Source organism: Arthrobacter sp. NPDC058192 (genome assembly GCF_042883665.1).
Taxonomy (GTDB): domain Bacteria; phylum Actinomycetota; class Actinomycetes; order Actinomycetales; family Micrococcaceae; genus Arthrobacter.
The window spans coordinates 114562-170725 of sequence record NZ_JBHVVJ010000009.1 but is presented as its reverse complement, the minus strand read 5'-3'; the positions used below and the strand labels follow the sequence as shown (position 1 = coordinate 170725).

The window sequence follows — 56164 nt, the reverse complement described above, 5'->3', positions numbered from 1 at the left end:
GATCGACGGCGAACTGCCGCAGACCATCGCCCTGGTCCTGGCCCACCTGAGCCCGCGCAAGGCGTCGGCCGTGATGGCCGGCCTGCCCGGCTCACTGCGGGCCGACGTCGCCCTCAGCATCGCCACCATGGGCTCGGGCGCACCCGAAGCGATCGGGATCGTCGCGGACACCCTCAAACTCCGCGGCGGCGCTGCGGTATCCCAGCAGGCCTCGAAGGTGGTGGGCGGCATCCAGCCGCTTCTTGAGATCATCAACCGGACCGACGCCGGCACGGAACGGTCCGTGCTCGACGGCCTGGACCTGCTTGATCCCGACCTTGCCGTGGAGATCCGGGCCCAGATGGTGACGTTCGACGACATCGTGAAACTGGAACGCCGCGACGTCCAGCTGGTGCTCCGCGGCCTCGACGCGTCTGTCCTGTCGGTGGCCATGAAGGGTGCTTCCGAACCGGTCCTGGAAACCATCACCACCAACGTCTCAGGGCGCAACCTGGAAATCCTTGAGTCCGAGATCGCAGCCCTGGGCCCGCTGCGGGCCTCCCAGATCGAAGAGGCGCGTGCCGCCGTCGTCCGGTCCATCCGCGAGCTCGAGGCCGAAGGCCAGATCACCATCCAGCGCGGGGACGAAGAAGACTATGTCTACTGACAGCGCCGCCCCCGGCGCCCCGGCGCGCATCGTCTTCCCCTCACTGCGGGCGAACGGCCCGGCCACCGAGCAGGCCGGGTACACCGAGGGGCACGCCGCAGGCTACGCTGCCGGAGTGCGCGCCGCTGCGAAGGAACAGCGCCGCTGGCGGGACCGGATGGCCGCGGAGCAGGCCGCCTCCCTGGCCGCCGGGAAGCAGGACCTGGACCGCGCCGTGCGCGCCCTCGCCGTCGCCCGGACCGACTTTGCGCACCGCAACGTGCAGGCTCTGCAGGACGCCGAAGAAGTCCTGGCCCGCACGGCGCTGGAACTGGCCGAGGCCATCCTCGGCTACGAACTGGCCGAAGGAACGCGTACCGCGCGCGCCGCGCTGGCCCGCGCGCTCTCCGGAAGCGACGCCGCCACAGTGCTGGCGATCCGGCTGCACCCGGCGGACATCGACGTCCTCACCCGGGAAGGGCAGGAACTGCCAGCAGGCCTGCCGCTCATCGCGGACCCTTCGCTGGGCCGCGGCGACGCTAAGGTCGAATACCAGCAGGGCTGGTTCGACGCCGGGCTCCGCACCGCCCTGGAGCGGGCCCGAACCGCCCTCCTGGGTGAGGCCGGCCTGGGCGACGCCAGCGGGGACTCGGCATGATCCCCGCGTGGCGCCCCAAAGGTGCCGACTACGCCGCAGCGCTGGCCGCGGCCGCCCCGCAAAGGGTCGGCGTCGTCACCTCGGTCATCGGGCTGGGCCTTGAAGTGTCAGGGCTGGACTGCGCCCTCGGCGACCTCGTCACGGTGGGGGAGAACCCGGGCCTCGACGCAGAAGTCGTGGCCGCCCTCGATAATTCCGTGCGCTGCATGCCGCTGGGCCGGCTTGCCGGTGTGGCAGCCGGCGACCCGGTCCGCGCCAAGGGCGGTGCGGTCCTGGTTCCCACCGGGCGGGGCTTGTTCGGCCGGGTCCTGGACGGCCTGGGACGCCCGATTGACGGCAAGGGCCCGCTGCTGAGCGGACCCCGCGTGCCGATCGACAATGAGGCACCGAACGCCATGAAACGTGCCCGCATCGACACCCCGCTGCAGACCGGCGTGCGCGTCCTGGACACCATGACCACCCTCGGCAAGGGCCAGCGCATGGGCCTGTTTGCCGGCTCCGGGGTCGGCAAGTCCTCCTTGCTCTCGATGATTGCCCGCGGCACCGACGCCGAGGTCTCCGTCATTGCCCTCGTCGGCGAACGCGGCCGCGAAGTCCGGGAGTTCCTGGAGGACGACCTCGGCCCCGCTGGCCTGGCGCGGTCTGTCGTGGTGGTTGCCACCTCCGACGAACCCGCCCTCATGCGGATGCGCGCGGCGTTCACCGCCACCCGGATCGCCGAGTCCTTCCGCGACCAGGGCCAGAACGTTGTCCTCATGATGGACTCCCTCACCCGTGTGGCCATGGCCCAGCGCGAGATCGGCCTCTCCGCCGGCGAGCCCCCGGCCACCCGCGGCTACCCCCCGTCGACCTTCTCCATCCTCGCCCGCCTGCTGGAACGCGCCGGCACGGCCGAAACCGGCTCCGTCACGGGCATTTACACCGTGCTGGTGGACGGCGACGACCACAACGAACCCATCGCCGACGCTGCCCGTTCCATCCTTGACGGCCATGTGGTCCTGGACCGCAAGCTTGCCGTCACCGGGCACTTCCCCTCCGTGGACGTGCTGGGGTCCGTGTCCCGAGTGGCCAGCAAGGTCAACGCGCGGCCGCACCTCGACGCCGCGGCCACACTCCGCCGGGTCCTCGCGGCCCGCAAGGCGGCGCAGGACCTGATCGACGTCGGCGCGTACCAGGCCGGAACCAACCCCTTGGTGGACGCCGCGCTGAACCACGAGCAGGACGTCAGCGATTTCCTGCAACAGCCGATGGAAGAGTCCACCGCCCATCCCGAGTCCTGGCAGCGGCTCGGGCACCTTACTTCGATCCTGGGAGCAGCAGCATGAACCGCGAATTCTCTCTGGCAGGCCTCCTGCGCCTTCGCCAGCTCCAGCAGGACCAGGCAGCCACCGGCCTGGCCCGCGCCCGCTCGCGCTCCAGCTCGGTACGGGTCCGCGAAGCAGCCGCGCGCCGCGAACTGGCCGACTCGGACGGGCCTATCTCCAGTTCGGCTTCCCTCCGCGCCGTTGCCGCCACCCGGTCCTCCTCCCACAGCATGCTCGCGGACCTGCAAAACCTCACCCGCCTGGCCGAAGCCGACGAAGCGACCGCCCGCGCCGAGTTCATCGCCGCCCGCACCCGTTCCGTGGGCCTGGAGAAACTGCAGGCCCGCCACACCGCCGAGGTCAACGGCGCGGACCTGCGCGCCGAACAGTCGGCCCTGGATGAGATCGCCTCGACGCTGTGGCACCGCGACGACCAGCAGGTGAAGCCATGAGCATGACCGAGGCGATCGGCCGGATGCAGGGCATTCAAGCCATGATCGCCGAACTGAGCCGGCCCGCGGCCGCGGAATCGAGCGCCGCCTCGCAAAAGGCCGCCGCCGCGTCCGCGCTCGCGACAGCCTCGGGCACTGACTCCGGTTCCTTCACCCAGGCACTCGCCGCGGCGTTGGGCGGCACAGGCACGGATGCCTCCGCCGCCACGGACAGCCTCGGGTTGGGCAGCACGCTCGGTATCGGAAGCACGACGGCGGCCGGGACCGGCGCGCCCACCGGCGCCACGGCGCTCAGCGGGGCCGCGGCGCTCAGCGGGGCCGCCGCAGCTGTCCGTACCGGCGGCGCCGCGACCGGAAACGATGTGGTGGCCGTGGCCAAGAAGTACATCGGCGTTCCCTACGTCTGGGGCGGCACCAATCCGGCCACCGGCATGGACTGCTCCGGCTTCACGCAGCGGGTGTTCAAGGACCTCGGGATCCAGCTTCCCCGCGTCGTGAGCGACCAGATGCGCCAGGGCACCCCCGTGGCCTCCTTGGCGGAGGCGAAGCCCGGCGACCTCCTGGTGAGCTTCGGCGGCAACCACATCTCCATCTACCTGGGGAACGGCAAGGCAATCGACGCTCCCGTGCCCGGCAAGACCATTCAGATCCGCGATGCCTGGGAGCAGCAGTCCAACCTGACGTCCATCCGGCGCATCGTTCCTGCCGGGACAGCGTCATGAGGGCCGCAGCGCCGGCGGACGGTGCGGCGACGCTGGCCGCCGCGGCACCGGCTCGGGCAGCCCTGCAGGGCTCGGGCGCCCGGCCGGGCAACACCAGTCCGGAAACGGCATCCTTCGACTCGGTCCTGAGCGATCTCCAGGGAGCGGGCAATGCGACGGACGTGAACGCCACCGCCGTCGACCCCGCAGCCGAGCCCGCAGCCGAGCCTGCCTTCGGCCGTTCCGCCGACGCCTCCGCTAACCCGGCTGCCGGCACGGCGCCCGGGCCGGCAGCGGCGCCCGACACCGCGGTGGCCCCGGCGGTTACCGGAACCGCGCCGCTGGCACTGTCCGGCGGCGCTGCTGGAGTCCGCAGCCTCAAGGCAACTGCACCGGTCGGCGGCAGCCCCGCCGACACGCCGCCGGGGACCGACGCCAACACCGCGGCCTTGGCGGGCCTGCTGCAGTACGTTCCCGCCGGGCAGCCAGGACGGCCGGCACCTCGCGCGGTCCCGGCGCCGGACGGCCACGATCCTGCCGGTGCCGCCGTGACAGGTGCTGCGGCCACCGCTCCGGGCGTGCCCGACGCACGCTTTCAGTTGCCGGCCACCGCTGGCCCTGCGGGCCCCGCGATGGCAGCTTCTGCAACGGAGGCTTCCTTGCCGGCTGCCCGGGTGACCGCGGCCCCGGCGGCCGCAACCCGACCGACCGCCGGGCCCTCGACTGCCAACACAACGCCCGCCAACTCAACCACCGCCAACCCAACGTCCGCCATGGCCGCGCCGGGTGTCGCAGCGGCTACAACGCAGTCTCCGGCCGGGACCGGGGTGGCTGGTTCCACAGCCGTTCCGGCCCCTGGGGCCCCCGCGGCTGCATCGGCCGGCCCGGCGGTCGGTGCGTTGCCTCCGGCGACAGCAATACCGCTGTCCGGGCCGCTCGCCGCCCACGCCACGGTCCCGCCCGCCCGGGAGACAGCCGTCGCTGCCCCGGCTGGTGCATCTGAGCAGCATGCGACCCTGCCGTTTGCCGGTCCTGACACCGGACCGGACAGGAGCGCCCCGGCGTCCGGTCCCGGCACGGTGGCCGGCGGTTTGCCGTCCACAGCGTCGGCCACGACCGGCACACCCGCCGGCGCCGCTCAGGCACGTCCGGACTCCATTCCGGACCCCGCGTCCGCCGCTGCCGCCCCGCCCGCGGCGGCGCCGGCCGATGCGCCAGCCGATGCGCTGGCCGCTGTGGCCCCTGCCGCAGCGGCGGCAGGGGCCGCCCAGCTGCCGGCAGCCGGCGCAGCTTCACCGCAAGCCGCAGCGCACGCCGTGCCCCAGCCCGCGGCCCACACGGCGTCACCCCTCCAGCCCCAGCTGGCCAAGCCGCTGTTTACATTGGTCGGTGCACCCCATGGCCAGCACATCATGACCCTCAAGGTCAGTCCCGAGGATCTCGGCCCGCTCACGGTCCGTGCGCACATTGACGCTGCGGGTGTCCGGATCGAGCTCTTCGCTCCCGGCGACATCGGGCGTGAGGCGGTCCGGGGGATCCTGCCCGAACTCCGCAAGGAACTCAGCGACGCCGGATTCGGCGCCAGCCTCCACCTGTCCGATCACAGCGGCCCCGGCGGCACAGGCCAGAATGGGGCCGGCCAGAACGGTCCGGGACAGGACCGTGCGGGAGCCGGCGGCCAGAATGGCACTGGCCGCGAGCCCGCCGGAAACGGCTCCGGCAGCAACGGCTCCGGACCGGACTCCCGCAACGGACCGCCAGAGCGGGGACCCGGACACCGCTGGGACGCCTTGGCCGATGACCAGGCGGTCCGCACCGCCAGGATTTTGAATGGCCCCCAGACCACCCTCGACATTCTTGTCTGACACGAAGGAACGCGACTTATGACGATTCAGCCGATCGCCTCCCAGCCGGTGACGCCGGCGGGGGTAGCCGCCCAGGCCCCTGCCGCCCGGACACCCGCGCAGACCATGGACGCCAATGTGTTCATGTCCCTGCTCGTGACGCAGCTCAAGAACCAGAACCCGAGCGCGCCCATGGACACCAACCAGATGATGAGCCAGACCCTTCAGCTCTCCATGATGGAGAAAATGACTGAGCTGACCACCAACAGCAAGGAAGGGTTCTCCCTCCAGATGCGCACGGCGGCGGCCCAGCTGATCGGCCAGTCGGTCGGCTACACCCTCGCGGACGGCACCACCGGCAGCGGTGTCGCCAGTTCCGTCACTTATGCGGGCTCCGTCCCGGCCGTCACGATCGGCGGCCTCTCCGTTCCCCTCGACTCCATCACCGGACTTACTGCTCCGGCCGCCTCCTAACAGTTCTTCACCCGTAGAAAGGCAGTTCCCATGCTCCGCTCGCTGTACTCCGGAATCTCCGGCCTCCGCGCCCACCAGACCATGCTGGACGTCACCGGCAACAACATCGCCAACGTGAACACCGCCGGCTTCAAGGCATCTTCCACGCAGTTCCAGGACACTCTGTCCCAGCTGCAGCAGGGCGCCACCGGCCCGCAGGCCCAGTCCGGAGGCAGCAACCCTGCCCAGATCGGTCTCGGCGTCCGGATCGCCGGCGTCACCACCAACTTCAGCCAGGGGTCCTCCCAGAGCACCGGCCGCGCCACGGACATGATGATCTCCGGCGACGGATTCTTCGTGACCAGCAAGGGCGGCCAGCAGCTCTTCACCCGCGCCGGCTCCTTCAGCCCCGACGCGGCCAACCAGCTGGTGAGCCCCGACGGCGGCATCCTGCAGGGCTGGCCCGCCAACAACGGCCAGGTCACCGCCGGCGGTCCGGTCGGCGACATCACGCTGAACCCCAACACCATGATTGCCGCCGCCACCAAAAAGGTGACGCTGGACGGCAATCTGCCGGCTGAAGGCGCCACCGTGGACCGTCTCGTCAAGGTCTACGACGCCACCGGCGCCGAGCGGAACCTTGCCCTGAAATTCACCGGCTCGGGCAACTCATGGACGGTCAACGCCACCGACGACAACGGCTCCACGAATTCGGCAGTTCTCACCTTCAACAACGGCCAGCTTACGGGCCCGGGCTCGATGACGGTCGGCACGGGAGCCGCGCAGATCACTGTTGACCTCTCCAAGGTGTCGTCCTACGCCAAGATGGACTCCCTGGCCGTCAGCGGACAGGACGGCGCCCCGGTCGGCAAGCTGGAGTCCTACACGCTGGGCAGCGACGGATCGCTGGTCGGCTCTTTCAGCAACGGCCTCAAGCAGGTCCTGGCCAAGATCGCCCTCGCCAAGTTCACCAACCCGGCTGGCCTCGAGAAAGCCGGGGGATCCTCCTACGTCGCCACCGGCAATTCCGGCGGTGTGCAGCTCGGTGCTGCAGGCGACCCCGGCATCGGCACCCTGACCGGCGGAAACCTGGAGATGTCCAACGTGGATCTGTCCCAGGAATTCACCAACCTGATCGTCGCCCAGCGCGGCTTCCAGGCCAACGCGCGCATCATCACCACCTCGGACGAGGTCCTGCAGGAACTGACCCAGCTCAAGCGGTAAAGCCCCGGAAAAGGGAAGCCTGTCAGCGGAACGGCTGACAGGCTTCCCTTTTGGGGTTGGTTCAGCGTGCCGGGCGGGTGAAGGCGATCCGTTCGAAGGACAGCACGCCCGACGTCCCTGCCTTGTTCTCGGTGACCTTCAGCCAGTCCTTGGCGTTGTCGGATCCGTCGACCGTGACGCGTGTCAGGTTCTTTGCAGCGTCGTGCTGCGCGTAGAAGTCCAGCCACGGGGACCCGGCTGCCAGCGGGTGGTCCTGGTTGTAGACGTGGCTGTCGCCGTTGATCAGGTACACCGGACCGCCGAAGGCGTTCGATTCGTGGATCAGGGTCTGGACCAGTGGTTTGAAGGCGCCAAAGTTCTCCTGCGTGGGGGTAGCTGTGGGGTCGAACATGTCGGCCTGGGTCAGAACGACGACGGCGCGGTCCTGGTTCTCGCGGGCTTTCCGGAACGTTTCGGTCAGCTCCCGGATGTCGGCGGCGGTGCGCTCGCGCACCTCCGCCAGCTGCTCCGCCGTCGGCCCAGTATTGCCCAGTCCCGACCAGGGCAACGTGGAGTTGTTGCTGCCGGTGATATTCACGGCCGTGACGGCGATGCCGTGCCTGCTGAAGTTCACATTTTCCGGGAAACCCTCACGGCCCTGGGAGCTGACCCTCATCGGCGTGCCCAGCGTCGTTCCGGGGTTGGGGAAGAAGGTCTGCCTGACTTGGTCCAGCCGCTCGAGGGGATTGTAGGCGCCGTTGTTGGTGCGGTGGCAGTCGGTCCATTCATTGTCCCCGGGGGTGTAGACCAAGGGCAGGGTGAAGGTGTCAAAGTTCTTCCGGATGGCGGCGAAGTACTCGTCGGTGCACTGCGAGGAGCCGTTCTTGATGTCCCCGAGGTGGGCCACGAAAGAGAGTTCCCTGTGGGCGTTGATGTCCTGGATGTAGGACGGAAACGCCTGGATCTCTGCGTCGCCGTAGGGAACGTCGCCGATGACGGCAAAGCTGAATACGCCCTTGGCAGTGCCGGTGTTCCCGGATTTGCCGTGTGTGGACGCGCCGCTTTGGCCCTGGCCGGCCGCGTTGTCCACGGCCAGTGCTGGCGATGCCAGCCAGGACCCTGCCAGCAGCGCCAGGCCGACACCGGCCAGTGCGCTGCGTCTGATTGGTTTAGTTGCTCGCATGACTTCTCCTTGAGTCCGTCCATCGGGTTCCCGGGAGAGGCTATGCGGCGGAAACGAACCGCAGCCGTCCTGAAAATGAACACTCCGCAGCCTGTCACGTGCGACTATATGCATATGAACGCAGATAAGAAGATTTGCAGGCTTGCTGTGGACAGCCAGTTCGTCGAACTCGCCGTGGAGGTGTTCGCGATGCTGGCTGATGCCACGAGGGTGCGCATCATCCTGGCTTTGCGGGAGGGGGAGATGGCTGTCGGAGCCTTGGCCTATGTGGTGGGCAAATCGCCGGCTGCGGTGTCCCAGCATCTTGCCAAGATGCGGCTGGCACGTATGGTCTCCACCCGCCAGGACGGAACGAGGGTGCTGTACCGGCTCGAGAACGAGCACGCCCGCCAGCTCGTCGCGGATGCCATTTTCCAGGCCGAACACGCCCTTGGCGGGGATCCCGCCCACCACCGCATGGACGGGGGAGTCTCTTGAGCGATCCGGTGCAGGTGACAGCCGGCGAAACCGCCGATCACCACCACGACGACCACGACCATCAGCGCCACGGTCATGGCCACAGCCACGATCACGGCCATCCGCACCATGATCATGATCATGACCACGCCCACAGCCACTCACACGGCCACGAACATCACAAGGGTTTGAAGGGTTGGCTCTTCGAACTGTTTGTCCCACACAGCCATGACGCGGCCGACTCTGTCGACGACGCCCTCGAGGCGAGCGCCGAGGGCATCCGCGCGCTGAAGATCAGTCTCTTCATGCTGCTGGGAACGACCGTCCTGCAGTTTTTGGTGGTCCTGGTTAGCGGTTCCGTCGCCCTGCTGGCCGACACGATCCACAACTTCTCCGACGCCCTGACCGCCGTTCCGCTGTGGATCGCGTTCATCCTGGGACGCCGCCCTGCAACCCGCCGCTACACTTTTGGCTTCGGCAGGGCCGAGGACCTGGCAGGACTGTTCATCATCGCCGTCGTCGCCCTGTCCGCTGTACTCGCTGCCTGGCAGTCGGTGGACCGGCTGCTCCACCCGCAAACCCTGCAGAATCTGTGGTGGGTCATGGGGGCGGGGCTGATTGGCTTCGCCGGAAACGAGGCGGTGGCAATCTACCGCATCAGGGTCGGGCGCCGGATTGGCTCCGCAGCGCTGGTGGCCGACGGTGTGCACGCGCGGATGGACGGCTTCACGTCGCTGGCTGTGGTCCTTGGTGCTGCCGGGGTGCTGCTCGGATTCCCCCTGGCCGATCCGATCGTCGGCCTGCTCATTTCCGCTGCCATCCTTGTGCTGCTCTGGGGAACGGTCCGCAGCATTGGGCGCCGACTCATGGACGGAATTGAACCCGAACTGGTCGACCGGGCCTCTCAAACGCTGGAGGACATCCCGGGTGTCTTAGGTGTGGTTCGCCTCCAGCTGCGGTGGGCCGGGCACCGCCTGCAGGGCGCGGCAACGGTGGTCGTCGGCGACACCAGCCTCGTCCTGGCCGAACAGACCCTCGCCGAGGCCGAACGCCAGCTCCGGCACGCCCTGCCGAAACTTGACGACATGATCCTCACCCCAGCAGCAGGGGCTCCGGCGGCAAAAGCATGACCGGAGCAAATGACGCAACAGAAGCCGCCCCCGGGAGGGCCCCGCGGGGGAGGGCCCCACGGGGGACGGGCCGGGCAACCCCCGGAACTCTGGCGCCCTTGTATGCGGCCGGATTCACCACAGCGTTCGGCGCCCACAGCATCGCCGCCGCCCTCGGCGCGGAGACCGGGAATATCGGGCTCGGGCTACTCGCCTTCGGAGTCATTCTGGCCCTCTATGACGTCGCCGAGGTCATTCTTAAACCGGTGTTCGGGTCCCTGAGTGACCGGATTGGATCCAAGCCGGTCGTTGTCGGCGGACTGGTTGCGTTTGCAATCGCCTCGGCCTTCGGAATCTTTGCGACGACGCCGGTGGTCCTCGGCCTTGTCAGGCTCGGCCAGGGTGCCGCGGCGTCGGCGTTCTCCCCGGCGTCCTCTGCCGCCGTCGCACGTCTTGCAGGACCCGCGGCGGCTGGACGCTATTTCGGAAAGTACGGCTCCTGGAAGGGCCTGGGATATGTGCTTGGGCCGCTGCTTGGCGCCGGCTTGATCGGGGCCGGGGGTTTCCCGGCGCTCTTCGCGTCCCTGACCGCGGTCTCGCTCGCGACCGCCCTGTGGACGCTGTTGGCCATGCCCCATTTGCCGGTCCTCACGCGTCCGCGCTACACGGCCATGGACCTGGTTCGCCAGACCACTGAACGCGGATTCCTTATCCCGACCACGGCTCTGGCCGCTGCTACCGGCGCCTTGGGCGTCGCCGTCGGGTTCCTGCCCCTGCTCGGCGCGAACCTCCACCTGCCGCTCATCGGGAGCATGGCTGTCGTCGCGGTACTGGCATTGTCGTCCACGCTCACCCAGCCGGTGGTGGGCCGGCTGCGCGACCAGGGTCGAGTATCAGACCGCGCGGGGATGGCAGCCGGGCTGTTCCTGATCGCGGCAGCGATCGCCGCCCTGGCCCTCCTGCCGCTGCCCGCGACACTGTATCTGGCCGCCGTCGTCCTCGGGATGGGAATCGGCCTTGCCACGCCGCTGGGCTTCGCGCATTTGGCAGGCACCACGCCGCCGGAACGGATGGGACGGACGATGGGAACGGCCGAGCTCGGACGCGAAATCGGCGACGCCGGCGGCCCGCTGATCGTTGGAGGCATCGCCACCGCCCTCAGCCTCGCCGCCGGGCTTTGGACCCTGGCCCTCCTGGTGGCATGCTGCGCGGCGCTGTGTCTGGTTGTGCTGCGCCGCTAGGTCCGCTCGTCGTCGAGCCGGACGCTGCGGACAAGGGGCAGTGTTCCGCCGACGACGGCGGCCGAAGCCAGGAACACCCCGCCCGCGCCCAGCCCTGCAGCCACGGCGCCAACGGCGCTGGGAAGAACCACCTGGCCCACCCTGTTGCCGGCAAGCCGCAAGGCCAAGGCACGTCCGCGCTGCCCGTCCGGGGCCCGGGAGGACAGCCAGGACATTGTCAGGGGCTGGCCGATGCCCAGGCCCAGCCCGAGCGCGGCCATGACCACAAACAGCAGCCAGACCGGCATGGGTATCGCGGCCACCGCGAGGGCGACCGTGGATAACACCAAGCTAAGTACCATCAGCCGGGTGCGCCCCAGCAGCCGGGAGACCCGTCCCAGGCCCAGCCGCGAGACCATGGAGAAACAAGCCCGCACGGTGAGCAGAAGACCCACGGTGGCGGCGGTGAGCCCGCGCTCCGTACCGAGCGCTGGAAGGTAGACCACCGTCAGGTCAACGACGGCCAGTACGGCGGCGCTTGTGGCCAAGGCCTGAAGCACCCCTGGCGTCCTCAGCAGCGACAGTGTGCCACCGGGGCTGCCGCCCGCCTTGGCCGTGCGCCTCCTGGCGCTGACCTTTGCCGAAACACCGAACGTGGTCGCGAAGAGTGCCAGGCTCATGCAGGCGGAGAGCAGGAAAATCGCCTGGGTATCGGGGCGGATAGACGCGCCCCCGACCAGTGAGATCGCGAGCGGCCCGAGCGCCTGTCCCAGGGACGCGGCGAAAGTCAGATAACCGAACGCCGAGTCCATCCGTGACGACGCGGCGTTGTTGGCAACGACGGCCTGCTGCCCCACCACACACGCCAGCTGGCCGGCCCCCAGCAGTGCGGTGCCCACGACCAGTGCGGGGATCGACGTTCCCCAGAACAGCAGAAACACTGAAGAGGAGAGCGTGACGGCGGCGCCGATCGCCATGAGTCGACGCTCGCCCAGGCGGTCCACCAGGCCGCCGGTCGGAACGGCAAGAAGCAGCGGAAAAACCGCGTAGCTTGCAGCGAGGAGCCCGAGGGCGAAGTCCGGGACTTCGAGCTCCAGCGCCCGGTACGTGGCGGCGGGACGGACCAGGAAGGTCACCGCCTGGATCAGTGCGGAATGGATCAGAAGCGCGGTGGCCGACCTGCGGCCGAGTTGTTCGATCATGGGATGACAAGGCTGCTTCCCGAGATGGCCCGCAGTGCTTCATCCCGTGCGCCGATCACATGGTCGAACGCCACCTTGGCTGCTTTCTCCGGGTTGCCGCCCGCTATGGCGTCCAGCAGAATGCGATGCTCCGCCAGCGCCACGTCGCGCCGCTCCTGCGCGTTGTTGGTGAAGTGCCGGTAACGCTCCATCTGGCTGGAGATCTGGTCGTGAAAGCGCTGGGCCCAGGAATTGCCGGCGAGGCCGGCGATCGCGGCGTGCAAGGCCATGCCCTGTTTCATGGCTTCATCGGCGAACTGCACCATGGCAGCGTTGCGCTCTACGATTCCGGCCAAGCTTTCGATGTCCGCCGTGGTCGCCTTGGCGCAGGCCTCGCGCGCCATCAGGGATTCGATCGCAGCACGGACGTCGTAGAGCTCGGAGACGGCCTTTTCATCCAGGGCGGGCACGAGTACCCCGCCCGTTGGCTGTTGCTCGAGCAGGCTTTCCGAAATCAGCCGGCGGATGGCCTCCCGCAACGGGGTGCGGCTGACCTGGAGAGCGGCGGCCATGGCTGGCTCGAAAATGCGCTCGCCGGGTTTGAGTTCCAAGCTCAGGATGCGCCGCTTCAGCTCGGCGTAGACATAGTGGGCCCCGGTGTTCCGGGCAGGTGAATCTGGCATCGTGTGACCTCCGCCGCTAAATATACTTGTATACAACTATACAAGCAGGGGCGCATGCGGCGAGTACGGCGTCAGGAAGCCGGTTTTTGCCGGCTCACCATTTCGTTGATCCAGGCCGGCGCGAACGGGGAGGTGCAGTTCGGCGGGGTCGGGTAGTCCTTGAGCACCTCGAGGCGCTCGCCGATGTCGAGCGCCCGGCCGCGGTGCTCCGCGTGTTCGATCCCGATCTGCGCCAGGGTGTGGTTCATCGCCCACTGCAGGCGGTCCGGGGCGTCCTTCATCTCAGCCTCGATCGTGTCCAGCAACCCGGGCAGATCGAGTCCCTGGGGCCGCTTCGCGACCCGTTCGGTGGTCAGCGCCCAGCCGGCACTCGCGACAGTCGGGTCCGGGTCCGCGGTCCAGGCCACGCGCAGCTGTTCGGCGTGCGGGCTCTTCTTGACCACGTAGTTCACCAGCCAGTCGTGCACCTTGGGGGCGCGCGCCTGGCGCAGCATGGCGTCCAGCTCGCCGGACTCGAAGGACTTCGGCCGGCAAATCAGCAGCGCCAGCAGCCGGGCCGCGGTGTCGTCCGTGGCCCACAGCCCGCGGGCGAGGTCCTGCTGGGTCTTCAGCCGCTTCGCGACGGCGCGCAACTTTGACAGGTTCACGCCGTGGTCATCGCCGCGCCTCTCGTTGGCTTCCCGCATCTTCGGTTCGTCGAGCTCCGCCAGTTCGGCCATCACCGCATCGACCGTCGTCTCCGACATCCCTGCCTCCCGTCATTCGCCTGTGGGACGTAGTGTACGGCCCCGGGCGCACGCGGGGGTGCCGGCCTTAGGAGGGCTGCCAGCGCACGGGCAGTTCTCTGAGGCCGTAGACGATCGTGCTGTCCATCCGCTCCAGCTGCGCGTCCGGTGCCACGGCCAGCCCCGGCAGCCGCGAAACCACGGCCTCCAGCGCAATCCTGGCCTCGAGCCGCGCCAGGGGCGCCCCGAGACAGAAATGGATGCCCTGCCCGAAGGCGAGGTGCCGGTTCGGTGAGCGTTCGACGTCGAACGTGTCCGGGTCCGGGAAGTGCTCAGCGTCGCGATTGGCCGATCCGATCCATGCGACAAGCGGCGCATCCGCCGGGATCCGCCGGTCTCGCAGAGTCGTATCCACGGCGGCGATCCGGTACATGGACTGGACGGGGGAGCGGTAGCGCAGGACCTCCTCGATGGCGCTCGGCAGCAGCTCGGGCTCGGCGGCCAGTCGCGCCAGCGTGCCCGGTGCGTCGGTGAAGCACAGCACAGCATTGCCGATCAGGTTGGTGGTGGTCTCGTTGCCCGCAACCAGCAACAGCGCGCAGAAGCCCAGCAGTTCGGCAACACTCAGCTTCTGGCCGTCAATCTCGGCCGCGAGCAGCAGGCTGATCAGATCCTCGCCCGGCCGGCGCCGGCGCTGCTCGATCATGCCCAGAAAATACTCCGCCATCTCCTGGTGGGCGCTGCCGTGACCGGTCTGATCGGCGTCCGGGCGGGTGTAGGCGACGATGGCGTCGGACCATTGCTTGAAGCGGTCCCGGTCCTCGGCCGGGATGCCCATCAGCTCCGCAATGACAATGACCGGCAGCGGGTAGGCCAGGTCTTCGATCAAGTCCATGCTGCCCGTGCCGACCAGAGGGTCCAGGAGTTCATCAGTAATGGCCGAAATGCGCGGAGCGAGCGCTTCCACCGAGCGGGGCGTGAACGCCTGGGTCACGAGGGACCGCAGCTGGCGGTGCCGGGGCGGGTCCGTGTTGACCAGGCTGGCGGCGAAGAGCTGTCCTGTCTCCGAAGGATTGTTTCCGCCCATGCGGGAGGAGAACGCCGCGTGCTCCGACAAAACACGCTGCACGTCGTCGTAGCGGAAAACGTGCCAGAGCCCGGACTCCTCGTCGAGGAAAACGGGTGCGGTCCGTCTCATCTCCTCGTACCGGGGAAACGGGTCCAGCGGCTGCTCAAGTACTGAGAATCGCACCATGGCGGGCCTTCCTGATCAGGCGGGCGGCCGTTGCGTCCTGGCGAGGGTTTGGCCGGGCGGCGGGGCGGGCCGCAGGGCCCCGTCAGGTCCCACCATAGACCCGCCCGCGCGCCGTCGTCGTCCCCTTTTTCCAGGCCCAGATTTCCGGCGCCTGCCCCGGTTCCTAACGAAGAGGCCGGAGGTGCCGACAGTACGGAGCAGAACACTCTTCCCCTCACAGAGCAGAATCGGCCCATGATCGTCGTCACACGTCTCAACGGAACGCGCTTCGCGGTCAATCCGGACCTTATCGAACGCATCCACGAGAGCCCGGACACGCACTTGGTGACGCTCGACGGCGCCGCTTACGTGGTGCTGGAAAGCCTCGCGGAAGTGGTTGAACTCATCGCCGACTACCGGGCATACATCCTGAGCAAGGCCCGCGACTTTCCGGCCGTCACCGGTTACCCGCTGAGCCTGGTCCGGACGGATGACCCGGACGACGACCCCAACGACACCGACGGCGCCGGCCCCGCGGCGCCCGCACAACCCAGAAAGTAACGATGGATCCCGCAACAGTCATCGGACTGCTCCTCGCCTTTGGCTCCGTTATCGCCATGGTGACCATGGAAGGCGGCAGCGTCGCCGCGCTCCTGCTGCCGGCGCCCATGATCCTGGTCTTCGGTGCCACACTCGCCGTCGGGATCGCAGGCAACACCCTCAAAGACGTCATTCAGGCTTTCAAAGCCCTCCCCAAGATGTTCCAAGGCAAGACCTCGAAGCCTCAGGAAAGCATCGACCAGGTGGTCCGGTTCGCGGAAAAGGCGCGCAGCGAGGGCCTGCTGTCCCTGGAGGAGGAAGCGGCCAGTGTCAAAGATCCCTTCCTGACACGCGCCCTGCAAAACATTGCCGACGGCACCGACGCCGAAGAGCTCCGGATGCTGATGGAGGACGAGATCGACTCCAAGGCCCGCAGCGACCACTCCAACTCCAAATTCTTCGCGAGCCTCGGCGGTTATGCCCCAACCGTCGGCATCATCGGCACCGTCGTCTCTCTGACCCACGTCTTGGAAAACCTCTCCACACCCGACGAACTGGGGCCAATGATTGCCTCGGCGTTCGTCGCCACACTCTGGGGCCTGTTGTCCGCCAACTTCCTTTGGCTTCCGTTCAGCGGCCGTCTTGCCAGGCTGTCCGAGCTCGACATTGAACGAATGACGCTCCTGATGGAAGGCATGCTGGCGGTCCAGGCCGGGGCCCAGCCCCTGCTGCTCGCCGAAAGGCTGCGCTCCATGGTTCCTGAACACCAGCTCAAGGCCTCCGGCGGGGGCAAGTTGGCCGGCGGCAAGGACAAGGCCGACGTGCTGGACCAGGCCGCGTGAGTTCCAGGCGGCGGGGGCGGAAGAAGCCGGAACAGCACCACGTCGACGAGCGCTGGATGGCCTCCTACATGGACATGGTCACCGTGCTGATGTGCATGTTCATCGTGCTGTACGCCATGTCCAGCGTGGACGCCAATAAGTTCGAAAAGCTCCGCAACTCGCTGGCCACGGGCTTCGGGGCGGTCGCCTCCCAAACCGTGGACACGGCGTCGGGCACCGTCGTCCCGCCGGAATTCGTGGACCAGAACCTCGAGGCCTTCGCGGCCGTCAAGGGCGCCGCAACCGCTTCGCCGGAAAATATGGCCGAGGCGGTCAAGGAAGTGGACCGGCTCAAGGCGCTGCAAGCAAAAATGCAGGCCGGCCTGGCGGCTGCCGGGCTGAGCGAGAACGTCGAGTTCCAGATTGACCAGCGGGGCCTGACGGTCAAGCTGGTCGGCTCACAGGCCTTTTTCGAACCGGACCGGCCCGAGCTCACGGCCCGGGCCACCCGGGTGCTGCAGATCATCTCGCCGGTCCTGAAGCCGGCCAAGATGGAGATCATGGTCGAGGGCCACGCCGCGAACGGCATCACGGCGTACCCCTCCACGTGGGAGTTGTCGTCGGCGCGCGCCGTGAACGTCCTGCGGTACATGGTGGACGACGGCGGCATCGCCCCCGGGACCATTGGCGCCGTCGCGTTCGGATCCGCCCGCCAGGTCAACGATGACTCCACGCCGGCGCTCATGGAGCGGAACCGCCGGGTGGACATCGTGGTGCTTTCGGACAAGCCCGACGTCGTCCGCGCCCTGATTCCGGAAGCCCTGAAACTGAGCCAGAAATAGGGTCTTGATTGCCTGCCGCTGACTGCTAGTCGTATTGTTCGCCGCTTATTGCTTACCCCGCGTGAGCACTTGCCGATAGTGGCAACCGTGAGTGTTCTGGATGAGCGGGAAGTGGTACGGGAGCGGACCGTCAGTGTCTATGACTTCCGCCGTCCCGCGACGCTCGCGCGCGAGCACAGCCGTGTGCTGGAGCTCGCCTTCGAAACCTTCGCACGCCAGTGGGGAACCCAGCTGACCGCCAAGGTCCGGGTCAAGTCCGTGGTGCGCCTCGAAGACGTCAGCATGCTCAGCTACGACGAATACGCCGCTTCGCTGCCGGCCGTCACGGCCATGGTCCTCTGCACCGTGGAATCCCAGGATTCGAAGCTGGTGGTGCAGTTCCCCGGCCCGGCCGCCCTCGGCTGGGTCAACCGCATGCTCGGCGCCTCGAACGATTCGCCAATGCCGGACCGGAAGTTCACCCAGATCGAGCAGGCCTTGATTAAGGGCCTCATGGACGAGGCCCTCGAAGACCTGGGCTACTCCCTGGGCCCGCTGCTCAGCGAGGCCGTCCGCGTGGACACGATCCAGTACAACTCCCAGTTCGCCCAGGCCGCCGCGCCAAGCGAACTGATGATCGTCGCTTCCTTCACCATGAGTGTCGGCGACGTCAACGCCCCCGCCACGCTGGCCGTTCCGGCCGGCCTCCTGCTGGGACGGCTCAAGAAGGTCAACCCGACCGATACCCGCGGCGACGCCGCGGCGCGCATCAGCGCCCAGTTGGAGCAGGTGCCGGTGGAACTGTCGGTGCGGCTCTCGACGTCGTTCGTCACCCCCAGCCAGGTCCTGGGCCTCGCCGTCGGTGACGTCCTGACCCTGCCGCATCTGGAAAACCGGCCCTTTGACCTCACCCTGGACGGGACCCGGCTGGCCACCGCCGCCCCGGCCCGCAACGGCTCCCGCGCGGCCGCAGTCATTGTCACAATCGAGGAGAACCAACGATGACCATCACCCTGACCAAGCACGAATTGTCGGCGGAACGGCTCGTCGAGGAACTGCCGAGCCCGGTGGCCCTGAAAGTCATGGCCCTGGTGCCCGCCCGGGCCGCGGCTGCGTACGCCCGGCAGGCCGTCACGGCCACCTTTGTCGGCGCCGTCACCGCAGACCTCGCGCTCATGCTCAGCGACCGTACCTTCCTGGATGAGGCGGCCGGCGCAGGGTCCCAGCTCGGGCACGTGTCCGTGACCGACGTGCTGCGCCCGGCCATGGAAAGCGCCAGTTCCGTCTTCGGCGCCGGAGTCCTGTCCGACCTGCGCGAATCGGATGTTTCCGGGCTCCTCTCGGATCCCGACACGGCGGTCTTTGAACTTTCCGACGGCAGCAACGCCGCGGCCTGGTTCGCTGTCCGGCTCCGCGAACACGGCAGCAGCCAGGACCGTGCCGGTGACGTGTTCGCCGGCGGGGACACCGTGGCCGGCCGGCTCGGCCGCATCAACAACATCGAAATGGCCCTGACCGTGGAGATCGGGCGCACCCGGATGTCGGTCCGCGACGTGCTCTCGCTGGAACCCGGCAAGATCATCGAACTGGACCGCTCCGCCGGAGCCCCAGCAGACGTCCTGCTCAACGGCCGCCTGATCGCGCACGGCGAAGTGGTGGTCCTGGACCAGGACTACGCAGTGCGGATCACCCGCATCCTCGACGTCGCCGAGGGGCTCAGCTGAATGGACGCACTGATCCTCGGGCTGCGGGTAGTCGTGGCCCTGGGCGCGGTGCTTGGCCTCATGTGGTTCCTGCAGCGCCGGCTGGGCAAAGGCACCGGACGGCGCCGGGCGGACCGCGCCCTGACCATCGTCAGCCGGCAGAGCCTCGGACAGAAAGCCTCCGTGGTGGTGGTTGACGCCGCCGGGCAGCGCTTCCTGCTGGGCGTCACCGAGCACGCCGTCAACGTCCTGCACACCGGGGACATCCCGCCCGAACCCGAAGAAATCCCGGTCCCCGCCGTCAACCGCAGCTTGGGGGACTTCGCCCGGATCCTCGCTGAGGCGCGCCCCGGCGGCGCCCCTGCCGATGAGACCGGGACCCCCGACGGCGACTTCCCGCCGTCGCGCCGCAGCTCGCTGCACCGGAACTCCTCCGGCAGGACCAACGCAGGCCGCGGCCCCGCCGGCCGGGGCAGCACTGCCGGCCACCCGCCGCTGCACGGGTCCATCCTGGCCGGTTCCACATGGAAGCAGGCTGCGGCCGCCCTCAGGAGCGGACGCCGCAATTGATCCGCCGTCTCTCCACTAGCGCCCTTTCCACCGGCGCCGTCTCCACTGGCATGGCCAGCGCGCGTCCCGCCGGCGCGAAATCCCTCAGGTTCCTCGTCCTGGGGCTCGCCGCCGTGCTGTTCGCCGTCCTCCTGCTGTGGCTGAACGCGACGGCCGGCCATGCCGCACCGATCGACCCGGCAGCGCCGGTGGCGCCGACCGATCCGGCGAATCCGGACAGCGGAAACGTCAACATCCAGATCAACGGTGCGGACGGCAAACCCTCCACGGCCGTCCTGACGCTGATCGGGATCACGCTCCTGGCGGTCGCGCCCTCACTGCTGCTGATGATGACGTCCTTCACCAAGATCTTCGTGGTCCTGGCGATGACCCGTAACGCCCTGTCCCTGCCGTCCATCCCGCCGAACCAGGTGCTGGCCGGGCTGGCGCTGTTCCTCTCCATTTTCGTAATGTGGCCCGTCATCAACGAGATGAACAACCTCGGAATCCAGCCTTATCTGAACGGAAAGCTGGACTTCAACGGGGCGGTCAGCGCCGCGTCGGGTCCGCTGCAGCACTTCATGCTCGCCCACACACGGGAAGAGGACATCGCCTTGATGTCCCGCGCCGCCGGCGCCGAAAACCCCGCCACCCCTGAGGCTGTGCCGTTGCAGACCCTCATTCCGGCGTTCATGGTCTCCGAACTCCGCGCAGCGTTCATCATCGGCTTTGTCATCTTCATCCCGTTCCTCGTGATCGACCTCGTGGTGTCCGCGGCCCTGATGTCCATGGGCATGATGATGCTGCCCCCGGTGATGATTTCGCTGCCCTTCAAGATCCTGCTGTTCGTCCTCGTGGACGGCTGGGGTCTGATCATCACCGCGCTGGTCCAAAGCTATGCGGGCACCGGATGAACGCGAACGCCGTCCTGGACATCTGCCTCCAGGCCATGATCGTTGCCGCGAAACTCGCCGCGCCGGTGCTGGTCACCGCGCTGGTGGTGGGCCTGGCCATCTCGCTTCTGCAGTCCATCACCCAGCTGCAGGAAGCCACGCTGTCCTTCGTTCCGAAAGCGGCCGCCGTGGCCGTCGCCCTGATCGTCTGCGGACACTGGATGATTTCGGAGATGGTGACGTTCACAAACGACCTCTTCGCAAAAATTCCGTCCCTGCTCGGAGGCCTGTGAGGTGGGCATCCCCATCGACCCGACCTGGCTGGAAGTCCTCCTGCTGGCCACGGTCCGGATGACTGCCTTCCTGATCGTGGCACCGCCGTTCTCGCACCAGGCCTTTCCGGGGCGTGTGAAGGCCATGCTGGGCCTGGGCCTGGGCTTGGCCGTGACGCAGCGGGTGGTGGGCGGCTACACCCCGCGCGACACCGCCGGGTTCCTCACCGGGGTGGTCCTGGAGCTCGTCACCGGGCTGGTCCTGGGATTCCTGGTGCTGGTGATCTTCTCCGCCATCCAGTCCGCCGGCAGCCTGATCGACCTCTTCAGCGGCTTTCAGATGGCCCAGGCCTTCGACCCCCAAATGATGGTCAACGGCGCGCAGTTCACCCGCCTCCTGCAAATGGCGGCGCTGGCCCTGCTGTTCGCCTCCGACGGATACCAGCTGGTCATCACCGGCCTCACCGGCAGCTTCGCGGCCCTGCCCCTGGCCGGGGGCATAGACCTGGCCCAGCCGGTCCAGGCCATCACCTCGGCCGTCTCCGGCATGTTTATTGCCGCCGTGCAGGTCGCCGGCCCGCTGCTGGTGGTCCTGTTCCTCGCAGACGTCGGGCTCGGCCTCCTGACCCGCGTGGCGCCGGCACTCAACGCGTTCTCGCTCGGCTTCCCGCTCAAGATCCTCCTGACCCTCACGCTGGCAGGCTTCATGTTCCTGGCCCTGCCCCGGATCGTTTCCAGCCTCGCCGGCCAGGCGGCCAAAGCAGTGCTGGGGGTGGGCTGATGGCGGATTCCCAGGAAAAGACCGAGCAAGCCACCGACAAGCGGATGAGGGAGGTCCGCTCCAAGGGCCAGCTCTCCCGGTCCCAGGACCTCACAGCCTGGCTCGGCGTCGGCGCCGCCGCCGTGATGCTGCCCAGCACCGTGGACCGGGCAGCCAACGCCGCCGCGGACCAGCTCTTCAGTGTCCGAGGCATCGTTTCCGCACCGGATCCCGGCAAAGCCCTGCAGGCGATGGAAGCGGGGTTCGCATCCGTCGCCGGAATCATCGGCCCCCTGCTGATCGTCGTGTTCCTGGCCGTCCTCGCCGGCTCCGCCGTCCAGGGCGGCGTCCACCTGAAGAAATTCAGGCTCGACTTCGAACACTTCAACCTGCTCAGGGGGATCAAGCGGATGTTCGGCGCCCAGGCGGTCTGGGGCGGTCTCAAGGCCCTGCTGAAGGTCAGTGTGGTCGGGCTGGTCCTCTACGTCGTCGTGCAGGGGCTGATCCCCGTGCTGCTGACCGCGGGAGGGCTGCCCGTGGCCGGCGTGACGGCGGCCGCCGCCGGCGGCGTTGCCTCCCTTGTCCAGTTCGCCGTCGCCGCGGGGATCGTGCTGGCCGCCGCGGACTTCTTCGTGGTGATGCGCCGCAACCGCAAGAAAACCCGGATGTCCAAGAAAGAAGTCCAGGACGAGAACAAGAGCAGCGAAGGCGATCCGCTCATCCGCTCCCAGCGCCGGGCACGCCAGATGTCCATGAGCAGGAACCGCATGATCGCCGCGATCTCAGACGCCGACGTCGTCCTGGTCAACCCCACGCACGTGGCGGTGGCCCTGAAGTACGAGCCCGGCAAGTCCGCGCCCCGCGTGGTGGCCAAGGGGGCCGGCCATGTGGCCGCAAGGATCAGGGAAGAAGCCGAACAGAAGAACGTGCCCATGGTCCAGGACATCCCGTTGACCAGGGCCCTGCACGGGGCCTGTGAACTGGGCGACGAGATCCCGGTCGACTTCTACCGGGCGGTGGCCGGCGTCCTCGCGTTCGTCATGGCACTCAAGGCCCGCGGCGCCTCCGCCGGGATGCACCGCATGAGCAGCGCGGCGGCTGCCCTATGACACACACTTTGCGAACCAGCGTCTGTGAAAGGACCGCACCATGAACAAGAGGCTGAACCGGCTGGCGGTGCCGATCGGCATCGTGGGGATCGTCCTGCTGCTGGTGGTTCCCGTTCCCGCGCCCCTGCTCGACTTCCTGATCGTCTGCAACATCCTGCTGGCACTGCTGGTCCTGCTGACCAGCATGTTCGTGAAGAAGCCGCTGGACTTCTCCGTGTTCCCCTCGCTGCTGCTCGTGGCCACGCTGTTCCGGCTGGGCCTGAACGTCGCCTCCACCCGGCTGGTCCTGGGCAACGGGTATGCCGGGCAGGTCATTGAAGCCTTCGGCAAGGTAACGGTCGGCGGTTCCATGATTATCGGCGCTGTCGTGTTCCTCATCCTCGTCGTCATCCAGTTCGTGGTGGTCACCAAGGGCGCCGAGCGCGTGGCCGAAGTCGGCGCGCGTTTCACCCTTGATGCGATGCCCGGAAAGCAGATGGCGATCGACGCCGACCTAAACGCCGGGCTCCTCACCGACAGCCAGGCCAGGGAACGGCGGGCCGAGGTTTCGGCCGAGGCGGATTTCTACGGCGCCATGGACGGCGCCTCGAAGTTCGTCAAGGGCGACGCCATTGCGGGCATCATCATCATCATCATCAACTTTGTCGGCGGCATCGCGATCGGCATGGTGCAGCGCGGCCTGGAGATCGGCGACGCCCTCAATACCTACGGCCTGCTGACCATGGGCGACGGGCTTGTCACCCAGATTCCAGCCTTGCTCATGGCCGTTTCCACCGGCATGATCGTGACTCGGTCCAACGCCGAGTCGGACATGGGCCGAACCGCCTCCACCCAGCTGCTGCAGTCACCCAACGCCCTGATGATCGCCGGCGTCGCGGCCCTCGCGATGGCCCTGATCCCCGGCATGCCGCCTATTCCTTTCATCCTCGTCGGGGCGGCCCTGATCCTCGCCTCCCGCCGGACCGCCGCCACCCAGCAGCTCGAGGAGACAGCCCGCCAGGCCGAGGCGACCGCGCAGAACTTCCCGGAAATGGACCCGAACGAGAAACTGCTGGAGGACATGCGCGTCCATCCGGTGGAGATCCTGCTCGCCCCGGACCTCGTGGACATGGTTTCGGGCGCCTCCGACGACCTCCTGGCGCGGGTCCGGTCCCTCCGGCACAAGATCGCGATGGAACTGGGCCTGGTCATCCCGCCGGTGCGGACGAGGGACAGCGTTGACCTGCCGGCCGCCACGTATTCGATCCGGATCGCCGGGGTGGAAGCCGGGCGCGGCACGGCCCCCAGCGGCCAGATGCTCGCCCTGGGCGACAACCTGGATTCGCTGCCCGGGCCCGCAATGATCGAGCCCGTGTTCGGCCTGGCCGGAAAATGGATTCCCGGGGAGATGCGCCACAACGCCGAAATGACCGGTGCCACGGTGATCGACCGGGTCTCGGTCCTCGTCACCCACCTGTCCTCGATCGTCTCCGCAAACGCAGCCCGGCTGCTCTCCCGCGAGGACGTCCGGGTACTGACCGAGGGCGTGCGCAAGCAAAGCCCTTCCGCCGTCGACGAACTGACCCCGGCGCTGCTCTCCCTCGCCGAACTGCAGCGCGTCCTTCAGGGTCTCCTGGACGAGCAGGTGCCCATCAACGACCTCGCCCGGATCTACGAGGCCCTCACGCTGCGGGCCAAAATTTCCACGGACCCGGAATCGCTGGTCGAGGCCGCCCGGCAAGCACTCGGGCCCGCCCTGACCGCCAAGTTCATGGACGGCGGCGTGCTCAACGTCATCATGATCGACCCCGTCCTGGAACAGCACATGCTCGAGGACATGCGGCCCGCCGAAGGCGGAAGCCAGATCGTCATGGGACAGGAAAGGCTCGACGCAGTGCTGCGCTCCGTGGGCTCCGCCGTCGACGCGGCGGCCGCCGCCAACCGCCGGGCCGTACTCGTGTGCGCCCCGGCGCTCCGGCCCGCCATCCACCGCCTCCTGGGGGCGCAACCGGGCTCGGTGCCCGTGCTGTCCTACCGCGAGGTGACCTCCGCCAACGTCCGGATCGAAACCGTAGGAGTAGTGCGCCATGCCGAACCGCTATCGGCTTAAGGGAGCCACGCTCGAGGAGATCCGCCGCAAGGCTGAACAGCAGCACGGCCCCGCGGCCCGGATCGTCTCCGCCGAACGCGTGGTCAGCCCCGGAATCGCCGGTCTCTTCGCCCAGGACCGCTACGAGGCCATGGTCGAGGTCCTGCCGAGCCATGAAGTGGTCTCGGGTGAGGTGGTGCCCGACGCCGACGTCCTGGCCGACGTCGAAGCGACGCCCGCCGCCGGTCCCTCCGGTGTTGACGACGGCGGGAAGGTCTCCGCGGAGAAAATCCCAGGAACCACGGCTCCGGCGGCGGCCCCCGCCGGACCGTCCCACCATCTGCAGAGCGCCGCCATCGCCGCCCTGCTGGAGGAGGCAGACGCCGCTGAACTGAGCCTGCACCGCTCCGCTGCTGCCGGTGTGTCCACCGAGTCACGGGATTTCGCCGAGCTGCTGGAACAGCTGGGCGCCGGGCTCGGGGCACCGGCGGCACCCGCCGGCGGCCCCGTCGCTGAAACCGCCGCTGAAGCCGCCGCCGCAAGACGCGCCGTGCCGAACGCGCAACCCGCACCGGCGCCGGACGCGCAACGGACAGCCGCGGCGCCTGCGGCGGTCGTCCCGGTCCCGTTGACCGGCGTCGGCGATCTCGTGGTTCTGGTCGGGCTGGGGGAGGACCCCCTGGATGCCGCCCTGGCGATGTCAATGGCGGCAGGCGGAGCCGACGTGCGGACTTCCGGCAACCTCTCCGCCTACGGGCACCTGCACGTCGACGGCCGGCAAAGCGCCACGGCCGCCCGCGCCCACGCGGTCATGACGGAGCGCACCGTCCTGGTGGCGTTCGGGCTCGGCAAGGCCCGGAACGCCCTGGCCCGGGTGCAGTCCGTGGCCGCGCTCTCTGCCGACCAGATCTGGCTGGTGGTCGACGCCGGACGCAAGCACGACGATACGAAGCGCTGGGTCGGCGTGCTCGCTGCCCAACTCAACGTGACCGCTGTGGCCGTGGTCGGCGCCGCGGAGACTGGGTCCCCTGAAACAGTCAACGGGCTGGGGCTGCCCGTAGGCTGGATCGATGCAAGCCCGGCCGGCCCGGCTCTGGCGTGGCAGAACCGGCCGGGATCGTCCGACGCGCCCCGCGGCGAAGGGTAGATTGAGAGGATGCTGGTACTTACACGCAAGCCGGGCGAACAGATCATGATCGGCGACGGCATCGTCATCACGGTTTTGGAAGGCCGGGGCGACGGTGTTCGGATCGGCATCGAGGCGCCCCGCGGTGTGCCGATCCAGCGCCGGGAAGTCATCGAAGCCATCGCGGCGGCAAACCTGGCGGCGGCAGAGGCCGGCCCCGATGCCGAGGACGCGCTGCGCGGGCTGATGCCGCCACCCTCGGCTCCCGCCGCGGGCTGAGGACGGCGTGCCTGATCAGCCGTGGTCGCCGCCCAAGAGCTGATCTCCGCCCAGATACTGCGCGAGCAGGGGCTGCGACGTCCGGCGGGTCACGGCCATGGCCCGCTCCAGGTTTCCGGCGGTGGTCAGCTGATCCACGAGCCCGGCCCCGCCCGCGAGACCGGGTCGCCCGTCGAGCTGGCGGGTCCGCAATGTTTCTTCATTCACGCGGGCGGCCTCAGCGAGCTGGGCCAGAAGCCCCTGCAGGACCTCCAGATGCTCGCGCAGGATCCCGGCCCACGCGCCGGCAGGTGCGGCCGCGATCAATTCGACGAGCGTCGTCTGTGCCGGCAGGCCCCAATCAGTAGCGACCGCCGCCGATTCGACACTCCGGGCCAGGGCCTCGAAACGCAAACGATCCAGCACGGTCTCTATCTCGGCCGCCATGAAGCTCAGCCATTGCAGATTCCCGGCTTCGACGTGCAACCGCTGCGTCTCCAACCTGAAAAGGAGCAGTTCCAGCTGCCGCCGCTCCTGCCACAGTGCTGCCGAGAGATCACTTGCGCCCATGGGCCCCATTCCGTCGCCGCCCGGCCTGAATTCTGCGCTCGGGGCGGCCACCGCATTTTTAGCCAAGCTTTTCCCTGAGGGTACACGCAGATTCCGGATCAGGTGATAGGTTTCCACCATGGGTGCTGCACCCCGCTAATGAACGCTGACTCCAATGGGGGGAGTGCCAGTCCGTTCTTGGGTGCGGCTCTCGGCGTTTTAAGGGTTTCAAAGCCCTTCGGATCCGGTCTCATGGGGGGACACAGAATTGAATCGCGTGGAGCGCAACGAGATGGTCACGCAGCACCTACCGCTGGTGGGTTATCTCGTCTCGGATTTGTGTTCAAAGGCCTCGCATCTTTCTCGCGATGACCTGGCCTCTGCCGGCGCCATTGCCCTGATCACCTCTGCCGATTCGTTTGATCCGGATCTCGGTGTGCCGTTTGGCGCCTTCGCGCGGCGGCGCATCCTTGGTGCTTTCGCCGATGAGATGCGCGCCAGTGACTGGGCAACGCGCTCCGCCCGCCGTCGGATCAAGGAAACGATGTCGGTCCAGGAAACGCTGGCATCCGCCCTTGGCCGCACCCCGACCGTGGACGAGATCGCCTCCGCCCTGGGCGTCCAGCAGAGCGTCGTGGAGGCCGCGCTCGCCGATGCCTCCCGCACGCTGACGCCCCTCGATGAGGCCGTCGTCGATACCCTAGCCGCCGAAACGCTGTCGCCCGAGCACTCCGTGCTCGCAGACGAGCGGCTCCAGTACCTGCGCGCCGCCGTGAAGTCCCTTCCGGAGCGGATGCGCTACGTCGTCGAGGAGATCTACTTCGGCGACCGGACCGTCAAGGACTTGGCCGCCGAACTGGGGTCCACGCACGCCGCGGTCTCGCAGCAGCGGTCCGAGGCCATCCGCCTCATGCGCGACGGGCTCACGGCCCACTACGCCGATGACCCCGAGCAGCCCTTCGAACCGCAGTCCAGGATCACTCCCCGGCGCCGGAACGACTACCTCGCGCAGCTGTCCGAGGCCACCGCCGGCGGCATCACACGGGCACTCTTCCCGCAAGGTCCAATGCTCAACGAAGCCGTCTGAACCGCTGCACGAGCGCTAGTAAGCCGACTTAGTAAGCTAACTGAGAAATTCCTGCCGGACCATCGCGGCCCGGCTGCCCCTGGGGTAGCGTCGGAACCAACGGCCGCGGCGCACGCTTAGGGCGCCCGCGGCCTGCACGGTACCGGATCTACTCAGGAGGATGTATGAAGGCAACACCTACATTGACGAGCAACCTGCAGGCAGTCCTAGTGGACCTGATCGAACTCCACGTGCAGGGCAAGCAGGCGCACTGGAACATCGTCGGGACCAACTTCCGGGACCTCCACCTGCAACTGGACGAAATCGTCGAGGCGGCGCGTGGGTTCGCGGACGAGATGGCTGAGCGTATGCGCGCCCTCCACGCCCTGCCGGACGGCCGTAGCGCCACGGTGGCCAAGTCCACCGCACTTCCCGAGTTCCCCGCCGGGCTCATCAACACCAAGGACGCGATCGACCGGATCGTCGCGGCCCTGGAAGCGGCTGTGGGCACCATGCGGAAGGTCCATGACGAGGTGGACGAGGAAGATCCCACCACGGCCGACCTCCTGCATGCCTTCATCGCAAAGCTGGAGCAGTACGCGTGGATGGTGAACGCCGAAACGCTGCGCGCCAACGCCAACGTGACCACCCCGGACAACAAGTAAGGCCAACTCCGGCATACAGCAGGCGTCAGGCAACACCAGCGACCGGCACCGGGGTTTCCCGGCGCCGGTCGCTGCTGTTTAACGCCCGCGGCTGAGCCGGCTACTTCGCCTTTGGTACCGTCCGAAGCACCACGGCGGCGAGGACGCAGGCGCCGGACATCAGGACCAGGGCGATGGCGGCTGTGACATGAACGCCCGAGTCGAACGCCGTGCGGGCCGCCGTCGTGACCGCCTCGCCGAGGGGGACGGGGAGCAGCCCGGCTAGCTCCACCGCGCCGGCGAGGGTCTCGCCGGCCTGGCTGATGGCCGCGGCGGGGGCGAGTTCGGACACGCCCGCCGGGAGCCGCAGGTTGCCTTGGTAGGAGGCCGTCAGGATGGAGCCAAGGATCGCGGTGCCCAGCAGCGACCCCACCTCATAGCCGGTCTCGGAGATGGCGGCGGCGGCCCCGGACTTCTCGGCGGGAGCCGCGCCCAGGATCAGGTCATTGGAAATGGTCTCCGCGGCGCCCACCCCCAGGCAGAGAATCATCAGCGCGGCCAGAAGCAGTGAGGGCCCATGGCTGTGGTCCCCGAAGGCCACGAGCAGATAGCCGGCCGCGCTCAGCAGCAGTCCGCCGGCCACCACGAAACCGGGCCGGATGATCCGCACCAGCGGGACCACCAGCAGGCCCGCCACGACCGTCGCGATGAGCGCCGGGACCATCGCCACCCCGGAAGCCGAGGGCGACTGGCCCTCGAGCAGCTGCAGGTGCTGGGCCAGGAACAGAATGAAGCCGTTGAAGGAGAACAGGGCCAGGACATTGGCAATGATGGCCGTACTGAAGATCCGGTTGCCAAATAGGCTCACATCGAGCATCGGCGCCGTACTGTGGCCCGTCCTGTGGCCTGCGGCCAGCGTCCGCTGGCGGCGAACGAACACGCAACCCATGAACAGGCCGACGCCGATGCCCGCGAAAGCCTGCGGTTCCGCTCCGTGCATGGCGAGGGTCTTGATTCCGTAGACCACCGGCACCATGACCAGCAGGGACAGGGCGATGCTGGGCACGTCCACGCGGCCGGGCTTCGGGTCGCGGGACTCCGGAATCAGCGCCGGACCCAGCAGCAGCAGGGGCAGGATGATTGGCACTGCAACCAGCAGGACGGCGCCCCACCAGAAGTGTTCCACGAGCCATCCGCCAGCAATCGGGCCGAGGGCGGCACCGCCGGAGAAGCCGGCAGCCCAGATCGCCACCGCCAGCCGGCGCCGGTTGGGCTGCGGAAAGATGTTGCGGATCAGCGACAGGGTGGAGGGCATGAGCATGGCCCCAAAGAAGCCGAGCGCGGCGCGGCCCGCGATCAGCCACTCGGCGCTCGGCGCGAAGGCCGTCGCGGCCGACACGGCGCCGAAGCCCGCGCTGCCGACGAACAGCAGCCTGCGCCGGCCGATCCTGTCACCCAGGCTGCCCATCGCGACCAGCAGACCGGCCAGGACGAGGGGATAGGCATCGATGATCCAGAGCAGCTCGACGCCTGAGGCGTCCAGGCTTCGGGCGATGGCCGGCAGGGCGAACGTCAGTGCGGTGTTGTCCACGGCCACGAGCAGGACGGGGAACATCAGCAGGCCCAGCGCCACCCAGTCACGCCAAGGTGCCCGATGGCGGGCGGGCGCCGGGGTCGGCAGGGCTGCGACAGTGAAATGCGTACTCATAGCGAATAACTATACCGTCCAGACGGTACAGTTAAGAAATGTTCTGGCAGACAGGCATGATGGGAGGCATGCCCAGGAAACCCGTGGCCCGCGAGGCCGTCCTCGATGCCTTCGAATCCCTGCTGATTGAAGTGGGGGAGCGCGCCGCGACGCTGGATGCCGTCGCGCGGCGGGCCGGCGTCTCCAAGGGTGGCCTGCTTTACCACTTCCCGACCAAGGAAGCCATGATCGCCGTCCTGCTGGAACGGCTGGACCGGCACCTGGCCGCCGATGTTGCCGCGATGGCCGCGGCCCCGGAAGGAGCGGCGGCGTACTTCATCAAATCCTCCGTCTGGGCAGGCACGCCCATGGACCGGGTTTTCGTGGCGGCCACCCGGCTCGCGGAAGTGGCGCACGAGGAAACCCTGCGCCGTATCGCCGCCGGCCAGGCGAGCTGGCTGGAACTGCTGGCGGCCGACGTCGGCCCCGCCATGGCGAAGGCCGTGCTGTATATGGGGGACGGCCTGTACTTCAACGCCATGCTGGGCCGCGGTCCCGCCGGGCCGCCCGCGGACATCGACGCGGACGTCGAAGGCCTGCTGGCCGCCGTCGAACGCCTCCGCGGCTGACGGACCCGACCCGAGAAGCGCCCCGCGGTCCCCGGTCGCGGTTTGCGGACGCGGGCACGGCATAGGACAATGGAAGCTGTGACTGTAGTCACCGCAACTGAATATGCCTTTGATCTGCGGCGGGAGAGTCCTGCAAGTAGGTACAAGCAGGCGCCGTAGGAGCAAATCCTCCCCAGGAATCTCTCAGGCCCACGTACCGCCGCGGCAAGGAACCTCTGGAAAGTAGCAGGCTGTCCGCTGACATGCTGTGCTCACCGACGGTGCAAGCGGAACCCCACAGCTGGGGCGACGCGGAAACTCTCAGGTCCAATACAGAGCGGGGAGGAACCCGAATCAATGTGGCGTACCCTGCGCCGCCTGAGTTATGGAGTTCCTTGTGACTGTTACCCCAGCCTCCACGTCCTTCGTTGACCGGCACATCGGCGCCCGGCGCCAGTCCGACGTCGACGCCATGCTGCAGGCTGTCGGCTACGACACCGTCGACGCCCTGGTGGACACGGCCGTTCCGAAAGACATCCGCCAGGACTCCGACCTTGCGCTCACCGCGGCCCTGAGCGAGGTGGAGGTCCTCGCCGAACTCCGCAGGCTGGCCGCCAAGAACAAGACGGCTGTGCAGATGATCGGGCAGGGCTACTATGACACCCTCACCCCGCCCGTAATCCGCCGCAACATCCTTGAAGCCCCGGCCTGGTACACCGCGTACACGCCCTACCAGCCGGAAATCTCCCAGGGCCGGCTCGAGGCGCTGCTGAACTTCCAGACCATGGTGCAGGACCTGGTCGGCCTGCCGATCGCCAACGCCTCGCTGCTGGACGAAGCCACCGCCGTCGCCGAGGCCGTGCTGATGATGCGCCGGGCCAACAAGAACAAGACGGCGCACGACGGCAAGACCGTCCTCGACGCCGACTGCCTGCCCCAGACCATCGCGATCGTTCAGGGCCGGGCCGAGGCCCTCGGCTTCGAGGTCGAGGTCGCGGACCTCTCCAAGGGACTGCCCGACGGCGATATCAACGGCGTCGTCCTGCAGCAGCCCGGTGTTTCCGGCCGTGTGTTCGACCACAGCGCCGTGATCGCGGAGGCCAAGGAACGCGGCGCGCTCGTCACGGTCGCCGCCGACCTCCTCTCCCTGACCCTCATCACGCCCCCGGGCGAGCAGGGCGCGGACATCGCTGTCGGCTCCGCCCAGCGTTTCGGCGTGCCGCTGTTCTTCGGCGGCCCGCACGCCGCCTACATGGCCGTCCAGAAGGGCCTCGAACGCTCCATGCCCGGCCGCCTGGTAGGCGTCTCCAAGGACAACGCCGGCGTTCCCGCCTACCGTCTGGCCCTGCAGACCCGCGAGCAGCACATCCGCCGCGAGAAGGCCACCTCCAACATCTGCACCGCCCAGGCGCTGCTGGCCATCGTGGCGTCCTTCTACGCCGTCTACCACGGCCCGGATGGGCTGAAGGCGATTGCCCAGACCGTGCACGGGCACGCCCGCACGATCGCCGCGTCCCTGAAGGCCGCCGGTCTGGACGTGCTGCACACCTCCTTCTTCGACACCGTCATGGTCTCCGTGCCGGGCAAGGCAGCGGACATCATCGCCGCCGCCGATGCCAAGGGCATCAACCTGCGGGCCATCAATGCCGACACGGTCGGCATCTCGGCCGATGAGGCGACGACGGCGGGCATCGTCGCCGACGTCGTTGCCGCCTTCGGCGCGAGCGTTGCAGGTGAGAGCTCCGGCTTCGGCGTGGACGCCGCGGTCGAGCGCACCTCCGACTACCTCCAGCACCCCGTGTTCCACACCCACCGCTCCGAAACCCAGCTGCTGCGCTACATCCGCCGGCTTTCGGACCGCGACCTCGCCCTGGACCGCACCATGATCCCGCTGGGCTCCTGCACCATGAAGCTGAACGCCACGGCCGAGATGGAAGCCATCTCCTGGCCGGAGTTCGCCTCCATCCACCCCTTCGCCCCCGAATCCCAGACCGCCGGCTGGCGCGAACTGATCGAGGACCTCGAGGCCCAGCTGACCGAGATCACCGGCTACGACCAGGTCTCCATCCAGCCCAACGCCGGCTCCCAGGGCGAGCTCGCCGGCCTGCTGGCGATCCGCGGCTACCACCTCTCCCGGGGTGACGAGCAGCGCAATATCTGCCTGATCCCGGCCTCCGCGCACGGCACCAACGCCGCCTCGGCCGTGCTGGCCGGCATGAAGGTGGTTGTGGTGGCCACAGCGTCCGACGGCACGATCGACCACGCCGACCTCACCGCCAAGATCGAGGTCCACAAGGACGCGCTGTCCTGCATCATGATCACCTACCCCTCCACGCACGGGGTCTACGACGCCGACGTCCGAGAGGTCTGCGACGCCATCCACGCCGCCGGCGGCCAGGTCTACATCGACGGCGCCAACCTCAACGCCCTGGTGGGGCTGGCCCAGCCCGGCATGTTCGGCGGCGACGTCTCGCACCTGAACCTGCACAAGACCTTCTGCATCCCGCATGGCGGCGGCGGTCCCGGCGTCGGCCCGGTCGCGGCCAAGGCGCATCTGGCACCGTTCATGCCCGGCGATGCCAACAACAAGGCAGCCCCGGCCAACGGCGCCGACGGCACCCCGATCTCCGCTTCCCGCTACGGCTCGGCCGGCGTCCTGCCGATCTCATGGGCCTACGTGAAGCTCATGGGCGGCCAGGGCCTCACCGAGGCCACCAAGTCGGCGCTCCTCGCGGCGAACTACATCGCGGCGCGCCTGAACGACTCCTTCCCGGTGCTCTACACCGGCGAGGGCGGCCTCGTGGCCCACGAGTGCATCCTGGACCTGCGAGAACTCACGGCCAAGACCGGCGTGACCGCCGAAGACGTGGCCAAGCGCCTGATCGACTACGGCTTCCACGCCCCCACGCTCGCATTCCCGGTGGCCGGCACCCTGATGGTGGAGCCCACCGAATCCGAGGACCTGGGCGAGATCGACCGTTTCATCACGGCCATGGTCGCCATCCGGGCCGAGATCGACCAGGTGGCCCACGGCGATTTCACCGTGCAGGACAGCCCGCTGCGCAACGCCCCGCACACTGCCGCCGCCGTGATCAGCACCGACTGGACCCGCCAGTACCCGCGCGAGCAGGCCGTCTTCCCGGTCCACACGCTCAAGCAGGACAAGTACTTCCCGCCGGTCGGCCGGATCGACGGCGCCGCCGGCGACCGCAACCTGATCTGCTCGTGCCCGCCCCTTTCCGAGTTCGAGAACTAAGGATTTCTGATGACTGAGAACTACACGGCACTTTACGAAGAGCACAGGAAGCTCGGCGCCTCGTTCACTGACTTCGGCGGCTGGCAGATGCCGCTGAAATACAGCTCCGAACTCGCCGAACACCACGCGGTCCGCAAGTCCGCGGGCCTGTTCGACCTCTCCCACATGGGCGAAGTCTGGGTCACCGGCCCGGACGCCGCAGCCTTCCTGGATCACGCCCTGGTGGGCAAGATCTCGGCGATGGCCGTGGGCAAGGCCAAGTACTCGCTGATCTGCAACGAGGACGGCGGCATCATCGACGACCTCATCACCTACCGCCGCGATGACGAGAAGTTCCTCGTGGTCCCGAACGCGGGCAACGCCAAGGTGGTAGCTGCGGCCCTCGCCGAGCGGGCTGGTTCTGCCCAAGAAGGCGGATTCGACGTCACGGTGCAGGACGCCTCCGCCGAGACGTCGCTGATCGCAGTGCAGGGCCCCAAGGCCGAATCCATCCTGCTCCGCCTGGTCCCGGCAGCGCAGCACGAGCTCGTCACGGACCTGTTGTACTACGCCGCCGTTGAGGTCCCGTTCCTGGTCGGCGGCGCCAGCCAGGACCTCCTGCTGGCCCGCACCGGCTACACCGGTGAGGACGGCTTCGAGATCTTCGTGAACAACGACGACGCCGTCGCCCTCTGGCAGGCGCTCATCGCCGTGGCCGAGGACGGTGAACTGACCCCTGCCGGGCTCGCCTCCCGCGATTCGCTCCGCCTCGAGGCCGGCATGCCGCTCTACGGCAACGAACTCTCCCTCGAAGGCGACCCGTTCGCCGCCGGCCTGGGCCCCGTCGTCGCGCTGTCCAAGGAAGGCGACTTCATCGGCAAGGCCGCCCTGGCCGCCAAGAAGGAAGCCGGCGCCGGCACCACTACGGGCCGCAGGCTCGTGGGCCTCAAGGGCCTCGGACGCCGCGCCGGCCGCGGCCACTACCCGGTCCTCAAGGACGGCAACACCGTCGGCGAAGTCACCTCGGGCCAGCCCAGCCCGAGCCTGGGCTACCCGGTGGCCATGGCATACGTCGACGTCGAGTTCACCGAACCCGGCACCGCCCTGGACATCGACCTCCGCGGCAAGACGGAACCCTTCGAAGTGGTGGCACTGCCGTTCTACAAGCGCCAAAAGTAGCCCAGCGGGTCCGGGAGGCTGCGCGACTGTGGTTGCGTTAGCCCGTCGGGCCCGACATCCTCTGCATGCTCGGTCGCGAAGACGCCCGCTGAGCGGACGTGACGCTCCCTTAGACGCATGCTGCCGGATGTCGGGCCCGATGGGGCCCTGCAGCTCACCTAGGCTTCCACTCACCTCCCGTTCCAAGCGCCATTGGGGGCGCCTTGGAACGCCAAAGGTGCTGGAGAGAGGACCGCCTACCGAGGGGCGGCTCTAGAAGATATCAACGGCCACGGTTTCTTCCGACGAACTGGGGTTTCACCGAAAACTGTCGGCCCTCAAAACGGAACTCGCCGATAGCGGGGGGAGCGGGGCATCTGGAAGCGTGCGTCTAAGGGAGGCCCACACCGTCAGGGTTCCCTGGCCGAGCTTGCGAGGCTAGGGAGGCGGTGGGGAGCGTCGCGTCCGCCCAGCGGGCGCCTTCGCGACCGAGCACGCGGAAGATGGCGCGTCCCGCCGCGTAAGCCAGCCACAAATGATTTTGCCCACGAGTTTCAAGCCCACGAGTTTCACGAGCAAAGGAAAAACACATGGCAAAAGTTGCCCCTGAACTGCAGTACTCCGACGAGCACGAGTGGGTTGCGCGGGAAGCCGGGAACGTTGTTTCCATCGGCATCTCCGCCGTCGCCACCGACGCCCTGGGCGACATCGTCTACGTGGACCTGCCCGAGGTTGGCGCCGCGGTGACCGCGGGGGAGACCTGCGGCGAAGTCGAATCGACCAAGTCCGTTTCAGACCTGTACTCCCCGGTGACAGGCGAGGTCACGGAGATCAACCCCGCCGTCGTCGATGACCCGGCCCTGATTAACAGCGACCCGTACGGCGCGGGCTGGCTCTTCAAGGTGGCCGCCGAATCGGACGGCCCGCTGCTCTCGGCCCAGGAGTACGCCTCCAAGAACGGCGGCGAACTGTGAGCGGCGCAGCTGCCGCAGGCACAGAGGCAGTCGGCTTCGCGCAGGTCGCTTCCCCGAGCCTGGACGCGGACCTGTCCGCTCTGGATCCGGAGATCGCGGCGAGGATCGACGCCGAGCTCGTCCGCCAGCGTGACGGCCTGGAGATGATCGCCTCCGAGAACCACACCGCGCGGGCCGTCATGCAGGCGCAGGGCTCCGTGCTGACCAACAAGTACGCCGAGGGGTACCCGGGCAAGCGCTACTACGGCGGCTGCGAGCACGTCGATGTGATCGAGCAGCTGGCGATCGACCGGGTCAAGGCCCTGTTCGGCGCCGAGTACGCGAACGTCCAGCCGCACTCCGGCGCACAGGCCAACGCCTCCGTGATGCACGCCCTCATACGTCCGGGCGACACCATCATGGGCCTGAACCTGGCCCACGGCGGGCACCTGACGCACGGCATGAAGATCAACTTCTCCGGCAGGCTCTACAACGTCATCCCGTACCAGGTCCGCGAGGATGACCACCGAATCGACATGGCCGAGGTGGAGCGCCTGGCCCGGGAACACAAGCCGCAGCTCATCGTGGCCGGCTGGTCCGCGTACGCCCGCCAGCTCGACTTCGCCGAGTTCCGCCGGATCGCCGATTCCGTGGGTGCCTACCTCATGGTGGACATGGCCCACTTCGCCGGCCTCGTGGCGGCCGGCCTGCACCCGAGCCCGGTCCCGCACGCCCACGTCACCACGTCCACCACGCACAAGACCCTCGCCGGTCCGCGCGGCGGCATCATCCTGAGCAATGATGCGGACGTCGCGAAGAAGATCAACTCGGCAGTGTTCCCCGGCCAGCAGGGCGGGCCGCTGGAGCACGTCATCGCCGGGAAGGCCGTGGCCTTCAAGATCGCCGCCTCCCCGGAGTTCAAGGAACGCCAGGAACGGGTCTTGGCCGGCGCCCGGATCCTCGCGGACCGTCTGGTCCAGCCGGACGTCACGGCGAAGGGGATCTCCGTGATCTCCGGCGGCACTGACGTGCACCTGGTCCTGGTGGATCTACGCAACTGCGAGCTCAACGGCCAGGAAGCCGAGGACCGCCTCGCGGCGATCGACATCACCGTCAACCGCAACGCCGTCCCGTTCGACCCGCGCCCGCCGATGGTCACCTCCGGCCTGCGCATCGGTACCCCGGCGCTGGCCACCCGCGGCTTCGGCGAAGCGGCCTTCGCCGAGGTTGCCGACATCATCGCCGAGGCCCTGACAGCCGACGCCGATGCCGACCTGACCGGCCTGCGCGCCCGGGTGGAGGCCCTCGCCGCCGCCCACCCGCTCTACCCGTCAGTTGCACCGCTCAGCTGACCGCTCCGGGGAGGGGGCCGGGCATCCGGCAGCATGCGTCCAAGGGAGCGTCACGTCCGCTCAGCGGGCGTCTTCGCGACCGAGCATGCAGAGGATGTCCGGTTTCCTCCTCGCCTGACCACATGTCTAGTTAGGATTGATTATGGCTGTTGGAGTCTTCGATCTCTTTTCCATCGGAATAGGGCCATCCAGCTCGCACACGGTTGGCCCCATGCGCGCTGCCGCCGTGTTCGCCGAAGAACTCAAAGCGTCCGGGCAGCTGGCCGAAGTGGCCTCCCTGCGCGTGGACCTGTATGGCTCCCTGGCCGCCACGGGCCACGGCCACGGCACCATGACGGCCATCCTGCTCGGCCTGGAGGGTTTCCACCCGGAGCTGATCCTGCCGGCGGAGGTGGAGGAGCGGCTGGCCGCGATCGCCGAAACCGGCACCCTGCACCTGGCCGGCGCTGTTCCCCTGCCGTACGGGGTCCAGGACATGGTCCTGCGGCCGTTGACCATCCTGCCCCGGCACACCAACGGGATGACGTTCACGGTCTCGAACGCCGATGGCGAGACGCTCCACAGCGCCACATTCTTCTCCGTCGGCGGCGGCTTCATTGTCCGGGACGGCGAGGAAGACGCGGCCCTGAAAGAACTGGCCGAGTCGAAGAAGGAACTTCCCCTGCCATTCCGCACGGCCGCTGAACTGCTGGGCCACTGCCAGTCCAAGGGACTCTCGATCGGCGAGATCATGATGGTCAACGAACGCGCCTCCCGCACGGAAGAAGAGATCCGGACAGGCCTCCTGCACATCTACTCGGTGATGGAAGGCTGCGTCGAGGTCAGCCTGAAGCGCGAGGGTCTGCTGCCCGGCGGACTGAAGGTCCGACGTCGTGCTCCCGACTGGCATGAGCGCCTGCTGAAGGAAGGCCGTGACCACGGTCCGGACTACCGGGACCCGAAGTACTGGCAGGAATGGGTCAACCTGATCGCGCTCGCCGTGAACGAGGAAAACGCCTCCGGCGGCCGCGTGGTCACCGCCCCCACGAACGGCGCCGCCGGCATCATCCCGGCCGTGCTCTATTACGCCCTGCACTTCGCGCCGGGCATGGACAAGGCAACCCAGGCCGACCGCGACGAGACGATCGTGAAGTTCCTGCTGACCGCCGGCGCCATTGGGGTGCTGTACAAGGAGCAGGCGTCGATCTCCGGCGCGGAGGTCGGCTGCCAGGGCGAGGTGGGCTCGGCGTCGTCGATGGCAGCCGCCGGCCTGGCCGAAGTCATGGGCGGCACACCGGCGCAGGTCGAGAACGCCGCGGAAATCGCGATGGAACACAACCTTGGCCTGACCTGCGACCCGATCGGCGGGCTCGTCCAGGTCCCGTGCATCGAACGCAACGCCATCGCCGCGGCGAAGGCGATCAACGCGGCGAAAATGGCACTGTGGGGCGACGGCTCGCACCGGGTATCGCTGGACGAGGTCATCGTGACGATGCGCGAGACCGGCAAGGACATGAGCTCGAAGTACAAGGAAACAGCGATGGGCGGCCTCGCGGTTAACGTGGTGGAGTGCTAGGGCACTGACGGGGACCGCTGGGGGTTAGTTGTTCAGCGCCGCCCAAAGATTCAGCGAGGACGCAAACACCACCCAGGACAGGTAGGGCAGCATCAGCAGACCCGCCGTCCGGCTGATGGGCCCGAAGAGCACCACGGTCCAGGCCACCGCCACGGCCAGCGCCAGGATGATTCCGAAGGCGATCCACAGCGCCGGCGTTCCCAGCACCGGGTACAGGGCGAAGAACACCGGGGTCCACAGCAGATTCAGTGCCAACTGCACGCCATAGGCGGTGAGGGCCGCCCGGGACCCCGCGGCGCGGCTGCGCCAGACCAGCCATGCCGCGACGGCCATCGCAACGTACAGGAAGGTCCAGACCGGGCCGAAGACCCAGTTGGGCGGGGACCACGGCGCCGTGTCGGCGGCGGCGTACCAGCCGTTGACGTGTCGGGCGGTGGCCAGTCCGCCGAGCGCCGCGACGAGCGCGGACGCGGCGAGGAACAGCACCAGCGCGACCGCCTGGGACCCGGCGCCGGTGCCACCTGCGTGGCTGCGCCGCGCTCCCGGACGGCGTTCCGCGGGTTGTTGCTGAGCCTGCATGAGACCAGCGTAACGGCCCGGCCCGGACGGGCGGCAGGGTGCGGACCGATAGACTTGGGGCTGCATGCCCGCATGCCGCCGAAGCTCGTACCGCAATGATTGGATGCCGCACCCTTGCGTGAATTCACTGCCCGCTTTGCCTCAGCCGAAGAGATTGCCAATTGGGATGCCCACGTCACCGCGAACCCCAACGGCGGCAATCTCCTGCAGTCGGAGGCCTTCGCCGAGGTCAAGCAGCACTTTGGCTGGAAGCCCCTGCACCTCGTGTACGAGACGGCCGATTACACCAGCTACAACCTCGCTCTGGAAAAGTCCTTCCCGGTCCTGGGCAAGCTCTGGTACCTGATCAAGGGACCTGACGTAGCCTCCGTCGAGGACATCCCCGGCATCACCGCTGCGAACGCGGACTTCGTCAGGAAAGCCAGGCTTGGCGTCTTCGCCATCAAGATTGAACCCGACATCGTGCTCTCGGACGACGCCCGGCAGGTCCTCGAAGGGGCAGGGCTGGTCAAGACCCACAACCTGCAGCCCAACGACTCCACGGCGCTCCTGGACATTGAGCCGGAGGAAAACCAGCTGCTGCGCAACCTCCACTCCCGCGGCCGCAACGCCGTGCGCCGTGCCATCCGTGAAGCCGTGGAAGTCCACAACGTCGATCCGACGGAAGAAAACTTCCGGGCCATGTACGCCCTCATGACCACCACCGTGGAGGCCAAATCCCAGGTCCGGGTGCGTGAGTATGAGTACTACCGTCAGTTCTGGACCAACTTCCTGAAAAGGGACCAGGGCCGGCTGCTCTTCGTGTATGAGAACGGGGTGCCCTCGGTTGGCGCCTTCGTGATCAACTACGGCCGCAAGGGAACGTACAAGGACGGCGGTTCACTGCAGAAGCGGGGCCAGTACGGCGACTCGCACCTGGTGCAGTGGACGGCCATCAACCAGCTCAAAGACCTCGGCTGCACCGAATACGACTTTTGCGGCACGCCACCGAGCGACAAGCTCAAGGACACGTCCAACCCGTTCCACGGGCTGGGTCTGTTCAAGACGAGCTTCAGCAAGACCGTGACCGACTTCGTCGGCTGCTACGACCAGGTGCTGAACCCGTTGAAATACAAGGCCTGGATGACGGCGGGGGAGCGCGTGGCACGCCAGCTCTACACCCGGCGCACGGGCCAGCAGTTCTACTAGGCCGTCGCAAGGACAGGCGAAGACAGTGAGGAGGCCGGAATGAACACCGAACCCGACCGCCGCCGCAGCCCGCGTGCGGACGGCCTGCCCCGGACCGAACCCATGTCCCCGATGCAGGTGCGGCAGAACGCCGCCGCCAAGCGCATGTTGCGCCGCCTGGTGCAAGGAGAAAACCCGCCGACAGCGCCGCTGAGCATCGTCGACCGGCTGGTGGGCAGCCCCTACGCCAACCCGATGATCCAGGTCGGCGGGGTGGACGCGTCCGCCCGCAAGACCATCGACTTCGCCCTAAAGCTCGCTGAATCCATGTTCCGGTACGGGGCCGGTGCCCTCGAGGTGGAGACCAGCATCATCGCGATCACCGCAGCGCTCGGGCTCAAGAACATCGAGGTTGACATCACCAACCAGTCGGTGGCCCTCAACTATGCCCCGAAGGACCAGACGCCCATCACCCTGCTGCGCGTTGTGCGGTCCTGGACCAACAACTACGCGGGCCTCGCGCAGGTGCACCAGCTGGTCACGGATATCGTGGCCGGCGGCGTCGGCCGCGAGGAAGCCGTGCGCCGCCTCGAGGACATCACGCGCAGCGCCAAGCCCTTCCCCCGCTGGATGGTCACCGTGGCCTTCGGCGTGTTCGCCGCCGTCTTTGTCGGCGTCCTGGGCGGCGGGGTGGGCGCTTCCATGGTCGCGTTCGTCTCCAACATGCTCGTGAGCCTGCTGGCCCGCCGGCTCGGCCGCTGGCGAACGCCAGACTTCTTCATCACCGCTGCGTGTTCGTTCCTGGTGACGATCATCGCCCTCCTGCTCTGGCGTTTTGGGACCCCGCTGGGGGTGCAGATTGCCCCAGCGATCGTGGTGGTCGGCGGCATCCTGCTGCTCCTGCCCACCGGGCGCCTCGTGTCCTCGGTGCAGGATGCCATCAACGGCTTCCCGGTCACGGCGGCCGGCCGCTTCCTGTCCACCCTGCTGACCTTCGGGGCGGTGGTGGCCGGCATCGCCGTGGGGTTTGTGGTGGGGCAGCTGACCGGTTCGGAGCCAATAGACGTCACGAAAACATTCCCGCCGGCGTATGACTTATGGGTCGTCGTCATTCTGACCGCCGTTGCGGTGATCATGATCGGTATTACTGAACAGACGAGTTCGAAGCTGCTGCTTCCGACGGCGGCCGTCGGCGTGGTGGGCTATCTGGTCCTGATTGCCTGCGATGCATTCGGCCTCGGGTCCCGGTTCGCTCCGGCGCTCGCCGCGGTGGTGATCGGTCTTCTGGCCCGGGTGGTGGCCCTCCGGATGGGTGCGCCGCAGCTCGTTGTGGCGGTCCCCGCGTCCTTGGTCCTGCTTCCCGGCCTGGCCATATTCCGGTCCATGTATGTGTTGACCATCGAGGAAACCGAGATTCTCATCGGGGCCGCCGGCATGCTCAACGCCGGGGCGATCGTGCTGGGCGTCGCCGGCGGCGTCGTGCTCGGTGACACCTTGGCGCGGCCCCTGACCCGGAGCCTAGCGAGCAACGAGCTCCGGCGGGCCCGCCGCCGGTAGGCCTCGTGGCGTTATATCTTGCCGATGGGAAGCTTCTTCTCCGCCTGGAAGTCGTCCTCCACGCGGCCCTTCGCCCAGTAGCCGGAGAGGGACACCTGGGAGCGCTCCAGCCCCCTCTGCACGTAGAAGACATCCCGCAGGCCCTTCATGTAGCCCCGCTCGCCGTGGGCAAAGACCTGTACCCGGCCCTCCGGCCACTCGGCGTCGCGCACGGCATTGACCAGCAGCCCGCTGTCACCGGCCGGGACGCCGCGGCGGAGCAGCCAGCGCAGTTCGACGCCGGCGGGCGCGGAGATGGGCTGAACGTCGGCGTCGCTGTCGACCTCGATCAGGGCGAGGCCGCGGGCATCCTGCGGCAGGGATTCGATGGCCGCGCCAATGGCCGGCAGCGCGGACTCGTCACCGGCGAACAGGTACCAGTCCGCGCCCGGGTCCGGGGTGTAGCCGCCGCCCGGACCCGTAAAGGTCAGGCGGTCGCCGGGCCGGGCAGAGGCTGCCCAGGGGCCGGCGAGGCCCTCGTCGCCGTGGATCACAAAGTCGATGGCGAGTTCCTGAGCCGCCATATCCACCCAGCGGACGGTGTAAGTCCGGGTGTAGGGCCATTGACTGCGGGGCATGGATTCCCGCACGGCCCACAGGTCCAGCGGTTCCGGGTAGTCGATGCCGGGCTGGGGAAACGCGATCTTGACGTACCGGTCTGCGTAGTCGTTGTTGACATACCCGGCGAAGCCAGGGCCGCCCGCGACGATCCGGACCATGTGCGGGGAGAGCTGTTCCCTGCGGAGGACCGTCAGGTCGGTCTGGGGACGCGAGTTCCGGGTGGCGGTGGTGGTGGCGGGAACTGAAGTCATGGGCTAAGCCTAGCCAAGAACCTCTCCCGGGCACCGGCCGGGAGGCCTGATTACGGCAGCGGCGGCAGTTCCCAGTCCACCGCACCAACTCCCTGCTCCTGCAGCAGGGAGTTGGTGCGGCTGAACGGCCGTGACCCGAAGAAGCCCCGGGAGGCTGAGAGGGGACTGGGGTGGGCGCTGGTGATCACAGCAACGGACCCGAGCAGCGGGCGGACCGATTCGGCGTCCTTCCCCCACAGGATCACCACCAGGGGAGCCGGATCCGCCCCGTCCGTGGACGTCCTCTCTGCTACTGCCTTGATGGCAGCGGCCGTTACGGCCTCCCAGCCTTTGTTCCGGTGCGAACCCGCCGCTCCGGCCCGGACGCTCAGAACCCTGTTCAGCAGCAGCACCCCCTGGTCCGTCCAAGGGCCGAGGTCACCGTGGATGCGTGCGGGGATCCCGAGATCGGCCTGCAGTTCCTTGTAGATGTTCGCGAGGCTCCGGGGGATAGGCCGGGTGGAACCGTCCACGGCAAAGGACAGGCCCACGGCATGCCCCGGCGTCGGGTAGGGGTCCTGGCCCACGATCAGGACGCGGACGCCTGCCAGCGGCTGCCGGAAGGCCCGCAGGAGGTTCGACGGCGCCGGCAGCACCTCCTTCCCGGCGCCTTCCTCGCTGGCGAGGAAGTTGAGGATGTTCCGCAGCTCGGCCTCCACCGGCGCCAGTGCCTTGGCCCAGTCCGGCGCGACCAGTTCGGTAAGCGGCCGGGCGGCCAGGTCCGCGAAGGTGGGGCCGGCGTCCGCGGGACCAAGCTCAAACAGGGCAGAAGAATCAAACACAGGCCCCATTCTTCCCCAGGTTCCTGTGCACTTTCTCCCGGGGGCCGGCACCCGTCGGGCGCCCACCCGAATGACAACCCTGTTATTCGGCCGTAACATGTAGGGGTTGACTTTTTACGGATCCAGCCAGGGAGAGTGTCGTGGCCGAAACAGCACAAGAGCACGTGGCTGCAGCGGAATCTGCCGGCGGTTCAGCCCGCGGCGCCAGCCTGGGCGCCGGGTCGGAGGAATCGCCGCTGAGCGCGCGTGATCAGCAAATGCTTGCCTTGGAGCGGCAGTGGTGGAAGTACGCCGGGGCCAAGGAACAAGCCATCCGCGAGTTGTTCGACCTGTCCGCCACGCACTACTACCAGATCCTCAATGCCCTCATCGATACTGAGGAAGCCCTGGCCCACGATCCCATGCTGGTCAAGAGATTGCGTAGACTACGTACATCACGCCAACGTGCCCGCACCGCCCGTCGACTGGGAACAGATTCGTAAGGTCGCGTCACGCGCCACCGGATATCCAAGTCCTGTTGCGCCCGCTTCCGGGCCTCGGGCGCCCGTCTGAAATCAGCAAGGACGTCGTCTTACCATGACCAAATACGCTCGGGATGAATTTGATCGGGTCCCGGAGACCTCCACCCGGCAGGGTGTGCACCGGGCCGTCGCCGAAGCGCGCCGCCGGAGCCTGGTGCCCATCTTGACGGCGGGCTGCCTGGCGCTGGCCATCGGCCTCGTGGCTTTCCTCATCCTGCCGAAACTCGGATTTTCCGCAGGCCAGGCCGCGGCCCTGACGGATGGAAGCAGCGCCTCCGCCACCCCGTCCGCCACGAGCTCCAGCCCGGCGCCAAGCAGCGCGGCCCCCGCCACTGCGCCCGTCAGCCCCGCAGCGACCAGCCCGGCGCCGGCCAGCACCGCGCCGGAGGCGCCGGCCACGCCCGACGCCGCTGCCGCCGCTGTGGACAAGACGCAGCCGGTCACCATCTACAACGGAACCACCACGGCCGGCTTGGCCACGAGGGTCGGCGGCACCGTCAGATCAGCCGGCTGGACGGTTGGCCAGACGGATAACTGGAGCGGCGCACCGCAGCAAACATCGGTGATCTTCTACAGCAGCGCAGCCCAGAAGGACAACGCGGAAGCCCTCGGAGCGCTTCTGGGAATCGATACGCTCGTGGAGTCCGCGGACTTCAACCTGCCCCTCGTCGTCGTGATCGGCCCGGGCTTCCAGTAGTCCGTTCCGGTTACGCCTCAATAACTATTCACCGGCGGCACTGCCTGCGCCGGGCCCTCTTGGGAGACGCTGTGGGTAGAGTAGCTGCGGATTTCTCTTCGCAGTCCGCGGCCCGCAGCGACGCGGGCCGCACGCAACGCTAGCTGAAAGTGTGGACACCATGGCACTGGGAACCGTCAAATGGTTCAACGCCGAAAAAGGCTATGGCTTCATCACCGTGGACGGTTCGGAAAACGACGTCTTCGTGCACTGGTCTGCGATCGTCGGGGAAGGCTACCGCGCCCTGGACGAGGGCCAGAGAGTGGAGCTGGAAGTCGGTGAGGGCGAAAAAGGCCCGCAGGCTGAAAGCGTCCGGCCCGCCTAGTGGCACTGCCTGCCAACACACAACTGCCTGCCAGCACAAATGCCCCAGGGAAAACTGACCTGCGCCGTACCAGGGCCCTTCCGCCGGGCCGTGCCCTCGCCGCAGCAACAGCCGCCGCCCTCGCCCTGACGGGCTGCCTGGGACCGGGGGGCAGCGCCCGCGTATCCAGTGCTGAGGCTAGCGGCGACGGCACACTGCGCATCGGCCTGATCTTGGACAACACGGGGCCGCAGAACTTCCTCAACGCTCCCCAGCTCGCCGCGGCCAAGCTTGCCGTTCAGGACATCAACGCAGCGGGCGGCCACAAGGGTAAACCCGTTGAGCTGCTGCCGGAAACCATCAGCACGGACACCGCCGCCCAGGCCCGGGACCTCGCGGCCGCTAAGGCCGATGCCGTGATCGGCCCCACCGATTCCAGCCGCGCCCCCGCCGCCATCGACGTCTTGGCCAACGCCAAGGTCGCGGTCATCTCGCCGGCCAACACTGCCGCCGCGCTCAGCAACTACAAGAGCAACGGCTACTATTTCCGCACCGCTGCGTCCGACATCGCCCAGGCGTCAGTCCTTGCCAAGCTGGCCAAGGACGCCGGCGCCAAGACCGTGGCGGTGCTGCATGAGGAAGGCGGTTACGGCAAGGAGCTCGGGGCCGCTGTCGCCGACGCGGCCAAACAGTCCGGACTGGACGCCGTGGCCGATGCGAAGTTCACGCCGGGGCAGGAGCAACAGGCTGTCGAGGCCGTGAAGGCCGCGAATCCGGACGCCGTCGTCCTGGTGGCCCGCGAAGGTGCGCAGGGTGCCATCGCCGAACTAAACAACGCCGGCCTTGCCGGCAAGAAACTCATCCTCAGCGACGGAGCAGTGAGCCGGTACGGCTCCGGGTTGGGCACGCAGGCGCTGGACGGCACCCGGGCGATCCTGCCCGGTGTGTTCCCCTCCGCCGCATTCCAGGCGGACCTCGTTGGCGTCGATCCCGGACTGAAGGACATGGTGTTCGCCGCCGAGACGTACGACGCCGTCATCCTCGCCGCGCTCGCAGCCGCCGCGGCGGAAGACGACGCCGGCACTTCCATCGCGGCGAACCTGGTCGCCGTCTCGGGCGGAGCCGCCGCCGCGGGTGGCCCCGGCGGGCAGGCCGCCAGCCAGGCCGCGACGAAGGTGTGCACGAGCTACAAGGACTGCGTCGAGGCGCTCCGGGCCGGTCAGCGTCCGGATTACGACGGCCGGTCTGGGCGGATCAACTTTGATGCCCATGGCGACATCACCGAGGCGAATTACGTGGTCTACAGCTACGGCGCGGACAACCTGGCCACGATGACCGGCACGGAAACCGCCACCAGCAGCACTAGTTCCCGCTGATCGCTCGTAGCGTAGCGGCCCCGTCCGGCTTCCGGTTATGGCCGGACACTGCTTGCACTCTACCCGGGGGAGTGCTAATTATTGACTTAGCACTCCAGCGCACCGACTGCTAACACGCCGCCCGGCCCGCCCGGCCGCGGAGTGAGGCGGCCGGAGCAGGAGTTAAAGAAACACCTTGCTGGGGTGAGATCCCGGACCCAGCGGCATACAGAGGCCGCCGGGTAGGGATCGTCCGTCGCGGGCACCACAGCGAAGGTTCATTCTTAACGACTGTCCCGAAAGGACTACTGCCGTTATGGCCAAGATCATTGCATTTGATGAAGAGGCACGCCGCGGTCTTGAGCGGGGCCTGAACATCCTCGCCGACGCCGTCAAGGTCACCCTCGGCCCGCGGGGACGCAACGTCGTCCTCGAAAAGAAGTGGGGCGCCCCCACGATCACCAACGATGGTGTTTCCATCGCCAAGGAGATCGAGCTGGACGATCCCTACGAGAAGATCGGCGCCGAGCTGGTCAAGGAAGTTGCCAAGAAGACGGATGACGTCGCAGGCGACGGCACCACCACGGCGACCGTGCTGGCACAGGCCCTGGTCAAGGAAGGCCTGCGCAACGTCGCGGCCGGCGCAGACCCGTTGTCCCTCAAGCGCGGCATCGAGAAGGCTGTTGAAGCCGTCACCGCCGAGCTCCTGGCCTCCGCCAAGGAAATCGAGACCAAGGAAGAGATCGCCGCCACCGCGTCCATCTCCGCCGGCGACAACGAGATCGGCGCCCTGATCGCCGAAGCGCTCGACAAGGTCGGCAAGGAAGGCGTCATCACCGTCGAGGAGTCGAACACGTTCGGCCTCGAACTGGAACTGACCGAAGGCATGCGCTTCGACAAGGGCTACATCTCGGCCTACTTCGTCACCGACACCGAGCGCCAGGAAACGGTCCTTGAGGATCCGTACATCCTGATCGTCAACTCCAAGATCTCCAACGTCAAGGAACTGGTTGCTGTCCTGGAAAAGGTCATGCAGTCCAACAAGCCGCTGCTGATCATTGCCGAAGACATCGAGGGCGAGGCTCTGGCCACCCTGATCGTCAACAAGATCCGCGGCACCTTCAAGTCCGTTGCCGTCAAGGCTCCGGGCTTCGGCGACCGCCGCAAGGCGCAGCTGGCCGACATCGCCATCCTCACCGGTGGCCAGGTCATCTCCGAGGAAGTCGGCCTCAAGCTCGAGACCGCCGGACTCGAACTCCTCGGCAAGGCCCGCAAGGTTGTTGTCACCAAGGACGAGACCACCATCGTTGAGGGTGCAGGCGACGCCGACCAGATCGCCGGCCGCGTTTCCCAGATCCGCGCCGAGATCGAGAACTCCGATTCCGACTACGACCGCGAGAAGCTGCAGGAGCGCCTGGCCAAGCTGGCCGGCGGCGTTGCAGTCATCAAGGCCGGTGCCGCCACCGAGGTCGAGCTCAAGGAACGCAAGCACCGCATTGAGGACGCCGTCCGCAACGCCAAGGCTGCTGTTGAAGAGGGCATCGTCGCCGGCGGTGGCGTGGCCCTGATCCAGGCCGGAGCCAAGGCCTTCGCGAACCTGCAGCTCGCCGGTGACGAAGCAACGGGTGCGAACATCGTCCGCGTTGCCATCGACGCCCCGCTGAAGCAGATCGCCTTCAACGCCGGCCTCGAGCCCGGCGTCGTGGTGGACAAGGTCCGCGGCCTGCCCGCAGGCCACGGCCTCAACGCCGCAACCGGCGAGTACGTCGACCTGCTGGCCGCCGGCGTCAACGACCCGGTCAAGGTAACCCGCTCTGCCCTGCAGAACGCGGCTTCCATCGCCGGCCTGTTCCTCACCACCGAGGCCGTTGTGGCCGACAAGCCCGAGAAGGCTGGCGCCCCGATGGGCGGCGGCGACGACATGGGCGGCATGGGCGGCATGGGCGGTTTCTAACCACCCCCGCCAGCCGGCACACGCAGTTCAGCAACGGCGGTCCCACCTTCGGGTGGGGCCGCCGTCGTCGTTAAACCCAGCCGACCCACCCCCGACGCTCCCGCAGGTGTGGCGGTGGTTTGGTGGACGCTCCCGCGGGTGTGGTGGTGGTTTGGTGGACGCTCCCGCGGGTGTGGTGGTGATCGCTGGGATGCTCTCTCATTTGACAACGGAGACGTGAGGGAGCGTTGGTGGTTTGGGGGCCGGAGGTGGGGGAGCGTTGGTGGTTTGGGGGCCGGAGGTGAGGGAGCGTCGGCGGGCGTCGGCAGGGTCTGGCAGGATGGATCAGTGACGATTACAGCAGCGGCCGACGGTTCGGCTTTAGGAAACCCTGGCCCGGCCGGTTGGGCCTGGTATGTGAATGACGACTGCTGGCGGGCCGGCGGATGGCCCCATGGCACCAATAACCAGGGCGAATTGATGGCGGTGCTCGACTTGTTCCGGGCCACGGCGCACGTGCCCGGAGAAGACCTGCTGATTCTCTGCGACAGCCAATACGTCATCAACGCCGTGACCAAGTGGATGCCGGGGTGGAAGCGCAAAGGCTGGCGCAAGGCCGACGGCAAGCCGGTGCTGAACGTGGACCTCCTCAAGGAGATCGACCAGGCACTCGTGGGCCGCAAGTACACCTTCGAGTGGGTCCGGGGCCATGCCGGACATGAGCTCAACGAGGCGGCGGACGAGCGAGCCCGGGGAGCGGCAACGTCCTACCAGCAAGGCGTGGCGGTCCGGCAGGGGCCCGGGTTCGGGAATGGGAATACCGCGAACGGGGCCGCCCCGGCACCCCAGGCGGACCCCGCAGCCGCGCAGGAGGTGCCGATATCCCCGCGCAGCGCCCCGCTGGCACGCCCGGAGGCCGCGGGCCCCCGGACCACACCCCCGGCGGCCCCACCACGGGCAGCCTCACCGCAGGCGGCCCCACCACGGGCAGGGGCCGGCCAGCAGGAACTCTTCGGCGCGCCGCGCCGTTTCGAGGAGCCGGACCTGTTCAGCGAACTCGAGGAAGAGCCTGCCGGTGCGGGGACCCTGGCGGAGGCCAGCCCCGAAGCCGTCGTCGAGTCCCTCGAACGTGAGCTGCTTCGCCCGGAAACCCGCGCGGACCTGGGACGCACCGGCGTTCTGCTCCACCCGGACTTCACGGAAATCGGCACCTCCGGCCGGATCTGGACGCGGGACGCCATGATGATGGCCCTGGAGGACGACCCGGGCGGACGCACGGAGCTGGAGCTGCTGGGCGCGGACCGGTTGGGGGAGAAGGCCGTGCTCCTGACCTACCGCAGCCACACGCGCAAGGGGTCCGCCCTTCGCAGCTCCCTCTGGGTCCTGGAAGGGTCCCAGTGGCGGCTGCGCTTCCATCAGGGCACACCCGAGGCCTGATCCCACCGGAGACGCCACTGGCGGCTCAGGTGAAGCGCTGCGCGTTGCCCAGCTCTGCCTGGGCATAGGTGGCCGCGGCGGAATTCAGAGCCAGGTTGATCGAGGCCAGCGAGGCCTCCACCCTGCCCTGGGTCACCGTCCACTCGGCCACCAGGTTCTGGAAGTTTGTCGCCGCGGAGCCGCGCCAGCTGCCCTGAAGCTCGTCCAGCCCTCGCTTCATGGCGTGGACGTCGGCGCTGATCCGCTCCACCGTGGCCTTGACGTTGGCGGACTTCAGCTGGAGGAGTTCGGTGTCGACGGAGATGATGCTCATGGCTATGCCCTCTCGAACGGTCGGGAGGCAGCCTGAGGGAGGAACCGGAAGTGAATTCCTGCGGCGGCGGCCTCTGCCTCATCCGGAACTTCCGGACACACCCGAGCGTAGGCAGCCAGCCCACCGGACGGACACCGCCGTCGGGTGCTATGTGGATAACTCCGCCGCGGACGGTTTGATGGCGTCTTCGTCCAGGAAAGGGATGCTGACCACCAGAGTGGCCCCGCCGCCGTCGGTCGTCGCGACCCGCACGGACCCGGAATGCGAGCCGACGATGGCGGCCACGATGGCCAAGCCAAGTCCGCTGCCTCCGGTTTCCCGGGTCCGCGAGGTGTCCGCCCGGTAAAAACGCTCGAAGATCCGGGCCGCCTCCCCATCCGGGACGCCCGGTCCGTGGTCGCGGACCTCGATGACGGAGTGCTGTGCTCCGTCTGGCCCGCTACGGACCCCGACGCCGATTTCGATCGGGCTGCCTTCCGGTGTGTACCGCAGGGCATTGCCAACCAGGTTGCTCACCACCTGGCGGAGCTTGGCTTCGTCGCCCAGCACAGGGGCGGCTGCCGGGGCCGCCCCGTCCAGCCCGGTCAGGGTGATGGTGCGGCTGCGGTCGCTCGCCTGCGTATCCACCACGGCATCGTGGGCCAGCAGGAGCAGGTCGGCAGGTTTTTGCTGCAACGGGCGCTGCTCATCGATCCTTGCCAGCAGCAGCAGGTCCTCCACCATGGCACCCATCCGCTTGGCTTCGCTTTCGATCCGTCCCATCGCGGTGGCCACGTCTTCCGGTGTGGACAGCGCGCCGTGCCGGTAGAGCTCGGAGAACCCGCGGATGGTCACCAGTGGGGTGCGCAGTTCGTGTGAGGCGTCGGCGGCAAAGCGCCGCATTCGTGCCTCGGACGCCATCCGGGCGGCAAACGCCGTTTCAATGTGGGCGAGCATGGCATTGAGCGAGCTGCCGAGCCGGCCCACCTCCGTGCCCGGGTTTTCCACCTCGACACGGCGGGACAAGTCTCCCGCGGCGATGGCGGCAGCAGTCTTCTCCACCCGGGCCAGCGGCCGGAAGGACCGGGAGACGGTCCACGTGGCGATGAAGAATGCCAGGACAAGCGTCAGCAGGCCTACTCCCACCACCACCAGCGCGGCGTGTTCCATGACGGAATCGACCGGATCCAGCGGCAGCCCGATCACGACGACGGCACTGCGCCGGTTGTTGTCCACCACGTTGACCGCCACGACCCGCCAGTTGCCGCCGTCGGAGCCGCGCACCTGGAAGGGCACGAGCTGGCGTTGCTGGGCCTCGCCCACGGTAAAGGTGTCTATGGCGGGGTGGGAGTCCTTGTCCCCGCCGAACGTATAGGGCGGCAGGCCAGGGCTGAAGAGCATCAGCGAGTAGTCGGTGGGAACGTTGGGATTGGTGTCCTGCAGCTGGGTGAAGGACTGCTGCCGGGCCGCGGACTCGACGGCGGCCCGGAGCTTGTCGTCCACCTGGCCCTGCAGGAAGCTGTGCAGCAGGGTCAGCGTGCCCGCACCCGTGGCCGTGAGCGCCACCAGCATGAGAGCCATCATGATGGCCACAAGCTGTGAGCGCAGCGAGGCCGACTTCCAGCGGTGCAGCAAGGTCAGCGCTTCTCGGCGGTCCGCAGAACGTAGCCGACGCCGCGCTTGGTCTGGATCAGTGCCGGGGCGTCGGCATCGATATCGACCTTGCGGCGCAAATAGGAGATATAGGACTCCACGATTGAGGCATCGCCGTTGAAGTCGTACTCCCACACGTGATCAAGGATCTGGGCCTTGGACAGGACCCGGTTCGGATTGAGCATGAGGTAGCGCAGGAGCTTGAATTCGGTCGGGGACAACTCGATCACGGTGCCGCCGCGGCGGACCTCGTGGGCGTCGTCGTCGAGCTGGAGGTCATCGACCCGGATGACGGCGTCGTCGTCAACCTGCGGCTGCGTGCGCCGGAGCACCGCCCGGATGCGGGCCACCACTTCGTCGAGGCTGAACGGCTTGGTGACGTAATCGTCGCCGCCCACGGTCAGGCCGGTGACCTTGTCCTCGGTGTCGTCCTTGGCCGTGAGGAACAGGACGGGAAAGTGCTTGCCGGCCGCACGGAGGCGGCGGGTGACGGTGAAGCCGTCCATGTCCGGGAGCATGACGTCAAGGACAGCCAGGTCCGGGGAATGCTCTTCGGCGGCAACAAGTGCCTCGCGCCCATTGCCGGCCGAGACAACTTCAAATCCCGCGAAACGCAGGGATGTCGACAGCAGCTCGCGGATGTTCGGTTCATCATCGACGACGAGCAGCTTGGCTTCGGGACCATTCTTCTTCATGCTCCCATGATGCTCCCAGACTCTGGGAGTTTTCTGAACAGTACTTGAGTGTTGCATGGGCTCAGGCCCGGCCGACGTCCTTGGCGTCCATGATCCGGTAGGCGTAGCCCTGCTCGGCGAGGAAACGCTGCCGCTTCGCGGCGAAGTCCTGGTCCAGGGTGTCCCGCGCCACCAGGGAGTAGAACCGGGCGGCCCGGCCGTCCTTCTTGGGGCGCAGCAGCCGGCCCAGGCGCTGGGCCTCCTCCTGGCGGGAACCGAAGGAGCCGGACACCTGGATTGCCACCGACGCCTCGGGCAGGTCGATGGAGAAGTTGGCCACCTTCGACACCACAAGGGTGTGCACCTCGCCCGCGCGGAAGGCGTCGAAGAGCCGCTGGCGTTCCTTGACCGACGTGTCACCCTTGATCACGGGTGCGTTCAGGCGCTCGCCGATCTCGTCCAGCTGGTCGATGTACTGCCCGATCACCAGCAGCTGTTCGCCGGCGTGCTCTGCGACAAGTTCCTCCACCAGCCCGGTCTTGGTCTCGGACGTGGCGCACAACCGGTATTTGTCGGCATCCTCAGCCATGGCGTAGGCCACCCGTTCGTCGCGCGGCAGGTCCACCCGGACCTCCACGCAGTCAGCGGGGGCGATGTAGCCCTGGGTCTCGATGTCCTTCCACGGCGCGTCGTACCGTTTCGGGCCAATGAGGCTGAAGACCTCGCCTTCCCGGCCGTCCTCCCGCACCAGGGTGGCCGTGAGCCCCAACCGGCGCCGGGCCTGCAGGTCCGCCGTCATCCGGAAGATCGGGGCCGGCAGCAGGTGGACCTCGTCGTAGATGATCAGGCCCCAGTCGTTGCCGTCCACGAGCTCCAGGTGCGGATACAGCCCCCCGCGTTTGGTGGTCAGGACCTGGTAGGTGGCGATCGTGACCGGACGGACCTCCTTGACGGAGCCGGAGTATTCGCCGATCTCCTCCTCGGTCAGCGACGTGCGCCTGAGGAGCTCGTCCTTCCACTGCCGCGCGGCGACGGTGTTGGTCACCAGGATCAGCGTGGTGGTGGAGCTTGTGGCCATGGCGGCGGCCCCCACCAGGGTCTTGCCGGCGCCGCAGGGAAGTACGACGACGCCGCTGCCGCCGGCCCAGAAGTTCTCCGTGGCCAGCCGCTGGTAGGGCCGCAGCTTCCAGCCCGATTCGTTGAGCATGATGGGGTGCGGTGTGCCGTCCACGTACCCGGCCAGATCCTCGGCCGGCCAGCCGATCTTCAGCAGCAGTTGCTTGAGCTGGCCGCGCTGGGAGGAATGCACCACCACGGTCTCGCCGTCGATCCGCGGCCCGAGCAGCGGGGCGATCTTCTTGGCGCGGCTGACCTCTTCCAGCACGGGGTAGTCGGACGTGCGCATGACCAGGCCGTGCTGCGGGTCCTTTTCCAGCCGGAGCCGGCCGTACCGGGACATGGTCTCTTCGACGTCGATCAGCAGCGAATGCGGCACCGGGAACCGCGAGTACTTGAGCAAGGTGTCCAGCACCTTTTCGGCGTCCAGCCCGGCCGCCCGGGCATTCCACAGCCCCAGCGGCGTCAGCCGGTAGCTGTGGACGTGCTCCGGGGCCCGTTCCAGCTCGGCGAACGCCGCGATGGCGTGCCGGGCTTCGGTTGCGAGTTCGTGGTCGACCTCCAGCAGGATGGTCTTGTCACTCTGGACGATCAGGGGCCCGTCATTCACTGGAGCAATTCCTCTGTGGCTTCTACATCAATAATCCGGTGGATGGACAGGACGCGCTCGGTTTCCTTGTCCGGATCGAACACGCGCACACGCCCGCCATTCACTGCTACCGGAACAACGCTCTCGCGGCTGGCATTCCCCATGCTGTCCACGACGTTCATGACCACCCGTTGCTTGAGGCGGATCGCTTTCAGCAGAGTCTCCAGCCCCAGCTGCGTCGCCTCCTCGCTGCCCGGGGCCGCCGCAGCGGGGTGCGCCCCGGCAGCGCCCGGTGCCGGATGCCCGTTACTGCGGAGCACCACCAGCTGGGCGTCGATATCCGCCGCCGGGGGAGCGGTGCGCGGGGCCGTGTAGACCGGCCGCCCGCTGACCGGGATGGGAGTGCTGCGGCGCAGCCGAAGAACGGCGGGGGCTGCCTCCTCCAGAACGGGGGCGAGGCCCAGGCTTCGGAGTACCTGCGCGGTGTCCCGGGGTGCGGCGTGCGAGATGACAACGGTGGGGGCGATGCGCACCAGCCCGAGGCCGGAGGCCGCCGGGGCGTTGAGCAGATCCAGCAGGGCTGTCTCGTCTTCGCTCTGGATGAAGCTGGCCGCTGCCCCCACGCGGAGCCGGGAGTGGCGGGCCGCGGTGTCTTCGATGAGGTACTGCAGGGGCTGCGGGATGGCCGTGGCCGAATGCCGGCGCAGGAACTCCAGCATGCCCGCGGCGTCCTGGCCGGCGTCGAGGGCCCGGCGGACCGAGGCGACGGAGAAGCGGTAAATGGTTGCAGGCCCCTGCCCCTCGGCCGTGGCCATGGTGACGAGCCGGTTGCTCAGTTCCGGGTCAAGATAGCCGGGCGCCACCGCCGTCAGGTCCGCCTGCAGCAGCACGTGCTGCAGGGCCGCCGGCAGGTGTTCGCCCAGGATCCCCAGGGCCTCATCCGGCTGTTCGGCGGCGATCGCGGCACCAAGCTGGCTAAGCGCTCCGGAACCTACCAGGCCAAGCATCTCAGCTTCCATCAGGATCCCGCGGACAAGCGAGCTGAAACGGCGGGCCATCCGGGGCTGCGCCCACTCGGCGCGCTCCAGCACGGCCGCGGCGTCGAGGACGGGCGCCCGCCCGTCGGGAGCCGCTGCTTCCAGGGTGAGCTCAAGGAGGATTTCCAGGACCCGTTTGCGGACCACGGGGGCGTCGGGCCGCTGCGCCTCGGCGGAGAGCGCGTTGATGGTGCTCCCGGCCGCGCCCCGGTGGGCCGCCGTGCCCGGGGCGGCGGTATGTACGGGCTGGCCCACGAGGGAGGGGGCGCGCTCGCTGGCCAGCCAGGCGTTGACCAGCCACAGCCACTGTTCCTGCCGCGGGAGCGCCAGCCACTCCAGCTGCGGCGGCTGCACCCAGGCGGAACTGTCCACGTCCAGCCGCAGGAGACCGGCCATGCCGGACAGCTCCGCGAGGACCCCGGCCTCCTGGACGCCGGTCCGCAGCGAATCCGCGAGCCGCTTCATCTCCCGGACCCCGACACCTCCGCTGCGCAAGGTCGCCAATGGCTGCTCGCGCACGGTGTAGAGCACTTCGCCGACGAGCCGCAGCGTCTCGGCGATGGCCCCCAGCGCGGCGTTCCGGCGCAGCCCTGCGCTCGTTTGGCCCAGCTGCGGCACCGGCGGCAGGAGGGAGAAGTGCTCAATGACAAACCCGCCTCGCAGCGAAACGCCGACGCTGTGCGGCAGTTCAACGTGGGCCGCGTCCAGCGGCACCAGCAGCCCCCGCGCCAGCAACCAGTCCACGGGGCCGACGTCGGAGCTTTCGTGAAGCACGGACGCGCGC

At 68.0% G+C, this 56164-nt stretch carries 55 protein-coding genes and 1 riboswitch (2 of these 56 running past the window's edge); of the genes, 40 read left to right on the top strand and 15 right to left on the bottom strand.

Features of this window, described 5'->3' with window-relative positions; translation table 11 throughout:
• The 8 genes in view from fliG to ACFVVK_RS11205 are tightly spaced (at most 30 nt apart) and all read left to right on the top strand, a layout consistent with a single transcriptional unit that may run on beyond the window.
• Positions 1 to 646, top strand: partial view of a flagellar motor switch protein FliG gene (fliG, locus tag ACFVVK_RS11240; RefSeq protein ID WP_390266496.1) — the 3' portion only. 371 nt of this gene lie to the left of the window's left edge; the window shows 646 of its 1017 coding nt (coding positions 372–1017); the start codon falls outside the window, past its left edge; its stop codon occupies positions 644 to 646.
• The gene (locus ACFVVK_RS11235; RefSeq protein ID WP_390266495.1) at positions 636 to 1283 is read left to right on the top strand and encodes a FliH/SctL family protein; all 648 of its coding nucleotides are present in this window, start codon (positions 636 to 638) and stop codon (positions 1281 to 1283) included. The genes fliG and ACFVVK_RS11235 overlap by 11 nt, the downstream gene beginning before the upstream one ends.
• A complete protein-coding gene (locus ACFVVK_RS11230; RefSeq protein WP_390266494.1) occupies positions 1280 to 2608 on the top strand; it encodes a FliI/YscN family ATPase in 1329 nt (442 codons plus the stop codon). The genes ACFVVK_RS11235 and ACFVVK_RS11230 overlap by 4 nt, the downstream gene beginning before the upstream one ends.
• Positions 2605 to 3039 (top strand): flagellar FliJ family protein, encoded by a 435-nt coding sequence (locus ACFVVK_RS11225; protein WP_390266493.1) that lies wholly within the window; start codon positions 2605 to 2607, stop codon positions 3037 to 3039. The genes ACFVVK_RS11230 and ACFVVK_RS11225 overlap by 4 nt, the downstream gene beginning before the upstream one ends.
• Positions 3036 to 3761: a C40 family peptidase gene (locus ACFVVK_RS11220; RefSeq protein WP_390266492.1), complete on the top strand. Its 726-nt coding sequence runs from the start codon at positions 3036 to 3038 to the stop codon at positions 3759 to 3761. The genes ACFVVK_RS11225 and ACFVVK_RS11220 overlap by 4 nt, the downstream gene beginning before the upstream one ends.
• On the top strand, positions 3758 to 5605 hold the full coding sequence (locus ACFVVK_RS11215; protein ID WP_390266491.1) for a flagellar hook-length control protein FliK: 1848 nt from the start codon (positions 3758 to 3760) through the stop codon (positions 5603 to 5605). The genes ACFVVK_RS11220 and ACFVVK_RS11215 overlap by 4 nt, the downstream gene beginning before the upstream one ends.
• A gap of 18 nt (positions 5606 to 5623) precedes the next feature.
• On the top strand, positions 5624 to 6058 hold the full coding sequence (locus tag ACFVVK_RS11210) for a flagellar hook assembly protein FlgD (RefSeq protein ID WP_390266490.1): 435 nt from the start codon (positions 5624 to 5626) through the stop codon (positions 6056 to 6058).
• A 30-nt stretch (positions 6059 to 6088) separates the two neighbouring features.
• Positions 6089 to 7261, top strand: a complete 1173-nt coding sequence (locus ACFVVK_RS11205; protein ID WP_390266489.1) for a flagellar hook protein FlgE — start codon at positions 6089 to 6091, stop codon at positions 7259 to 7261.
• A 61-nt stretch (positions 7262 to 7322) separates the two neighbouring features.
• Here the strand turns inward: ACFVVK_RS11205 and ACFVVK_RS11200 are convergent, their stop codons facing one another.
• Positions 7323 to 8423 carry a hypothetical protein gene (locus ACFVVK_RS11200; protein ID WP_390266488.1) on the bottom strand — a complete coding sequence of 367 codons (1101 nt, stop codon included), beginning with the start codon at positions 8421 to 8423 and terminating at the stop codon, positions 7323 to 7325.
• Between the two features lie 114 nt (positions 8424 to 8537).
• Here ACFVVK_RS11200 and ACFVVK_RS11195 point away from each other — a divergent pair, with 114 nt between their 5' ends.
• The 3 genes from ACFVVK_RS11195 to ACFVVK_RS11185 all read left to right on the top strand — a co-directional run bounded on the left by ACFVVK_RS11195 (position 8538) and on the right by ACFVVK_RS11185 (position 11229).
• On the top strand, positions 8538 to 8900 hold the full coding sequence (locus ACFVVK_RS11195; protein ID WP_390266487.1) for an ArsR/SmtB family transcription factor: 363 nt from the start codon (positions 8538 to 8540) through the stop codon (positions 8898 to 8900).
• The gene (locus ACFVVK_RS11190; RefSeq protein WP_390266486.1) at positions 8897 to 10009 is read left to right on the top strand and encodes a cation diffusion facilitator family transporter; all 1113 of its coding nucleotides are present in this window, start codon (positions 8897 to 8899) and stop codon (positions 10007 to 10009) included. The genes ACFVVK_RS11195 and ACFVVK_RS11190 overlap by 4 nt, the downstream gene beginning before the upstream one ends.
• A 98-nt stretch (positions 10010 to 10107) precedes the next feature.
• Positions 10108 to 11229 (top strand): MFS transporter, encoded by a 1122-nt coding sequence (locus ACFVVK_RS11185; protein WP_390266485.1) that lies wholly within the window; start codon positions 10108 to 10110, stop codon positions 11227 to 11229.
• Here ACFVVK_RS11185 and ACFVVK_RS11180 read toward each other — a convergent pair.
• From ACFVVK_RS11180 to ACFVVK_RS11165, 4 genes are all read right to left on the bottom strand, one after another.
• On the bottom strand, positions 11226 to 12410 hold the full coding sequence (locus ACFVVK_RS11180) for an MFS transporter (protein ID WP_390266484.1): 1185 nt from the start codon (positions 12408 to 12410) through the stop codon (positions 11226 to 11228). The genes ACFVVK_RS11185 and ACFVVK_RS11180 overlap by 4 nt on opposite strands.
• On the bottom strand, positions 12407 to 13072 hold the full coding sequence (locus ACFVVK_RS11175) for a GntR family transcriptional regulator (protein WP_390266483.1): 666 nt from the start codon (positions 13070 to 13072) through the stop codon (positions 12407 to 12409). Before ACFVVK_RS11175 ends, ACFVVK_RS11180 begins: the two co-directional genes overlap by 4 nt.
• Before the next feature lie 71 nt (positions 13073 to 13143).
• Positions 13144 to 13818 carry a DNA alkylation repair protein gene (locus ACFVVK_RS11170; protein WP_390266482.1) on the bottom strand — a complete coding sequence of 225 codons (675 nt, stop codon included), beginning with the start codon at positions 13816 to 13818 and terminating at the stop codon, positions 13144 to 13146.
• A gap of 67 nt (positions 13819 to 13885) precedes the next feature.
• On the bottom strand, positions 13886 to 15052 hold the full coding sequence (locus ACFVVK_RS11165; protein WP_390266481.1) for a cytochrome P450: 1167 nt from the start codon (positions 15050 to 15052) through the stop codon (positions 13886 to 13888).
• 234 nt (positions 15053 to 15286) lie between these two features.
• On the opposite strand from ACFVVK_RS11165, the gene ACFVVK_RS11160 reads away from it, so the two are divergent.
• The 13 genes from ACFVVK_RS11160 (at position 15287) to ACFVVK_RS11100 (ending at position 25972) form a co-directional block, all read left to right on the top strand.
• Entirely contained in the window at positions 15287 to 15592 is a 306-nt protein-coding gene (locus ACFVVK_RS11160; protein WP_390266480.1) for a flagellar FlbD family protein, read from the top strand.
• A 2-nt stretch (positions 15593 to 15594) separates the two neighbouring features.
• Positions 15595 to 16413: a motility protein A gene (locus ACFVVK_RS11155; RefSeq protein ID WP_390266479.1), complete on the top strand. Its 819-nt coding sequence runs from the start codon at positions 15595 to 15597 to the stop codon at positions 16411 to 16413.
• Positions 16410 to 17234 carry a flagellar motor protein MotB gene (locus ACFVVK_RS11150; protein WP_390266478.1) on the top strand — a complete coding sequence of 275 codons (825 nt, stop codon included), beginning with the start codon at positions 16410 to 16412 and terminating at the stop codon, positions 17232 to 17234. The genes ACFVVK_RS11155 and ACFVVK_RS11150 overlap by 4 nt, the downstream gene beginning before the upstream one ends.
• A gap of 87 nt (positions 17235 to 17321) precedes the next feature.
• Positions 17322 to 18218: a flagellar motor switch protein FliM gene (locus ACFVVK_RS11145; RefSeq protein WP_390266477.1), complete on the top strand. Its 897-nt coding sequence runs from the start codon at positions 17322 to 17324 to the stop codon at positions 18216 to 18218.
• The gene (gene fliN / locus ACFVVK_RS11140; protein WP_390266476.1) at positions 18215 to 18937 is read left to right on the top strand and encodes a flagellar motor switch protein FliN; all 723 of its coding nucleotides are present in this window, start codon (positions 18215 to 18217) and stop codon (positions 18935 to 18937) included. The genes ACFVVK_RS11145 and fliN overlap by 4 nt, the downstream gene beginning before the upstream one ends.
• The gene (gene fliO / locus ACFVVK_RS11135) at positions 18938 to 19486 is read left to right on the top strand and encodes a flagellar biosynthetic protein FliO (protein ID WP_390266475.1); all 549 of its coding nucleotides are present in this window, start codon (positions 18938 to 18940) and stop codon (positions 19484 to 19486) included.
• Positions 19487 to 19536: 50 nt separating this feature from the next.
• Positions 19537 to 20379, top strand: coding sequence for a flagellar type III secretion system pore protein FliP (fliP, locus tag ACFVVK_RS11130; protein ID WP_390266524.1), 843 nt, complete (start codon positions 19537 to 19539; stop codon positions 20377 to 20379).
• Positions 20376 to 20651, top strand: coding sequence for a flagellar biosynthesis protein FliQ (gene fliQ / locus ACFVVK_RS11125; protein WP_090956900.1), 276 nt, complete (start codon positions 20376 to 20378; stop codon positions 20649 to 20651). Before fliP ends, fliQ begins: the two co-directional genes overlap by 4 nt.
• Before the next feature lies 1 nt (position 20652).
• Positions 20653 to 21411 (top strand): flagellar biosynthetic protein FliR, encoded by a 759-nt coding sequence (locus tag ACFVVK_RS11120; RefSeq protein WP_390266474.1) that lies wholly within the window; start codon positions 20653 to 20655, stop codon positions 21409 to 21411.
• Positions 21411 to 22499: a flagellar biosynthesis protein FlhB gene (locus ACFVVK_RS11115; protein ID WP_390266473.1), complete on the top strand. Its 1089-nt coding sequence runs from the start codon at positions 21411 to 21413 to the stop codon at positions 22497 to 22499. Before ACFVVK_RS11120 ends, ACFVVK_RS11115 begins: the two co-directional genes overlap by 1 nt.
• 40 nt (positions 22500 to 22539) lie before the next feature.
• On the top strand, positions 22540 to 24588 hold the full coding sequence (locus tag ACFVVK_RS11110; protein ID WP_390266472.1) for a flagellar biosynthesis protein FlhA: 2049 nt from the start codon (positions 22540 to 22542) through the stop codon (positions 24586 to 24588).
• Positions 24566 to 25714, top strand: coding sequence for a hypothetical protein (locus tag ACFVVK_RS11105; protein WP_390266471.1), 1149 nt, complete (start codon positions 24566 to 24568; stop codon positions 25712 to 25714). The genes ACFVVK_RS11110 and ACFVVK_RS11105 overlap by 23 nt, the downstream gene beginning before the upstream one ends.
• A 9-nt stretch (positions 25715 to 25723) precedes the next feature.
• Complete coding sequence (locus ACFVVK_RS11100; RefSeq protein WP_090956905.1) at positions 25724 to 25972, top strand: carbon storage regulator; 249 nt, start codon at positions 25724 to 25726, stop codon at positions 25970 to 25972.
• A 15-nt stretch (positions 25973 to 25987) separates the two neighbouring features.
• On the opposite strand, the gene flgN is transcribed toward ACFVVK_RS11100, so the two are convergent.
• Complete coding sequence (gene flgN / locus ACFVVK_RS11095) at positions 25988 to 26641, bottom strand: flagellar export chaperone FlgN (RefSeq protein ID WP_390266470.1); 654 nt, start codon at positions 26639 to 26641, stop codon at positions 25988 to 25990.
• Between the two features lie 127 nt (positions 26642 to 26768).
• On the opposite strand from flgN, the gene ACFVVK_RS11090 reads away from it, so the two are divergent.
• Positions 26769 to 27587, top strand: a complete 819-nt coding sequence (locus ACFVVK_RS11090) for a sigma-70 family RNA polymerase sigma factor (RefSeq protein ID WP_390266469.1) — start codon at positions 26769 to 26771, stop codon at positions 27585 to 27587.
• 164 nt (positions 27588 to 27751) lie between these two features.
• A complete protein-coding gene (locus tag ACFVVK_RS11085; RefSeq protein WP_390266468.1) occupies positions 27752 to 28231 on the top strand; it encodes a Dps family protein in 480 nt (159 codons plus the stop codon).
• Between the two features lie 100 nt (positions 28232 to 28331).
• Here the strand turns inward: ACFVVK_RS11085 and ACFVVK_RS11080 are convergent, their stop codons facing one another.
• The gene (locus ACFVVK_RS11080; RefSeq protein WP_390266467.1) at positions 28332 to 29918 is read right to left on the bottom strand and encodes an MFS transporter; all 1587 of its coding nucleotides are present in this window, start codon (positions 29916 to 29918) and stop codon (positions 28332 to 28334) included.
• Positions 29919 to 29986: 68 nt separating this feature from the next.
• Here ACFVVK_RS11080 and ACFVVK_RS11075 point away from each other — a divergent pair, with 68 nt between their 5' ends.
• The 6 genes from ACFVVK_RS11075 (at position 29987) to ACFVVK_RS11050 (ending at position 38758) form a co-directional block, all read left to right on the top strand.
• Positions 29987 to 30526: a TetR/AcrR family transcriptional regulator gene (locus tag ACFVVK_RS11075; RefSeq protein ID WP_390266523.1), complete on the top strand. Its 540-nt coding sequence runs from the start codon at positions 29987 to 29989 to the stop codon at positions 30524 to 30526.
• A gap of 110 nt (positions 30527 to 30636) precedes the next feature.
• Positions 30637 to 30735: riboswitch (glycine riboswitch) on the top strand.
• A 155-nt stretch (positions 30736 to 30890) separates the two neighbouring features.
• Positions 30891 to 33761: an aminomethyl-transferring glycine dehydrogenase gene (gene gcvP / locus ACFVVK_RS11070; protein ID WP_390266466.1), complete on the top strand. Its 2871-nt coding sequence runs from the start codon at positions 30891 to 30893 to the stop codon at positions 33759 to 33761.
• A 9-nt stretch (positions 33762 to 33770) separates the two neighbouring features.
• Positions 33771 to 34919: a glycine cleavage system aminomethyltransferase GcvT gene (gcvT, locus tag ACFVVK_RS11065; RefSeq protein WP_390266465.1), complete on the top strand. Its 1149-nt coding sequence runs from the start codon at positions 33771 to 33773 to the stop codon at positions 34917 to 34919.
• Positions 34920 to 35488: 569 nt separating this feature from the next.
• Positions 35489 to 35872: a glycine cleavage system protein GcvH gene (gene gcvH / locus ACFVVK_RS11060; protein ID WP_390266464.1), complete on the top strand. Its 384-nt coding sequence runs from the start codon at positions 35489 to 35491 to the stop codon at positions 35870 to 35872.
• Positions 35869 to 37203, top strand: coding sequence for a serine hydroxymethyltransferase (glyA, locus tag ACFVVK_RS11055; RefSeq protein WP_390266463.1), 1335 nt, complete (start codon positions 35869 to 35871; stop codon positions 37201 to 37203). The genes gcvH and glyA overlap by 4 nt, the downstream gene beginning before the upstream one ends.
• 142 nt (positions 37204 to 37345) lie before the next feature.
• Positions 37346 to 38758, top strand: a complete 1413-nt coding sequence (locus ACFVVK_RS11050) for an L-serine ammonia-lyase (protein ID WP_390266462.1) — start codon at positions 37346 to 37348, stop codon at positions 38756 to 38758.
• 24 nt (positions 38759 to 38782) lie between these two features.
• Here ACFVVK_RS11050 and ACFVVK_RS11045 read toward each other — a convergent pair whose 3' ends face one another.
• Positions 38783 to 39337 (bottom strand): TspO/MBR family protein, encoded by a 555-nt coding sequence (locus ACFVVK_RS11045; RefSeq protein WP_390266461.1) that lies wholly within the window; start codon positions 39335 to 39337, stop codon positions 38783 to 38785.
• Between the two features lie 114 nt (positions 39338 to 39451).
• On the opposite strand from ACFVVK_RS11045, the gene ACFVVK_RS11040 reads away from it, so the two are divergent.
• A complete protein-coding gene (locus ACFVVK_RS11040) occupies positions 39452 to 40525 on the top strand; it encodes a lipid II:glycine glycyltransferase FemX (protein ID WP_390266460.1) in 1074 nt (357 codons plus the stop codon).
• Positions 40526 to 40564: 39 nt separating this feature from the next.
• Complete coding sequence (locus ACFVVK_RS11035) at positions 40565 to 42061, top strand: threonine/serine exporter ThrE family protein (RefSeq protein ID WP_390266459.1); 1497 nt, start codon at positions 40565 to 40567, stop codon at positions 42059 to 42061.
• An 11-nt stretch (positions 42062 to 42072) separates the two neighbouring features.
• Here the strand turns inward: ACFVVK_RS11035 and ACFVVK_RS11030 are convergent, their stop codons facing one another.
• Both ACFVVK_RS11030 and ACFVVK_RS11025 read right to left on the bottom strand, forming a co-directional pair.
• A complete protein-coding gene (locus ACFVVK_RS11030; RefSeq protein ID WP_390266458.1) occupies positions 42073 to 42912 on the bottom strand; it encodes a siderophore-interacting protein in 840 nt (279 codons plus the stop codon).
• A gap of 50 nt (positions 42913 to 42962) precedes the next feature.
• Positions 42963 to 43742 (bottom strand): uracil-DNA glycosylase, encoded by a 780-nt coding sequence (locus tag ACFVVK_RS11025; RefSeq protein WP_390266457.1) that lies wholly within the window; start codon positions 43740 to 43742, stop codon positions 42963 to 42965.
• Positions 43743 to 43873: 131 nt separating this feature from the next.
• Here ACFVVK_RS11025 and ACFVVK_RS11020 point away from each other — a divergent pair, with 131 nt between their 5' ends.
• The 6 genes from ACFVVK_RS11020 (at position 43874) to ACFVVK_RS10995 (ending at position 50019) form a co-directional block, all read left to right on the top strand.
• A complete protein-coding gene (locus tag ACFVVK_RS11020; RefSeq protein WP_390266456.1) occupies positions 43874 to 44215 on the top strand; it encodes a DUF3263 domain-containing protein in 342 nt (113 codons plus the stop codon).
• A 94-nt stretch (positions 44216 to 44309) separates the two neighbouring features.
• The gene (locus tag ACFVVK_RS11015; protein ID WP_390266455.1) at positions 44310 to 44951 is read left to right on the top strand and encodes a LytR C-terminal domain-containing protein; all 642 of its coding nucleotides are present in this window, start codon (positions 44310 to 44312) and stop codon (positions 44949 to 44951) included.
• 160 nt (positions 44952 to 45111) lie between these two features.
• The gene (locus tag ACFVVK_RS11010) at positions 45112 to 45315 is read left to right on the top strand and encodes a cold-shock protein (protein WP_026266832.1); all 204 of its coding nucleotides are present in this window, start codon (positions 45112 to 45114) and stop codon (positions 45313 to 45315) included.
• A gap of 59 nt (positions 45316 to 45374) precedes the next feature.
• On the top strand, positions 45375 to 46670 hold the full coding sequence (locus tag ACFVVK_RS11005; RefSeq protein WP_390266522.1) for an ABC transporter substrate-binding protein: 1296 nt from the start codon (positions 45375 to 45377) through the stop codon (positions 46668 to 46670).
• A gap of 295 nt (positions 46671 to 46965) precedes the next feature.
• Positions 46966 to 48603, top strand: a complete 1638-nt coding sequence (gene groL, locus ACFVVK_RS11000; protein ID WP_390266454.1) for a chaperonin GroEL — start codon at positions 46966 to 46968, stop codon at positions 48601 to 48603.
• A 327-nt stretch (positions 48604 to 48930) separates the two neighbouring features.
• Positions 48931 to 50019: an RNase H family protein gene (locus ACFVVK_RS10995; protein ID WP_390266453.1), complete on the top strand. Its 1089-nt coding sequence runs from the start codon at positions 48931 to 48933 to the stop codon at positions 50017 to 50019.
• Positions 50020 to 50044: 25 nt separating this feature from the next.
• Here the strand turns inward: ACFVVK_RS10995 and ACFVVK_RS10990 are convergent, their stop codons facing one another.
• From ACFVVK_RS10990 to ACFVVK_RS10970, 5 genes are all read right to left on the bottom strand, one after another.
• Complete coding sequence (locus tag ACFVVK_RS10990) at positions 50045 to 50332, bottom strand: WXG100 family type VII secretion target (RefSeq protein ID WP_390266452.1); 288 nt, start codon at positions 50330 to 50332, stop codon at positions 50045 to 50047.
• A gap of 147 nt (positions 50333 to 50479) precedes the next feature.
• The gene (locus ACFVVK_RS10985) at positions 50480 to 51946 is read right to left on the bottom strand and encodes an ATP-binding protein (protein WP_390266451.1); all 1467 of its coding nucleotides are present in this window, start codon (positions 51944 to 51946) and stop codon (positions 50480 to 50482) included.
• A 2-nt stretch (positions 51947 to 51948) separates the two neighbouring features.
• On the bottom strand, positions 51949 to 52659 hold the full coding sequence (locus tag ACFVVK_RS10980) for a response regulator transcription factor (RefSeq protein WP_390266450.1): 711 nt from the start codon (positions 52657 to 52659) through the stop codon (positions 51949 to 51951).
• Positions 52660 to 52720: 61 nt separating this feature from the next.
• On the bottom strand, positions 52721 to 54364 hold the full coding sequence (locus ACFVVK_RS10975) for a DNA repair helicase XPB (RefSeq protein ID WP_390266449.1): 1644 nt from the start codon (positions 54362 to 54364) through the stop codon (positions 52721 to 52723).
• Positions 54361 to 56164 carry the 3' portion of a helicase-associated domain-containing protein gene (locus tag ACFVVK_RS10970; RefSeq protein WP_390266448.1) on the bottom strand. The gene runs 695 nt beyond the window's last position, so 1804 of the gene's 2499 nt are visible here — the last part of the coding sequence; its start codon lies beyond the right edge, outside the window — the gene reads right to left on this strand; the stop codon is at positions 54361 to 54363. Before ACFVVK_RS10970 ends, ACFVVK_RS10975 begins: the two co-directional genes overlap by 4 nt.

Bases quoted from the DNA above. Each gene is read 5' to 3' on its own strand.
- ACFVVK_RS11235 (WP_390266495.1), top strand. From the start codon at position 636: ATGTCTACTGACAGCGCCGCCCCCGGCGCCCCGGCGCGCATCGTCTTC.
- ACFVVK_RS11230 (WP_390266494.1), top strand. From the start codon at position 1,280: ATGATCCCCGCGTGGCGCCCCAAAGGTGCCGACTACGCCGCAGCGCTG.
- ACFVVK_RS11225 (WP_390266493.1), top strand. From the start codon at position 2,605: ATGAACCGCGAATTCTCTCTGGCAGGCCTCCTGCGCCTTCGCCAGCTC.
- ACFVVK_RS11220 (WP_390266492.1), top strand. From the start codon at position 3,036: ATGAGCATGACCGAGGCGATCGGCCGGATGCAGGGCATTCAAGCCATG.
- ACFVVK_RS11215 (WP_390266491.1), top strand. From the start codon at position 3,758: ATGAGGGCCGCAGCGCCGGCGGACGGTGCGGCGACGCTGGCCGCCGCG.
- ACFVVK_RS11210 (WP_390266490.1), top strand. From the start codon at position 5,624: ATGACGATTCAGCCGATCGCCTCCCAGCCGGTGACGCCGGCGGGGGTA.
- ACFVVK_RS11205 (WP_390266489.1), top strand. From the start codon at position 6,089: ATGCTCCGCTCGCTGTACTCCGGAATCTCCGGCCTCCGCGCCCACCAG.
- ACFVVK_RS11200 (WP_390266488.1), bottom strand. From the start codon at position 8,423: ATGCGAGCAACTAAACCAATCAGACGCAGCGCACTGGCCGGTGTCGGC.
- ACFVVK_RS11195 (WP_390266487.1), top strand. From the start codon at position 8,538: ATGAACGCAGATAAGAAGATTTGCAGGCTTGCTGTGGACAGCCAGTTC.
- ACFVVK_RS11180 (WP_390266484.1), bottom strand. From the start codon at position 12,410: ATGATCGAACAACTCGGCCGCAGGTCGGCCACCGCGCTTCTGATCCAT.
- ACFVVK_RS11175 (WP_390266483.1), bottom strand. From the start codon at position 13,072: ATGCCAGATTCACCTGCCCGGAACACCGGGGCCCACTATGTCTACGCC.
- ACFVVK_RS11170 (WP_390266482.1), bottom strand. From the start codon at position 13,818: ATGTCGGAGACGACGGTCGATGCGGTGATGGCCGAACTGGCGGAGCTC.
- ACFVVK_RS11165 (WP_390266481.1), bottom strand. From the start codon at position 15,052: ATGGTGCGATTCTCAGTACTTGAGCAGCCGCTGGACCCGTTTCCCCGG.
- ACFVVK_RS11160 (WP_390266480.1), top strand. From the start codon at position 15,287: ATGATCGTCGTCACACGTCTCAACGGAACGCGCTTCGCGGTCAATCCG.
- ACFVVK_RS11155 (WP_390266479.1), top strand. From the start codon at position 15,595: ATGGATCCCGCAACAGTCATCGGACTGCTCCTCGCCTTTGGCTCCGTT.
- fliN (WP_390266476.1), top strand. From the start codon at position 18,215: ATGACCATCACCCTGACCAAGCACGAATTGTCGGCGGAACGGCTCGTC.
- fliO (WP_390266475.1), top strand. From the start codon at position 18,938: ATGGACGCACTGATCCTCGGGCTGCGGGTAGTCGTGGCCCTGGGCGCG.
- fliP (WP_390266524.1), top strand. From the start codon at position 19,537: ATGGCCAGCGCGCGTCCCGCCGGCGCGAAATCCCTCAGGTTCCTCGTC.
- fliQ (WP_090956900.1), top strand. From the start codon at position 20,376: ATGAACGCGAACGCCGTCCTGGACATCTGCCTCCAGGCCATGATCGTT.
- ACFVVK_RS11115 (WP_390266473.1), top strand. From the start codon at position 21,411: ATGGCGGATTCCCAGGAAAAGACCGAGCAAGCCACCGACAAGCGGATG.
- ACFVVK_RS11110 (WP_390266472.1), top strand. From the start codon at position 22,540: ATGAACAAGAGGCTGAACCGGCTGGCGGTGCCGATCGGCATCGTGGGG.
- ACFVVK_RS11105 (WP_390266471.1), top strand. From the start codon at position 24,566: ATGCCGAACCGCTATCGGCTTAAGGGAGCCACGCTCGAGGAGATCCGC.
- ACFVVK_RS11100 (WP_090956905.1), top strand. From the start codon at position 25,724: ATGCTGGTACTTACACGCAAGCCGGGCGAACAGATCATGATCGGCGAC.
- flgN (WP_390266470.1), bottom strand. From the start codon at position 26,641: ATGGTGGAAACCTATCACCTGATCCGGAATCTGCGTGTACCCTCAGGG.
- ACFVVK_RS11085 (WP_390266468.1), top strand. From the start codon at position 27,752: ATGAAGGCAACACCTACATTGACGAGCAACCTGCAGGCAGTCCTAGTG.
- ACFVVK_RS11080 (WP_390266467.1), bottom strand. From the start codon at position 29,918: ATGAGTACGCATTTCACTGTCGCAGCCCTGCCGACCCCGGCGCCCGCC.
- ACFVVK_RS11075 (WP_390266523.1), top strand. From the start codon at position 29,987: ATGCCCAGGAAACCCGTGGCCCGCGAGGCCGTCCTCGATGCCTTCGAA.
- gcvP (WP_390266466.1), top strand. From the start codon at position 30,891: ATGGAGTTCCTTGTGACTGTTACCCCAGCCTCCACGTCCTTCGTTGAC.
- gcvT (WP_390266465.1), top strand. From the start codon at position 33,771: ATGACTGAGAACTACACGGCACTTTACGAAGAGCACAGGAAGCTCGGC.
- gcvH (WP_390266464.1), top strand. From the start codon at position 35,489: ATGGCAAAAGTTGCCCCTGAACTGCAGTACTCCGACGAGCACGAGTGG.
- ACFVVK_RS11050 (WP_390266462.1), top strand. From the start codon at position 37,346: ATGGCTGTTGGAGTCTTCGATCTCTTTTCCATCGGAATAGGGCCATCC.
- ACFVVK_RS11045 (WP_390266461.1), bottom strand. From the start codon at position 39,337: ATGCAGGCTCAGCAACAACCCGCGGAACGCCGTCCGGGAGCGCGGCGC.
- ACFVVK_RS11035 (WP_390266459.1), top strand. From the start codon at position 40,565: ATGAACACCGAACCCGACCGCCGCCGCAGCCCGCGTGCGGACGGCCTG.
- ACFVVK_RS11030 (WP_390266458.1), bottom strand. From the start codon at position 42,912: ATGACTTCAGTTCCCGCCACCACCACCGCCACCCGGAACTCGCGTCCC.
- ACFVVK_RS11025 (WP_390266457.1), bottom strand. From the start codon at position 43,742: ATGGGGCCTGTGTTTGATTCTTCTGCCCTGTTTGAGCTTGGTCCCGCG.
- ACFVVK_RS11015 (WP_390266455.1), top strand. From the start codon at position 44,310: ATGACCAAATACGCTCGGGATGAATTTGATCGGGTCCCGGAGACCTCC.
- ACFVVK_RS11010 (WP_026266832.1), top strand. From the start codon at position 45,112: ATGGCACTGGGAACCGTCAAATGGTTCAACGCCGAAAAAGGCTATGGC.
- groL (WP_390266454.1), top strand. From the start codon at position 46,966: ATGGCCAAGATCATTGCATTTGATGAAGAGGCACGCCGCGGTCTTGAG.
- ACFVVK_RS10990 (WP_390266452.1), bottom strand. From the start codon at position 50,332: ATGAGCATCATCTCCGTCGACACCGAACTCCTCCAGCTGAAGTCCGCC.
- ACFVVK_RS10980 (WP_390266450.1), bottom strand. From the start codon at position 52,659: ATGAAGAAGAATGGTCCCGAAGCCAAGCTGCTCGTCGTCGATGATGAA.